Below are 56,411 nucleotides of genomic sequence, written 5' to 3'. Positions count from 1 at the left end.
GTGATGAGGAAAAACACCGATTGCAGCATCAGGCTGCGGATAAAAATGTCGCGGTTGACCCCCAGCAGCGGCTTCCAGTTCTGCCATACGCGTAACGCCTGCCACATCACCCTGCCCGGAAACCGCCGCAGCGCGCCGCGTGTCAGCCACAGCCCGAGCAGTGCGCCGCTCCACTCGGCAATCACCGAGGCGCGGGCGGACCCGACCACCCCCCAGTCCAGCCCCAGGACAAACCAGAGATTGAGCGCGATATTCACCAGGTTGGTGGTGAGCAAAATCCCTAGCGGGGCCCGCGCGTTTTGCGTGCCCAGAAACCAGCCCACCAGTGCATAGGTGGCCAGCGCGCCGGGCAGGCCAAACAGGCGGGTATAGAAGAAATCCAGCGTCAGTTGGTGCAACTCGGGAGAGGGCTGCATCACGGTCAGGGCCAGGGAGCTGAACGGCAGTGCGATGGCCCCTAAAAACAGTGAGAGCAGCACACTGAGCAGCAATCCCTGCAACAGGATCTGGCGCAGCGCCGTGCCATCGCCCCGCCCGGCCGCCTGGGCGGCGAAGCCCGTGGTGCCCATGCGCAGAAAGCCCATCATCCAGGCCAGAAACACGTACAGGCTGGCGCCCACGGCAACGGCGCCCAACTGATGCGCGTGGGGCAAGTGGCCGATGACGGTGCTGTCGACCAGCGCCACCAGCGGCACGGAAATATTGGACAAAATCATCGGCGCCGCCAGCGCCCACACCCGGCGATGGGTCAGGCGGTCGCGCCAGTCAGCAAGTAGGGAAAACGACATGCAGGCTCCTTGAGGGAGCGGCATTGTAGCCGAAGCGGCCTTCCCTCAGCCCCTTTGCTCCGTGAGACGGCCGGGGTGAGGGGCCGGGGGGATTTGTTATATAGTCGTGCCCTTCATTGCCTAGCCAACGAGTACACCATGCTTAACAAAGGACTGTTCCTGGCCTGCGCACTGGCACTGCTGAGTGCGTGTGATGCTTCCTCTCCCGGCAACCCTCCTGCGCCGTCGGCGGCGGTTGGCACGCAAGCGGCCAAGCCTGTGCAGGATGTCAAAGCCCTCGCTGAACGCTACGCGGGGCGCGAGTTGAGTGTGGTGGATGTCTCGGAAGTGCAAGTGGACGGCGCCAGCACCTTGTCGGTGAGTTTTTCCGTGCCGCTGGACCCGGATCAGCCCTTTGGCGAAAAACTGCATCTGGTGGATGCCACCTCCGGCAAGGTTGATGGCGCCTGGGAGCTTTCCGACAACCTGATGGAGCTGCGTCTGCGTCACCTTGAGCCGCAGCGCAAACTGATCCTCACCGTCGACCCCGGCCTGCGTGCGGTCAACGATGCCGAACTGGCCGCCGAGTACGTCAGCCGCCTTGAAACCCGTGACCTGCAACCCACCGTCGGGTTTGCCAGCCGCGGCACGCTGTTGCCGACGCGACTGGCTGAAGGCTTGCCCGTCATCGCGCTCAACGTCGATAAAGTCGATGTGGAGTTTTTCCGCGTCAAACCTCAGTCCTTGCCTGCATTCCTCAGCCAGTGGGGCCGCAACAGCAGCCTGCAAAGCTATGAAGCCAAAGACCTGCTGGGCATGGCCGATCTGGTCTACGGTGCCCGGTTTGACCTGAACCCGGCCCGCAACACGCGTGAAACGGTGATCCTGCCAACCTCCGGCATCAAGCCCTTGCAGCAGCCGGGCGTGTACCTGGCGGTTATGAAAGCCTCCGGCACGTACAACTATTCAACCCCGGCCACGCTGTTCACCCTCAGTGACATTGGCCTTTCGGTACACCGCTATCAGAAACGCCTGGACGTGTTCACGCAGGCGCTCGAAGGTGGCAATGCGCTGGGCGACGTGGCGCTGGAACTGCTCGACGGCAAGGGCAAAATGCTTGCCCAGGGCACGACCGACAAAGACGGCCATGCCGAACTGGCCCTGCCGCCCAAGGCCGAGGTGCTGTTGGCGCGACAGGGCGATCAGACCAGCCTGTTGCGTTTGAATACCGCGGCGCTGGACCTGGCCGAGTTCGACATCGGCGGGCCACAGGCGCATCCGTTGCAATTCTTCGTATTTGGACCGCGTGATCTGTACCGTCCCGGCGAAACCGTGCTGCTCAACGCCTTGCTGCGCGACCGTGATGGCCATCCGGTCAAGCCGCAGCCGGTCAGCGTGGAAGTCCGTCGCCCGGACGAGCAGGTCAGCCGCAAGTTCGTGTGGGAGCCCGATGCTGCCGGCTTCTATCAATACCCGCTGCAACTGGCGGGCGAAGCCCCCACCGGGCGCTGGCAACTGGTGTTCGACCTGGGGGACGGCAAGCCACAGCTCTATGAATTTTTAGTGGAAGACTTCCTGCCCGAGCGTCTGGCGCTGGAACTCAAGGGCAGCGATACGCCGCTGCGTCCCGATCAAACCGCCGACATCCACGTGAACGGCCGCTACTTGTATGGTGCCCCCGCGGCCGGGAACCGCTTGAGCGGTCAAGTGTATGTGCGTCCCTTGCGTGAGGCGGTTAGCGCATTGCCGGGGTATCAGTTCGGTTCGGTGACCGAAGAAGAACTGACCCAGGACTTTGAACTGGATGAAAGCGTGCTCAACGCCCAAGGCGAAGACACCCTGCATCTGGAGAGCAAATGGAGTGACGCCAAATCGCCGCTGCAACTGATTGTGCAGGCCAGCCTGCAAGAGTCCGGCGGTCGGCCGATTACCCGTCGACTGGTGCAACCGGTGTGGCCTGCCGAGCGACTGCCGGGGCTGCGCGGCCTGTTCGACGGTACGGAAAGCGATGGCGACGGCCCGGCTGAATTCGAGGTGCTGATTGCCGATGACGCAGGCAACAAGCTGGCGGCTGATAACGTCAACGTGCGGCTGGTGCGCGAGCGTCGGGACTACTACTGGAACTACTCGGACAACGACGGCTGGAGCTACCACTACAACGAGAAGTTTTTGAACCTCGGCGAACAAACCGTGAGCCTCAAGGCAGGCGGCACGGCCAAGGTCAGCTTCCCGGTGGAGTGGGGCCCGTATCGGGTTGAAGTTCAAGACCCGAAAACCGGTTTGATCAGCAGCCTGCGCTTCTGGGCGGGTTATCAGGCGCAGGACAATGCCGAAGGCGGCGCCGTGCGTCCCGATCAGGTCAAGCTGGCGCTGGATAAAGCGGCCTACGCCGAGGGCGAAACAGCCAACGTCACGGTCACGCCACCGGCGGCCGGCAAAGGGTATTTGCTGGTTGAAGGCAGCGACGGGCCGCTGTGGTGGGAAGAAATTGACGTCCCGGCCGAGGGCAAGACCTTCGCCGTCAAACTGGACCCGCGCTGGGCACGCCACGACCTGTACGTCAGCGCGCTGGTGATTCGTCCCGGCGAGCGCAAAGCCAACATCACGCCAAAACGGGCCGTGGGTGTGCTGCACCTGCCGCTGGACCGCACGCAGCGCAAACTGGCGCTGAACCTGGATGCCCCGCAGACCATGCGCCCCAAGCAGCCGCTGAAGGTCAAGGTGCAGGCTAAAAACGCCGACGGCAGCGTGCCCAAGGACGTGCATGTCCTGCTGGCGGCCGTGGATGTCGGGGTGTTGAACATCACCGATTACCCGACGCCGGACCCTTACGCCAGCCTGTTCGGTCGCAAGGCTTATGGCGCTGACCAATTGGACATTTATGGGCAACTGATTGAAGCCGGGCAAGGCCGTTTGGCCAGCCTGGCCTTTGGCGGTGACGCAGGGCTGGCCAAGGGCGGCAAGCGCCCGGCCACCAGCGTCACCATCGTTGCCCTGCAAAGCGCCCCGGTGACCCTCAACGAACAGGGCGAGGGTGAAGTCAGCCTCGACATCCCCGACTTCAATGGCGAGTTACGCGTAATGGCCCAAGCCTGGACCGACGACCGCTACGGCATGGCGCAAGCCAAAACCGTGGTCGCCGCGCCGCTGGTGGCCGAGCTGGCCGCGCCGCGCTTCATGGCGGGGGGCGATGAGACCCGGCTGGCGCTGGACCTGTCCAACCTCACGGCCACGCCGCAAACCCTTGAAGTCCACTTGAACGCCGAAGGCCAACTGAACCTGTCGGGCCTCAGCAGCCAAACACTCACCCTCAGCCCCGGCCAGCGCAGCACCTTGCAAGTACCAGTCAAAGCGCTGGGTGGCTACGGCACCGGCAAGCTGACCGTCACCGTCAAAGGCCTGAATCTGCCCGGCGAGACGCTGGCGCCCTTTACCCGCGAATGGACGCTGGGGGTACGTCCGGCCTACCCGGCGTTGCTCAAGCACTACCGCGCCGTGCTCAACGATCAGCCATGGACGTTGCCAGAGGGCGAGCTGCAAGCCTTCGAACCGGCGGGGCGTGAAGCCTTGCTCAGCCTGTCGAGCCGTCCGCCGTTGAACCTGGGCGAGCAGATCCGTGCGCTCAAGGCGTATCCGTACGGGTGTTCCGAACAGACCACCAGCGGTCTGTACCCGGCGTTGTATGCCGACGCGGCGTTGCTCAAGCGGCTTGGCCTGGAAGGCGAGCCGGATGCCGACCGCAAGCGCAAAATTGAGCTGGGCATCGAGCGCCTGCTGGGCATGCAGCGCTACAACGGCAGCTTTGGCCTGTGGGGCGCAGACGGTCAGGAAGAGTACTGGCTGAGCGCCTATATCACTGACTTCCTGCTGCGCGCTCGCGATCAAGGTTATGCCGTGCCGCCTGATGCGCTGAAGAAAGCCAGTGAACGACTGCTGCGCTACACCCAGGAGCGCAACCTGATCGAATCGGACTACAGCGATAACCTCGATCACACCCGATTTGCCGTGCAAGCCTACGCCGCCATGGTGCTGGCCCGCAGCCAGCAGGCGCCGTTGGGTGCCTTGCGCAGCCTGTTCGAACGCCGCAGCGATGCGCGCTCGGGCTTGCCGCTGGTGCAGCTGTCGATTGCCTTGCAGAAGATGGGCGACCAGCCCCGAGCCGATCAAGCCCTGGTCGCCGGTCTGGCCGTGACCCGCGCAGCCGATCAATGGCTGGGTGATTACGGCAGCCCGCTGCGCGATCAGGCGCTGATTCTGGCCCTGCTCGAAGAAAACAACCTGATGAGCGGCCAGCGTGAAGCCCGAGTATTTGCCCTGTCGGATCAGTTGGCGGCGAGCCAGTGGCTGTCGACTCAAGAGCGCAACGCGTTGTTCCTCGCGGGGCGGGACTTGCTGGGCCAGCCTGAACAACCGTGGACCGCGCAACTGGTCAGTGGCAGCCAGACCCGTGAGCTGAACCCGGCTCAAGCCGGTCTCAAACTGGAAGGGCCGTTACTGGCGTCGCCTTTGAGCCTGCGCAATGAAGGCAGCGTGCCGGTGTACCAACAGCTGACGATTTCGGGTTATCCACAGCACGCGCCGCCTGCCGGGGGTGAAAACATGAGTATTCGCCGCGACTACCTGGGCATGAACGGCGAGCCGCTGAACCTGAAAAACCTGCAAAGCGGTGATCTGGTGCTGGTGCACCTGGCTGTCACTGCCAAGCAGCGGGTGCCGGACGCGCTGGTGGTTGACCTGCTACCGGCGGGGCTGGAGCTTGAAAACCAGAACCTCGGTCAAAGCGCGGCCAGCCTTGAGAACGCCAGTAGCCAGGTCAAACAATGGCGCGAGTCCATGCAAAACGCGGGTGTGCAGCATCAGGAATACCGCGATGACCGTTACGTGGCTGCGTTGAATCTGGAAGGCTACGGCACCACGCACCTGTTGTATCTGGCGCGGGCCGTGACGCCCGGCACTTACCGCGTGCCGCCACCGCAAGTTGAGTCGATGTACCGCCCGAACTGGCAAGCCGTGGGCGAGACGCCCGCAGACATGGTGATCAAGGGCCGCTGATGCACGAAGCGAGGCTGGAGGGGGGCAGCGACGGCGCCCCCGCCGCCTCGCCGCGTGTCAGCTGATGACCCAGCTCAACACCCACAACCCCAGCAACAGCCAGATCACGCCACCGATGATGGAAGCCCGCATGAAGGCGCGCACCGCGTTGTACAAAAACAGCAGGCCGATCACCAGCACCGCAATGCTGACAATCGAGGTGTCCATGCCGAGCGCTCGGGCCATGCCATCAATGAAATGACTGCCAGCCTGGGTAATCGCATTGAACAGGCCGCTCAGGCTTTCGACGATCCAGCGAACCAGCGTGCCCAACCAAAGGCCCAGATTTCCTACAAAACTTTCGACGTGCATGGGGATGTTCCGATTAAGAAGACGGCCACTGTGCCAGAGATACCCCTTGGGCAACCAGTCAGGGCGCAAAGTTGCGTCACGGGCGGATGTTAATGGGATCGCGGCTTAAAAAATGCCTGCGCGGGATACTCGCCGCCACAGTGCTGCTGTGTGCCGCGCTGTGGCTGGCCGATAAAATCTGGCCGCTGCCCTTGCCCCAGGATGATCTGGCCCGTGTCGTATTGGCCGAAGACGGCACCCCGCTGTGGCGCTTTGCCGATGCCAATGGCGTGTGGCGCTACCCGGTGAGCACGAATGAGGTGTCGCCGTATTACCTCGACGCCTTACTGACCTACGAAGACCGCTGGTTCTTCCGTCACCCCGGCGTGAACCCGCTGGCGCTGGGGCGTGCCGCCTGGCAAAACCTCAGCGGCGGGCGCGTGTTGTCGGGCGGCAGCACGCTGTCGATGCAGGTGGCGCGGCTGCTCGATCCCCATGAACGCACGTTGCCCGGCAAACTGCGCCAGCTGTGGCGCACGGCCCAGCTGGAATGGCATTTGTCCAAGGACCAAATTCTGAACCTGTACCTCAATCGCGCGCCGTTCGGGGGTACTTTGCAAGGGGTGGCAGCGGCCAGTTGGGCGTATTTGGGCAAGTCCCCGCAACACCTCACGCATTCGGAGGCCGCGCTGTTGGCCGTGTTGCCGCAAGCCCCCAGCCGCTTGCGCCCGGACCGCCACCCGGCGCGCGCGCAGGTGGCGCGGGACAAAGTCTTGCGGCGGTTGGCCGAGTACGACGTGTGGCCGAGCACCGCCGTGGACGATGCCCTGCAAGAGCCGCTGCTCCTGGCGCCACGCCTGGAACCCAGCCTCGCTCCCTTGCTGGCGCGGCGGTTGAATCGCCCCCACAGTCCGCCGCTGATACGCACCACGCTGGACGCCAACCTGCAACGTCGTCTGGAAGACCTGTTGCTGGGCTGGCGTGCGCGTTTGCCGGATCACACCTCGGCGGCAATTGTGGTGGTCGAAACCGACAGCATGGCCGTGCGTGCTTACTTGGGGTCGGTGGACATCAACGACGCGCGGCGTTTCGGCCATGTGGACATGATCAGCGCCATGCGCTCGCCGGGTTCAACGCTCAAGCCGTTTTTGTACGGGATGGCGATGGACGCCGGGCTGATTCATTCCGAGTCGCTGCTGCAAGACGTGCCCCGGCGCTATGGCGACTACCGGCCGGGCAACTTCTCCATGGGCTTCAGCGGCCCGGTCTCGGCCAGCGCCGCGCTGGCCCTGTCCCTCAACTTGCCAGCGGTGCAGTTGCTCGAAGCCTATGGGCCGAAACGCTTTGCGGCGGACCTGCGCAACGGCGGCGTGCCGCTGACGCTGCCCGCTTTGGCGGAACCCAATCTGGCGTTGATTCTGGGCGGGGCGGGCAGCCGACTTGAAGACCTGGTCAGTGGTTACAGCGCGTTGGCCCGCGACGGCAAAAGTGCCACGTTGCGCTTGCAGCCCGACGATCCACTGCACGAGCGGCGTCTGCTGTCGCCGGGCTCGGCATGGGTCATCCGGCGCATTCTGAGTGGCCAGGCACGCCCGGACCGTGACCCGCGTGCCGAATTAGTGCAACGCCCCGCGCTGGCGTGGAAAACCGGCACCAGCTACGGCTTTCGCGATGCGCTGGCGATTGGCGTAGGGCCGCGCTACTTGATTGGCGTGTGGATCGGGCGCCCGGACGGCACGCCGGTGCCGGGCCAGTTCGGGCTGGCCTCGGCAGCCCCGCTGATGCTGCAAGTGCACGATGTGCTGAGTAATCGCGACAGCCAGCGTGGCATCGTTGCCCCGGTGCAGGCCGTGCCGGGCAATGTTGGCGTGGCAGCCATTTGTTGGCCGTTGGGCCAGCCGCTGAGCAAGGGGGACCCCAACTGCCGCCGCCAGCGTTTTGCCTGGACGCTGGATCACACCACGCCGCCGACCTTGCTGGCGGCCGATCAACCGTTGGGTGTGGGGTTGCGCGAGCAGGTATGGGTCAACCCGCAAGGCGAGCGTGTCGGGCCGCAATGCCCCGGCGCGCAACCTCGCGAGGTGGCCCTGTGGCCCGCGCCGCTGGAACCCTGGTTGCCAAGGGCAGAGCGACGGGACACCCGCATGCCGCCAGCCTCGGTCGAGTGCCCGCCACCGGCGCTGCATTCGGTCACGCCGTTGTCGATCGTTGGCGTGCGCGACGGTGACCGCCTGCGCAGGCCCGCGGCGAGCGTGCAAGCGTTGCGGCTCACGCTGACGGCACTGGGCGGTGATGGCCGACGCTGGTGGTTCCTTAATGGCGTGCCGCTGGGCGACAGCGCCCACCAGGACGCGCTCAGCACCTCGCTCGAACAACTCGGGCGCTACGAACTCAGCGTGCTGGACGAAGGAGGGCACACCGCGCGTGTCGAATTCAGCGTGGTTGAGTGATCGGTTCAGTGCGCCTTGGCGCTGCTCGCCCGCGACGAGCGACGAGAAAACACCGTATCAATTGTGTTTATCACCTTGGTGTCGGGTGCGCAGTGCCTCTTTCAAGCGTGTTGATAATTCACGCTTTTTAAACCCTTGTCCCTCCTAATGGATTAACCCCAACGTATAGGCGCGCCCCCGCTATATAAGGGGTTAATACCAAGTTGAGAATTGCCCGACGCGTCCCTCGGGGTTGTTATGTCTGCAACGGATAAACGTATTGCTGGCGACAGATCAGGAAACGTTTGAACTCAGGCAAGCAGGTGCAAGGGACTCAATCATGAATACTCAACTGTGGTTAAAAACAAGTACTGCCTTACTGCTGGTCATGACAGTCAGCCTCAGTGGCTGCCATAGCGGTGGCGGCGGGTCCAAAAGTCATGTAGCCGCCAGCACCCCCGACAGCACCACGGATGGAGGCGATGGCGGTACAGATGGCGGTACTGGCGGTGGAACGGGTGGCGGTACAGGCGGTGGCACCGGCGGTGGCACCGGTGGCGGTACAGATGGCGGTACAGGCGGCGGAACCGGTGGCGGAACTGGCGGCGGAACTGGCGGTGGAACCGGTGGCGGTACAGATGGCGGCACAGGCGGTGGAACCGGTGGTGGAACTGGTGGCGGAACTGGCGGTGGAACCGGTGGTGGAACTGGTGGTGGAACTGGTGGTGGAACCGGTGGTGGAACCGGTGGCGGTACAGATGGCGGAACTGGCGGCGGAACCGGTGGTGGCACAGGCGGCGGAACTGGCGGCGGAACCGGTGGTGGCACAGGCGGCGGAACCGGTGGCGGTACAGGCGGTGGAACGGGCGCTGGTACGACTCCGCTGGTCACCGGTCAGGTGGTCGGCCAGGTTGGCACGGCGCTCGGCGGGGTCGGCACGACCGTCAGTGATCTGGGTACGACGTTGGCCACTGTTCCCGTGGTCGGTGTGGCAGGTGGTCTGGTGACCAATACCGGCAACGCCGTCACCTCGGTCACCGGGGGGTCACCAATGGCCTGGGCTCGCTGGGGACTAATAAAGACTCGCTGGGCATCACCGTGGCAGGCGCTACCAACGCCGTGAGCGATGTCGGTAAAGGCGTCACGTCATTGGGCACAGGCGTCAGCACGTTGATCGATAACACGCCGATCAGTCAGATCCCCGTGGTGGGCGGGGTGGTCAATAAAGTCACGGATGCAACGGGTGGTCTGGTGGGCAATGTGGGAACAACGGTCACCATGATCGGCAACACCCTCACCGGCGCCGCCACCACCGGGCCATTGAGCAAAGTGACCGGTGGCCTGAATGACAAAGTCGTGGTGCCCGTGATTTCACTGGTGGAAAACACCACGGGCAAAGTCGGCACGGCGACCGGACTCGGGGCGCCTGTGGATGGCCTGCTGAACAAAGTCGGCGGCGTGGTTGGCGGGCTGGGTGACAAGGTGGCCGGCACCGGTAATGGCAACCCTGTGACCGGTCTGGTGGGCGGGGTGTTGACGGGTGTTGCCGGGGCTACGGACAAGGCCGGCGGCTATGTCAATCCGGCACCCGCAGCGGGCGGTGGTACGGGTGGCGGGGCAGGCGGCCTGCCGGGGATTGCGGGCGCCGGGTTGCTGGAAACCGTGGGTGGCGTGGTCAATGGGGTAAGCACCGGGCTGGCCGGTGGCAGCACCAGCGGTGTGGTGGATGCCGCCGGTGCCAATGGCAATGCCATCGGCAATACCGTGGCCTCCATTGGCGGTGCGCTGGGCGGTACCGGAGTGGCGAACAACGCCGCGGGCGCCCCGTTGGCAGCGGTCACCACCACGGTGGGCACGGCGCTTAATCCGGTCACCAGCACCGTGACCAGCGTGACGCAAAACGTCGGTGCAGCCACGGGTGTCGGGGCGCCGGTCAGCGGCTTGCTCAATCAAGTGGGCGGGGCGGTCAGCAGCGTGGGTGTGAAAGTAGATGCGGGCAGCAACAACCCGGTCGTGAGCGCAGTCGGTCAAACGGTCAATACCGTGGGCGCAACGGTGGGTGCGGTCGGAGGACTGTTGAACGGTGGCACCACCGCGCAAGGCGGCGCGACAACCGGTGCTGTGCGCGGCTTGGGTGGGGTACTCGGAGGCCTGGGCAATCTGGGCAAGTAAAACTAACGAATTGCACCTGGCCGGTTCGACGGCCTCACCTACAGCGCCTACGCTTGGTTGAGACGAGAGGTTCTGATGAACCTCTCGTCTTTTTTTGAGCCAAGGATCTAGGGCTTGCACCGGGTAGCGTCGCCCTGAGATGACGCACCCACCTGGTTATGTCGCTGTTGTTGACCATGGAGTGTCATATGCGTACTTACGTTCCTCTCGTATTTGTTGTGCTGACCCCGTGCGTCATGGCCGAGCCCTTGCCGCGCTACCTCAACAGCAACGAAATGATGCAGACCCTGCCCACCCCCAACCTGCCAGTGGACGCTTACCGCCCGCAAAAGCCAGCGTTGCAATTGCCCAAGCCCGGCGCGGTCGAGCCGCCACCGTTGGTGATGGGCACCAGACTCACCATCCGCAAATTACAGATTGAAGGTGGCACCGTGTACCCGCTCAAGGAGCTGGGCGCTGCCTATCAATCGTTACTGGGCCATGAGATCACCCTGGCGCAATTGATCGATGCCACGCGCACCATCACCCAGCGCTACCAAACCGATGGTTACTTGTTGTCGTACGCGTTTTTGCCGCCGCAAAATTTTGATCAGGGGCTGGTGCGGGTGGTGCTGGTGGAAGGCTACATCCGTGATTACACCGTGCAGGGTGATGTCGGTCGGGTGAAGGGCTTCATCGATGAACTGGTGGACAAGCTCAAGGGCGAGCGCCCGCTGACCCGCAAAACGTTCGACCGCTACGCGACCTTGATGGGGCGCCTGCCGGGCGTCACCTTGCAAGCACAAGTGCCGCCGCCCGGCACCACGGATGGCGCCTCGACCCTGACCATCAATGCCAGCCGCAAACCGTTCACCACCAGCATGAGCCTCACCGAAGGCAGCCGCGACAGCACGCAGGCACTGTTCGGGGTCAGCAGCAACTCGCAAACAGCGATGGCCGAGCAATTGAGCGTCAGCGGGTTGTTCCCGCCCGGCAACGACAAAGAACATTACTACCGCATCGACTACAGCCAGTACCTGAACGCTGAGGGCACGCAGTTGAGCCTGTATGGCGCGCGGTATCGCAGCGATCCGGGGAGCAGCATTGCCACCAGTGACGGGTTTGAACTCAAGCCGCATCGCGAGAACGACCGCTTCTCCATCGGCGTCAGCCACCCGCTGATCGCCGCCCCCAACCAATGGCTCAGCGTCGGCGCCCGGTTGTACGGCGTGAATGACCGCACCGATTACGAGGTGGTCGGCTTCCCGGTCAGCCTCAGCGAGAAAACAGACGTACGCGCCCTGGCGTTCGAGGGGGACTGGCGCAAGTCCGATAACAAACAACTGCGCATCGTCAGCGCGGGTCTGTATCAAGGCATGAAAGGCCTGGGCGCCAAGAGTGAAACCAACCTCACCGGCAATCAGTACGACCTGGATTTCTTGCGCCTGCGTTTGTCCGGCGTGCAGAGCGATACGTTTTTCGAGAATTGGCAGGGCGTGATGTCCGGCGCCCTCTACTGGAGTGCAGACAGCTTGCCCGACAGTGAGCGAGCGGTGTTTGGCGGACAGAACTTTGGCCGCGGCTACCCCGACGATCAGGCGTCCGGCGACAAGGGGTGGGGGGTGGCGTATGAGGTCAACTACAGCTTCAACCGCGAAGGGCCGTGGGTGAAATTGCTGCAGCCCTACGCGGTGCTGGACAAGGCCAAAACCTGGTTCAACGATTTGCCATTCAAAGGCTCGGACATGTCTTCGGCGGCGGTCGGGCTGCGTTTTGGCGACAAACGTTACTACAACATTGCCCTGGAAGCGGCCAAGCCGATGTCCGACATGGCGCTGGACAGCTTCAACCGCCGCCCGCGCTACACCTTGAGTTTCAGTTATCAGCTATAGCCGCAGGGCTCGCGAGGGCAACCTCGCGAGTGTTCGACACGCGGACCGGCCTCAGCCGTCGATCAACTTGAGCGTCGGCTGAGGGAAAAGGGCATTCAGGGTATCGAGCAAACGCTCGTGATAGATGGGTTTGCGAAACAGGTCCAGCACCTGCAACCGCAACAGATCGCTGACGTCATCCATGTCGGCATGCCCGGACACGACGATGACCGGCAGATGTTGACGCGAGGTGTGTTCACGCAAGCGCTTTATCAGCGAGATGCCGCTTTCTTCCGGCATGCGCAGGTCGGTAATGACCAGGGCAATGTCCGGATGTCGGGTCAAGTGGTGCAATGCGGCTTTCACCGACGTGGCGGTGTGGCAACAAAACCCTTCGCCCTCCAGCAGTTCGGCCAGCTCAGAAAGAGCCTCCTCCTCGTCATCCACGAGGAGGAGCTGTTGGCGTGGCGAAAAGGCGGTCATGTTGCGTTCCTGTAAAAGGGGCCAGAGCAGGATTTACGCATGATGCGCATGCTTAAGTCACTGCCGTTCCGCCCAAACCTTTGACCAGGTTGTTAAACGTGGATTTGACGACGCCCGACAGCGGCGTGACAAACAGTGCGAGCACCACCGCCACCATGGCCGCAATCAGGGCGTATTCAATGCCCGAAGCCCCGTCCCGGCGCTTGATTAATTGACGGGTCTGATACACGCAGAACGCCTGAGTCGGCACATACACTTTCAGAACAGTATCCAGAAGCATCTGACTTCTCCTTAGTGCGCCGAAGCGGGCACTGTGTAACGTAGGTGCTACATACTTCCCATTTGCCATCAGAGCATTGCCAACAAAGCCCGACCTCACAACTGTAAGAAAGGATTAATCCGAAAGTAGTAATCCAAACGGATCAGGTCATCCGCCATCAAAAACGTTAAACAAATCAAAGTCCTCGAATGTCCTGTCAGAAATAACCCGGTCAGTAATGGCGTTTTGTCCTACCTGCGCTACCTTCAAATAGCGAAATGGTTGCAACTGGCCAACCGTTCATAGCTACCTGATTGCGCATGATTTTTTGTCTGCCGTACGCAATGGGAAAGGGAGAGCCATATGAACAATCGCCGGAGTCTGGTGCTCGCCGCGATCTTGTTTTTGGGGGCTATTGCCGCCGGTTTCTGGGGGTTGATGCTGGCCCGTCAACAGCCTGTTCCTCCTGCTCCGGTGGCGCAGGTGGTGGAGCAAGGGGTGAGCCATCTTGAAGACCAGACCAAGCAAAGCGTGGTGGTGTTGACCCGCGATGTCGCCCCGCATGTGGCCTTGACTGCCGATGATTTGACGCTGGAAAAATTACGCACGGCGCCCGCCGGGAGCCTCACCGCTATCGACCAGGCGGTGGGACGCACCCCATGGCGAGGGCTGAACGCGGGCACCTGGCTCAATGAACACAGCTTCGAAATCGGCGGGCCGCTGGCGCGCATGATTCGCCCTGACGAACGCGCGCTGGCGGTGGCGATTGATGAAGTGGCCGGGGCCGCGGGGCAGTTTGGTCCGGGGGATTACGTCGACATTCTGCTGTTTCTGCGTCAGGACACCACCAACCCTGAATCCTCCACACAAGTGGTGCTGCCTGCGGTGCGGGTGTTGAGCATTGGCGATGAATTGGGTCTGACCAGTGACGGCCAACCGGTGAGTCAGGCGCTGACCGCCGAGCAGGCGCAACTGCAAACCCAGCGCCGGGTGACGGCACGCACCGTGGTGCTGGCCATCCCCGAGCCGCTGGTCAATCAACTGATGCTTGCCGCGCAGGCCGGAACCTTGCGTCTGGCGGTGCGCAGCGCGCAAGAACAACGCTTGAGCCACTACTGGTCAGGTGAAAAAGACGCGGCGAGCAATCTGGCGGGCGCCAGACGCAGCCTCTACCAGTTCAATCAACTGGCGATGGCCACGCCGGCCAACAAGGCGCCACTGACAGCCCCGGCCGGTCCGCCTCGGGCCCGTGGGATAGAAATCATTCGAGGCACCCAGGCGCCCGCCCACTAAAACATTCCTGATCTGCAAGGAAGCCCAGCATGAGTCAACGTTGTGTGCCGCTGTTTAAACAAGTTGTCTGGACGCTGATGCTGGGCGGCCTGTGTGTTGACATGGCAATGGCTGCGTCGGCGCATTGCGCGTTATTGGGGCCATTGCCCGCGGTGCTGGAAGTGGCCCAGGGCACCCAGCAAGCACTGGATTCCCCCGTCAGCATCACCCGCATTGCCGTGGGCGATCCGGCCATTGCGGACGTCTATGCCAACGGCGACAGCGCCTTTTTGCTGACCGGCGTCGCCCCCGGCACCACCAGCCTGATGGTCTGGACCGCGTGTTCCAACAAACCGCGCCAAAGCATGGTGTTCGTCAAAGGTAAAGCCGCTGCCGGGTTTACCAGCGCGTCACTGTCCCCATCGCAAGACCCGACGTTGCCCAGCCAGGTACAGACTGATATTCGCTTTGTCGAAGTCAGTCGCACCAAGCTTCAGGAGGCCAGCACCTCAATTTTCGGCATGGGCAGCAACTTCCTGTTCGGCTCGCCGGGGTCGCTGATTACCACCGCTGAAAACGTCATCACGGGCGGCCCCCCGGCCGACAACAAGTACTTCAACATCGGTTTTGGGGGCGGTCGGGTCAAGGCCATGATCAATGCGCTGGAAGGCAGCGGGTTTGCCTACACGTTGGCGCGTCCGAGCCTGGTGGCGCTGAGCGGTCAAAGCGCCACGTTTCTGGCCGGCGGCGAAGTGCCGGTGCCAGTGCCCAGCAGTGGCAGCGACAACGTGTCCATCGAGTACAAGGAATTCGGGATCCGCCTCACCCTGACCCCCACGGTGGTCAGCCGTGATCGCATCGTGCTCAAAGTCGCGCCCGAAGTCAGCGAGCTGGACTACACCAACGCCGTGAACATCGCAGGCACGCTGGTCCCCGGGCTTAAGGTGCGCCGCACCGACACCAGTATTTCCCTGGCTGACGGTGAGAGCTTTGTCATCAGTGGCCTGATCAGTACGCGCAATAGCTCACAGGTCGACAAATTCCCCGGCTTGGGCGATATCCCGATTCTCGGGGCGTTTTTCCGCTCCTCCAACATCAGCCGCGAAGAGCGCGAGTTGCTGATGATCGTCACCCCGCACCTGATCCAGCCGCTGGCGGCCACTGCCCAGTTGCCTTCATTGCCCGGAGAAAAGCTGCGCAATTACGACCCCAACTGGTATCGCCTGTATTTTCTCGAAAACGGCAATTTCAATCGCCGTAGCGGGTTATCCAAATGAGCCAGGGACTGAGCCAGACATTTCTCGCGTTAACGCGCAACAACACCGACCTTGAATGGTTGCAAGGCGCGCTGGCGCCCATCGGCCAAGTGGTGGGCGCCAGCACTGGCAGCCTGGATGAGTTGTTGGCGCTGGTGGACGTGACCTTCGCCGGGCTGGTGTTCGTGGGGCTGGACCGCGAGAAAGTGGTCGCTCAGTGTGCCTTGATTGAAGGCGCGCTGGAAGCCAAGCCGATGCTGGCCATCGTGGCCCTGGGCGATGGCATGGACAACCAGTTGGTGCTCAACGCCATGCGCGCCGGGGCGCGGGATTTTGTCGCGTATGGTTCGCGCTCCAGCGAGGTGGCCGGGTTGGTCCGACGCCTGAGCAAGCGCCTGCCTGCCGTCACGCCCAATGCACAATTGGGCGGCCTGACGGTGATGTACAGCGCGCAGTGCAACGCCGATGGCGCCTTGCTGACCAGCCACTTGGGGCTCGTGGTGCAAAAGAGCGACCAGCAAACCCTGCTGCTGGATTTGGGCCTGCCCCGTGGCGACAGTCTCGCGCTGTTGGGGCTGCAAAGCGCGTTCTACTTCGGTGATGCCCTGCGCCATTTGCGGCGCCTGGACAGCACGTTGATCGACAGCGCCTTCAGCGTCGCCCCCGGTGGCTTGCGCATTCTGGCGTACAGCGACAGCGACGAGCCTCTTGAGCACACCAGCGCGGCCGAGTTGTACATGTTGCTCAGCGCTTTGCGTCAGCACTTTCAGCACATCGTGGTGAACCTCACCGGCCAGCCCGACAGCGAAGCGCTGCGCACCTTTGTCAGCCATTGCGACAAATTGCTGTGGTACACCGACCAGAACGTCCTCGACTGCCGACGCAATCTGGCGATTCTCAACCTGTGGCGCGCCAAAGGCATGAACCTGGAACACGCGCGGATGCTGGTGGACCGTTACCTGCGCGGCGTGGCGCCCGACGCCGACGCACTGGCCAAGACCTTCGGCCTTGAAGTGCTGGCCACGCTACCACCTGCTGACGAACTGCGGATGAACGCCAAGAACCAGGCCACCACCCTCTTCGAACTCGGCCCGCGTGAGGCGCTGACCCAAGGCCTGAAAACCCTGGGCGAGCGCCTGGCCCAACGTTCTCAAGGGCTTGCCAGGCCCTCAGCCCACTGGCTGAGCCGCTTCTGGGGGGCTAAATGAACGGTGAAAAACTGTTCGGTGCCGGCCTGCACGGGGCGCACGGGCATGCCGAGCACGACAGCCTGAAACGGGTGCTGCACCGCTACATCATCGAGGCCATTGAAGAAACCGGCAAAAACCTGCTGGAAGACGCGCGCCCCGCGCTAGCTCATTTCGTCACTGACAAAGTGGCTGAATACGTGTCGCGCCTGCACCTGGCGATTTCACGCTATGAAATGGAACGGCTGGCCGAGGAAATCGTTGACGAGCTCACCGGCTTTGGCCCGCTGGAAGTCCTGCTGCGCGATCCGGCGGTCACCGAAATTCTGGTCAATGGCCCGCACCGGGTGTTTATCGAGCGCGACGGCATCCTGCACCAGAGCGAACTGCGCTTTATCGACGACCACCACGTCGAGCGGGTCATGCAGCGCATTCTGGCGCCGTTGGGGCGACGGCTCGATGAGTCCTCGCCGATGGTCGACGCGCGCATGCCCGATGGCAGCCGGGTCAACGCGATCATCCCGCCGATTGCACTGGACGGCCCGTGCCTGTCGATTCGAAAGTTTCGCAAGGACATGCTCAAAAGCACGGACCTGATGGCCATGCAAACCATCGATCAGGCGATCTATGACTTCATTCAGGAGGCCGTGAGCAAGCGCTGCAACATCCTCATCAGCGGCGGCACGGGCACCGGTAAAACCACGCTGCTCAATATCCTCAGTCAGTTGATTAACCCCTACGAACGGCTGGTCACCATTGAGGACGTGGCCGAATTACAGCTCGGCCACCCGCACGTGGTGCGTCTGGAAACCCGCCCGCCCAATGCCGAAGGCCATGGGGAGGTCAAAGCTAGCGACTTGATCCGCAACGCCCTGCGGATGCGCCCCGACCGCATCATCCTGGGGGAAATCCGCGGCGTTGAAGTACTCGACGTACTGACCGCCATGAACACCGGCCATGACGGCTCCATGAGCACCGTGCACGCCAACACCGCACAGGATGCGCTGTTGCGCCTGGAAACCCTCGTGGGCCTGACCGGGCGCACCGTGGCGGAGAAAACCCTGCGCCAAATGATCTGCGCCGCGCTGGACGTCATCATCCAGCTCACGCGCATGCCCGACGGGCGTCGCTGTGTCAGCGAAGTGCTGGAGGTGGTGGGTGTGCGCGATGACGTGTATGTCACCAATACCCTGTTCCGGCTGGATCGGCGCACCGGGGTCGGTTTCATGCGCGAAGCGCTCAACCCGGCGGGCGACAAGTTACGTCGCGAGCCAATCGTGAACCTTCAAGGTTGAGGGGCCCGCCATGATCCCGGCCCTGCTGCTGTTATTGATCGCGTTGCTGATGGCGTGCCTGGCGCTGTTTATTGTGTTCCGTGTGTTGCGCAATCCGACCACCAGCCGGGTGCTCAATCGGTTAGCGCAAGGGCAACCGCAACCGGCCCCGCACTTGGGCGGACTGCTCTGGCTGGACCGCGCCTTTTTGCAGGCCGGGCTGCCCCGGCCGTCGGAGCGCTTGCGGCTGTGGCTTGGCCTGTGGCTCGGGGCGATGCTGCTGGCCGGGCTCGCAGGCGGCTGGATGGCGGTGCTTGCTTGCCTGCTGCTGCCACCGCTGTGCCTGAAGCTGTACCTCAGTTGGCGCTACCACCGTCAGGTGCGGCGCATGGTTGAGCAACTGCCGCCGTTACTGGATCACGCGGTGCGCAGCTTGAAGGCGGGGCGCACGTTGGCGGATGCCGTGCTCAATGCGATTGATGCCTCCAGTGACCCGCTCAAGACCGCGCTGGGCCGGGTGTCGCGCAATGTGCAATTGGGCGTCAGCTTGCCGGAAGCGGTGCAGGACGTGGCCGAGCTGTACGAGCGCGAAGAGTTTCGCCTGTTTGCTCTGGGCCTCAAGGTCAACCAGCGCTACGGCGGCAAAGCCAGTGAACTGCTGGAAAACCTCATCACCCTGATTCGCGAGCGCGAACAAGGTGCCCGTCAACTCAAGGCCATGACCGGTGAGACGCGCTTCACGGCCATGGTGCTGGCCGTTTTGCCGCTGTTGGTGCTGGTGTATTTCATGTTCACCAACCCCGCTTACCTGCCCAAAATGTGGAGCGACGCCTCCGGGCAGCATTTGTTGCTGACGGCGCTGGCGATGCAGGTCATCGGCTGCTTCACCCTGTGGCGCATGGTGCGGAGCGTATGACATGGCCTTGCTGATAAGCGTTGTCTTGCTGTTGGCCGCCCTGGCACTGGTCATCAATAGCGTGATCCAGCAGCGGCTGCGCCAACAACGTGTGATGCAGCGCCTTGAGGGCGGGAAAACCGGTACGCACACGCTTGGCACTTGGCTGCGGGCTGTCGGCAGCAGCAAAGTGGGCCAGCGCTCGGTGTCGCTGGACCACGAAACCCAAACCCTGTTGACCCGGCTGGGGTGGCGCACGGCCAGTCAGCGCTCGCTGTTTGCCGCCTTTCAGATTGGCACCCCGGTGGTGCTGGCCGGGTTGGTGTTCGTGGGGCATAACGTGTTCTACCCGGACACGGGCAATGTGTGGGTGGGGCCGCTGTTCGGGCTGGCCATCGGTTACTTGATCCCCAAACGGTTACTGGCCTACGCAGCCGCCCGGCGTCAGCAACAGGTGGCGATTGAGGTTTCTACATTTATCCCGCTCCTGCGCATTCTCTTTGAGTCAGGCATGGCGGTGGAGCAAGCACTGCGCGTGCTGAGTCAGGAGGCGCGGCAGTTGTTGCCCGTGTTGACTGGCGAGCTGCGATTGGTGCTGGCCCGTGTCGATTCCGGGCTGGAACTGGGTCAGGAGCTGCAAAAAGCCGCGAGCTTGCTGGCGGTGGATGAGTTCGACGATACCTGTGTGATTCTTCAGCAACTGATCCAGCAGGGTGGCGGGGCCATGAAGTCGTTGCAGGCGCTCAAAGCATTGCTCGATGACCGGCGCCTGACGCGCATGCAGGAATACATCTCGAAAATGTCGGCCAAGATGTCGGTCGTGATGATGGTGTTCCTGTTTCCGGCGCTGCTGATTGTGTTGGCAGGCCCCAGTTTTATCGCTATTTCACGGGCCTTCGGGTCTTGACCGGGAGTGTGAACATGAAAGCTGTGATCGTCGCGTGCGGGCTGCTGATGCTGGGCGGCTGTGCGAGCGGGGGCGCGAGTAACCCGCCGTGGCTGGCCCTGAACAGCAGTTGCGCCAAGTTGAGTGGCGATCAGGAGTTGTCAATGAACCTGGCCGACGACATGGCCAAAGAAGGCAAGCTGCACGCCAGTCTGGCCAATCTGCAAAGCCTGCCCGAGCGCTACGGGCAGGTGCAGTTGCGCAAGGCGCGCCTCTATCGTCAGTTGGGCCGCAGCGAGGCCGAGCCTCTGTATCGAAGTTTGCAGGGCACCTGTCTGGCAGCCGAGGGCGAGCATGGCCTGGGGCAACTGGCGGCAGCCCGAGGAGACAACGCCCAGGCCCTAGCCTACCTGCAAAAGGCCGCCAGCCTGGCCCCCACCGATGACAAGATCCGCAATGACTTGGGGGTGGTGTACCTCAACCTGTTGCGCCTGGACGACGCACGCTTTGAGTTTTTGACCGCGCTGGAACTCAGCAAAGAGGACGACACGTTGGCGGCGTTGAATCTGGTGACGTTGTTGATCTATCAGGACAACTGGAAGCAAGCGGCAGAACTGGTCACCCGCGCCGGACTGACACCCGAGCAAGTGACCGATGCCCAGGCCCGTGCGCAAGCACTCAAAGCCCCGGCCAGCGATCAGGTGGCGGTACTCAAATAATCGGAGGTGTGCGATGGCGATGACTGTACGTGTCGGCGTGTTACTGGTGTGGATGCCCTTGAGCGCGCTGGCCATCGAGCCGGGGCCGTCGTCCCGCTACCAGCAGGAAACCGAAAACTGGTTGCAGGTTCAGGTCAGCGGCAAAGAGGGTTCAACGGTGCCGCAGACGCTTACCCCGCAAGAGCGCGAACAAAGCCTGCAACGTTTGCTGAAAAGTTACGATCACGAAATCCCGGAGTACTACAAACAGGAATCGGGCGGCGGGGGCGGGACGTCCAATTAACGCGCGCGCCACCGCCTGTGCGCGCTGAACACCGCGAGCACAGGCGTGCGGGCTTCAGTGGGCCGTCAGCCGGTGCTGTTTGGCGCTGGCATTGGGCGACAGCGCCAGGGCCAGTTGAGTGCGGTTGTTCATGTGGGTCAGGCGTAATACTTGTGACACGTAGAGTTTGACCGTGTTTTCCGTGATGCCCAGGTCGCAGGCGATCTGGTAGTTGGTCTGGCCTTTGCCCACCAGTCGGGCCACGTCGAGCTGGCGCGGTGACAGTTGCTGGAAAATCGCCGGCATGGCGTGCGAATCCTCTTCAGCGACGCCGTCAACGCCCGCGGTCAGTGGCGGTTGGCGCACGGATTCCATGTCCTGATACAGGTCGTCAATGGAGTCCGCCAAAAACTGAAGCTTGCGGTTCAAGTGCCCGAGCTGGACGCTTTTCATCCGTTCGCGCAGTTGCTCTTCCTGACGTTGGATGCCTTCAAGCAGTTCATTGAGGTCGACCGGTTTTTGGTAGTAATCCGCGATGCCGATGCGTAAGGCTTTGATCACATCCTGTTTGTCGGCGCGGCCGGTCAGCAGGATGCTTTCGAACAGGCGTTGTTTACCGGCGTGCTTTTGCAGGTGTTGGGTGAGTTCGATGCCATTCATGTCCGGCATGTGCAAGTCACACAGCACCAGACCGATTGCAGGGTCTGCGTTGAAGCACTCAATGGCTTCACGGCTCGACTCACAGGGCACGCACCGGTAGCCACTGCTTTCCAGAAACTCGCAGAGTTCTTCGACGATCAAGGGCTGGTCGTCGACCACCAGTACTTTTATGAGAGGGCTGAGCTGGTTCACGCGGTACTCCATGCCTGGCAAGCCTGTTCAAGGCAAACTGCGCCACTCATCGTGAGCAGGCTGGTTTAAAAGTAGACCCAGTTTCCCGTGCTGTACATGGAATAAATCCTACGTCTGCACTAGGGCATGCACAGCGTAGCCAACGCAAAACCGGCCAGCAAAAAGGGCGCGAAGGGGACTTTTTTTGACAGTGGACCAGGGTCGCCGGGTGCAGGTGTTGTAACCCGTTGATACACAAGCGGCAGGATTTTTGACGCGATCAGCAGCCATAGCGCGGCACACAGGCCAGCGCCGATAAAGGTGCCCAGCACCGTCAGACGATCGGTGGCCAATGCCAGGGTTACTAGCAGCTTGACATCCCCCGCGCCGAACTTATTGAGCGCATAACCGGGCAGGGTCAGCACCAGCGCAATCAGCAGCGCCACCAGGGCTTCGCTGGGGGGGGCGCCGAGCCAGGTGTGGCCGCTCCAGAGCAGGTACAGCACTGCCAGGGCCATGCCGCCGAGGGTCAGGGTGTTGGCGATCTGGCGTTGGTACAGATCCTGAAGTGCGCACGCGGCCAACCAGAGGAACAGGATGAGTAATTGCGTCACGTAATCGGCGTCCCTTTTTGGCGAATGATTCTATGCTGATATGACGTGTGGTTTTCAGGGTAGACGCAGTCATGAAACCAGGCCTCCCCAGAAAAGAAAAAGGCGCAGCGGCCATCGAATTTGCGCTGGTGTTTGTGGCGTTTTTCGCTGTGTTTTACGGCGTCGTGAGTTACAGCTTGCCGCTCTTGCTGATGCAGTCGTTCAACCATTCCACGGCCGAGGCGGTGCGCCGCAGCGTGGCGCTGGACCCGACCGTTTCCCCCGCGACCTACACTCAGGATGTGCAAAATCGCGCCCTGAGTGTGTTGAGTGACCAACTCGCGTGGGTGCCGAGCGCCTTGAAAGGCAGCCTCAATCAGCAGGCGGTCTATAGCGGCGGGGTGCTGACGGTCACCGTCAGCCTGCCAGCCTCGGCGTTAAGCGCCATCATGCCGGTGCTGGTGCTGCCGGGAGACATCACGGTGCCCAGTTTGCCGACCACGTTAACGGCCCAGTCGAGTCTGCAGTTTTGATCAGCGGCGAGCGCTTGTTGGGGCGGCTGCTGGGGCGGGCAGACGAGCCCGTTGCGTTGGCGGATACGCCTGCCCTGCGTGTGCACGCGGGCATTCAATTGCGGCTCGATCAGCACGGCCATGTGCTGGAGCAGCATGGCCTGGCCATGGCGATGGGCAGTGGCCCGCCGCGCCTGTTGATCGATTATCTGGTGCCGGGCAGCACGCTGGCACTGGAAGGCGCGCCCCGGGATTGGCAGGGGCAAAGCCTGGACCTCATGTTTCAGGTCGGCGGCGGCCCTGTTGTCTACACCCGCGGCTGGGTCCAGCCGCACGGTGACGACTGGTTACTGCAATTGCTGGACATCAGCGATGTGCTAATGGGTCAACAGCAGGCGCGCAGCCGGGAACTCACCCACCTGCTCACCACCCACATGGGGGAGCAATTGCGTCATTGCGGCCATGGCCGGCTGCCCGCGGTGGTGACCGATCTGCTGCAGCAGGTGGCGCACCATTGGCATATCCCGTGTGTAGCCCTGGCGTTGCCCGACACCACACAGGCCGAATGGCGCATTTACAGTGTTTACCGCCAGCATGATGCCCCCGCGCTGTGGGAGGTCGATCAAGCTCTGGGCAGCACCCTCGACAGCTTCAATGGCCACGCGCCCCAGCGGTTTGAGGCGCTGTATGGCCTCAACGACAAGCCCCGGCTGAGCGGGCTGTTTGGCAACACCGATGGCTTGCTGGTGCCGTACAACGATCATCAAGGGGTGAGCGCATGGCTGTTGTTTGGCCAGTACCCGGCGAGTCGTCACGCCCCGGCCATGGGCGACATGGATTGGCTTCAGGTGTGCGCGGCATTGGCCGGGCCGCTGCTCAGTCGCTTGCGTGAGTTGCAACATGTGCAGCAGATGGAGCGCATGGAGGCATTGCAGGGCCTGCTGGGCAGCGGCTGGTGGGAGTGGTCGGCCAGCACCCGGCAACTTTTGCTTGCCCCGCCCCTGGCCGCCAGCCTGTTGCCCGATCAGCCTGCGCATGTGCCCCGAGAGGCGTGGTTGGGGCTGTTTCACCCGGCGGACCGCGAAGAGCTTGCCAGCCGCTTCAATGACCTGCTGTCCCACGACACGCCTCTGTTGCTGTGCGTGCGCTTGCACCAACCCGACAGTACGCGGCCGGTGATCTGGTACCGCATTCAGGGCCAGGTGCTGGGCGGGGAAGGCGGGCCGCGTGTTGTGGGGTTCATGCTGGATGTCAGCGACATGCAAAATCAGCAACAGCAAGCGGCGGCGGCCCATGCCCGACTCGACAACCTGATCGCCAGCTCCCCGGCGGTGATTTATGTACAGCGCTATGCCGAGGGCGCGTTGCTGCCTGAATTCTTCAGCGCCAGTTTGCAGCCCTTGTTGGGCTGGACGCGTGAAGAATGCACGGCCGCCACGTTGATTGAGTGGGTACACCCTGACGACCGTGCGCAGTACTTCGAGCGCACCCGACGCCTGTTGCGCGAAGGCAATGTGCGCAGCCGCTATCGACTGCGCGACCGTGAGGGCGACTACCACTGGTTACTGGACGAGGCCCGGTTGCTGCGCGACGATCTGGGCCTGCCGGTCGAAGCCGTGGGCCTGTGGCTGGACATCACCGACGCCACGGAAGCCGCAGAACGAATCAAACACAGCGAAGAGCGCTACCGCATGCTGGTGGAGGATTCCCCGGCGATGATCTGCCGCTACACCCCCGACTTGACCCTGACCTTCGGCAATCGCCCACTGGCCAATTACCTGGAGTGCGCGCCCGAGCAGTTACCGGGCATCAACCTCAGCGGCTGGTTGTCGCCGGAGCAGCAGCTGGCGTTTGTGCAACGTTTGGCCACCTTGACCCCCGAATTCCCGGTCAGCACCGCCGAAATCAGCCTGCAACTGCCGGGGCGCGAACATGCGTGGTGGGTCTGGTCGGATCGCGGCGTGTTTGATGAGCACGGGGTGTTGGTCGAAGTGCAGGCGGTCGGGCGCGACAACACCGAAGTGCGGCGTTCGCAACAGCAACTGACCCAGAGCGCCAAAATGGCCACCCTGGGCGAGATGGCCACCGGGCTGGCCCATGAGATCAACCAGCCGCTCAATGTGATGCGCATGGCCATCGTCAATGTGCTCAAACGCCTGAGCAATGGCGATGTGCAGATCGATTACCTGCAAGACAAACTCAATCGCCTCGACACCCAGGTGCAACGCGCGGCGCGGGTGGTGGACCACATGCGTGTGTTTGGTCGACGTTCGGAGATCGAACAGCAGGTGTTCAACCCGGCCATTGCCATCGACGGCACGCTGTCACTGCTCAGTGACGGCCTGCGCGGCAAAGGCGTGGAGATTCGCTGCGAAGGCCTGGACTGCGCCGTCCGCGTACGGGGCCATGTCGATCAACTGGAACAGGTGCTGATTAACCTGCTGGTCAACGCCCGTGATGCCTTGCTCGGCCAGCGTGAAAAAGACCCTGACTTCGCGCCGTGGATCGCCCTTGGCATCGAAACAGACCCCGGCCACGTGCGCTTGTGGGTACACGACAACGCAGGCGGCATTGACCCGCGACTGCTGGAGCGCATCTTCGAACCCTTCTTCACCACCAAACCGGTCGGTGTGGGCACGGGGCTGGGGTTATCCGTGAGCTACGGCATCATCGAGAACATGGGCGGTCGGCTGAGCGTCAGCAACACCGAACACGGCGCCCGCTTTTGTATAGCGCTGCCGGTGGTGGGCGATCAGAGCACCAGTTGAGCGCGGCCGCCCTGATTGCAGGAAAGATTGGCGCCTACTTCCGCATTACCCAGGCTGACCCCTAGCGCCCCCAAGAGCGTGTTGAGGATCGGGTCCAGCAGGTTGGACAGTAAGCCGCTTAACGCGGTGGAAAGAATGCCCGTCACTTGATTGATCAGTCCGGCCACGCCCGTCAGGGCATCGTTGGCCACGCTGCCGGTCTGTGGCGTGTACGTCACCACCATGTTGTCAGCCAGCGAGTCACCCAGACTCTTGATGATGCTTGCATTGCTATTCAGAGGTTTTTGGTAAACGGGCGGATTGTTGACCTCGGGTAGCAAAGGCGCGCTCCATGTTTGCGGCTGAGCGTTGGCCGCTATTTGCGTTTGCACCTTCAGGCCCAGCCCGCCCCCTTTGCCGACTTGCAGCGGGCCGCATAGCAAAATGATCGAGCACTTGGTGACATCAATACTGATCAGTTTTACCGGGTCCACGGCCAGGTAATTCAGCTTGTTGATTTCAATCGACGATGGAAACGCACCGTTGGCTGGCGGGCTGCCAATACTCAGCTTGGCTGCCGCGGTAGATGTTTGCGTTGTCAGGCTTTTGGTGGCCTGACTGGAGCAGTTGTAAGCGGTCACATAACTGTTGGCACTCGCCGCTTCCAGATAAATATCCAACGACGACGCAATGCTAAGGGACGTTCGCTCGCACGCCAGGACGCACTGCAAGACTCCGATTAAATCCAGATTCAGCAATTTGTTGACGATATCGGTCAGGGGCGAGAGCAGTTGGGTGAGCGCAGACACAATCTGCGACACCAGTTTGAGAACTGCCAGATCAATATGAATGTGCGTCTGAACTTGCGCTGTTTTGACGTAGATGCGGTTAGCACCGAAAACCGGATCTTTAATGGCCAGTGCCGGGTTGCCAATCACCGACATTTGCGGGGGCTCAATCACTTTGATTGACACCGTGACGGTGCCCACCAGCGCAATCGTTGACGTGATATCGGCGGCCACTGCACTTTTGCCATTTGACAGTTGCACAATCCCTTGCAACAGATCAAAGACTGTCAGATTGGTGTTCAGGCCAGCACTTGAAGTGCCATTCTGGAGCTTCAACAAGTCGCCCAATTTCAGTATTTGCGTGTTAGCGGCGATTAACTTGATGGTGGTCAGCGCTTGCACAGCAACCGTGGCGCCCGGCCCGCCTTTTTGCAGTACATTAATCGCGGCATTAATCAACTGAGTTGCAGACACGTTTGTATTGAGCAATTGCGCGTAATCACCGGCATTCAGGTTCAGGTCGATGGCCAGTTGATCGAGATAACTCAGCAAGTTGATATTGGTGTTGGCCAGCCCCTGCCACGATGCAAGGCTCAAGTTCAATTTGCCCCCCAGCAGGCCGCCCACAAGGCTGTTGAGCAACGGCGAGTTGCTTGAATTGATATCTGCCAAAGACGACCTGATAGTGAGCGCTGCCAGCGGGGCGCCTCCCGTGGCCCCCACCGCACTGGCCGTCAGTTGGGTATTGAAGCCGAAGGTCCCGTTGGAAAACAGGTTCCACAGCCCGCCTGCCACGCTGGTCGGCACGACGGTGGTGGCGATGACGCGTATCGCGTCGGACTTGCTCGCATCGGCGCTGAAGGTGCGCAGTTTGTCGCTGCCGGTCACCAGGGTGCCGCAGGTGGCGCTCAACGTTTGCGTACTGCCGGGGGTGAAACTGTTTCGCGTGGCGCTGGCGATGGCGTAGGTGCTGGCGGTCGTGGTGCCGGTTGCCAGGCAGTTACCGCCCCGGCTGACGGCCTCCAGCACGGCGACGTCAGCGACCCGTTGCAACTTGCGCTGTTCCAGATACAAGCGGCCGCTGTCGACCACCAGCAGCATGAACAGCAACACCACGCCGAGGGTCAGGGCGGCCATCAAGCCGATTGCACCGCGCTGCGAACGAAGGGTGCACAGACGCGGGCCACGCAATGGGGGAGACATCGAGCACTCCTTTGCCGGCCTGCTGCCGAGCGCAACTCTCCACGGGTGAAGGGGAGTGTAGTCAAGGTGTGCGGACGCTGCGTACCCGATCTCGGCTTCGTTGCTCAGCAGCGACTACAGCCGGTGTCGTCGCTGCCGGGCGCTTAGTTCGCTGTCGGTTTGGGCGGGTAGTCGCTCAGGATTTTGCTCACGGCTTCGTGGATCGCCGCGCTGCGTTGCGCCGGGTCGGGGTTTTTATCCACGACTTTTTCCGCGCTGCCACGCCACACCAACTTGTCGGTTTTGGCATCGATCAGATCGATTTGCAGGGTGCCCACCTGGTAGTTGATGTTGCGCACTTCATCGTAGACCGGTGCGCCCCAGTAACCTTCCCACGGGCCACCCCAATAGCCGCCCCATGGCCCACCCCACGGGCCGCCGTAGCCATAGCCGTAATTGGTCACCACCTGTTCCTGGCGTTCGGCAACGATCAGGTAGGTTTGTACCCACAGGTCGGCTTTGGTCGCCGGGGTGACTTGGCGCAAGCCGCGCTGGTCTAGCTGATAAGCCACCGCCTGGGTGATGCGTTGTTGGGTCAGGTCGCTTTTGAGCATCGGGTTGTTGGGCACAAATTGCAGGGCAGGTTCCTTCCACGCCCAGGTGTGGAACGTGGCGAAATCAACGGACGGGTTGTAATCGTGTGTGACCTGCATCGATTCGCAGGCGCTGAGCAGCAGTGCCAGCCCCACGAGCGCTATTCGACGTAGCATGATGATTCTCCACTTCAACAATTAGTCTTAATGAGGAGGGTAGGCCTGTACTGCTTTGTTCAGCGATTCGCGCAACGCATTCCCGCGTTCGCTCAGGCTGCCCGTGCTGCTGGTTTCAGCGCTGGAGCTCCAGACAGGCTCGCCGGTCTTGCCGTCATACAGCGTCAGCCGCACCACCATGACGTCCACTTCGTAGGTTCGAACGATGGGCACAGTGTTGTACATGCCGTACTGATTGCCATAACGACCGTAGCGATCCCCATAGAACCCGCCGTAACCAGCCCCATAACCATAGTCGTCCTGAACCTGACGCAAGCGTTTTTCTGCATGTAAATCGGCGCTGACCCGCACATCAGCTGGGCGGCCGGGCTGGGCCGGGCGCAAGCCCCGCTGATCCAGGGCTGCGCTCACCGCTTCGGCGATCTGTGCTGAATCGGCCCAGGCCGTTCCTGCTGGCAGGCGGCCGTTGAGCCAGGCCCAGCTCTGGTAACGGCCGTAGTCGCGTGGGGGCGCCGGGTAAGCGCTCAGGTCAATGGCGTTGGCGGCCTGCGGCGGGGCGCCAGGCATGGGCAGTGACGAGGCGGTGTACGGGTTGGGGCTTTGGCAGGCGCCCAACCCCAGGCTCAGAACCAATAGAGCAACGCGGCGATACATGACACTCCCCCCAGTTGAACGGTTAAAGCGGGCGGCACACCCAATGCAGGTAACGGCCCAGCCCCGCAAAGGCAGGGTGGCGCCGATGAGCCAGTTCCATTTCAACCAGTGCGTCGAGTTCGGCGCGGGCCTGGAACTCCACGGGCATGTAGTCGTGGAACACGCGCACGCCACTGTGGCTTTCAACCTGCCACAGCGCCTGCATCGCCTGCGCCAGCTCCCGTGGATCAAGGGGCTGTTGCGGGGTAAGGCTCTGTTTTTCGCCCGCCATGTCGTTTTTTCGCATCTTGCGGAAATGGCCTTTGAGCAAGTTGCGATAAATCAGCGCATCGCGGTTGTAGAACGCCAGCGACAGCCAGCCGCCGCTGGCCGTCAGTTGATGCAGCACCGGCAGGATCGCGTGGGGTTCGGCCAGCCATTCCAACACCGCATGGCACAACACCAGGTCATACGGTTCGGTGAGTTGGCCCAACAGCTCTTGCCAGGACGCCTGAATAAACGTGCCCGTCTGGCCGGCGTCGGTGAAACGCTGACGCGCGCCTTCAAGCATCGGGGCGGCCGGTTCTGCCAGCGTCACGTCGTGGCCTTGCTCGGCCAGCCACAGCGACATGTGCCCCAGGCCCGCGCCGATGTCCAGTACGCGCAAGCGCCGCTGGGGCAGCGATTCTTTAAGGTCGGCTTGCAACACGGCGAGGCGGATGGCCCCTTTGGCGCCGCCATAGATTTTTTCCGCGAAGCGGGTGGCCAGCAGATCGAAGTGACGGTCGCTCATCGGCTGAAACGCCTTTCGCTGTCGGCCAACTTGCTGCGCACCACCTCGTTCATGTCCAGGCCCAGTTCGCTGCACAGCAACAAGAGGTACAACACGATGTCACCCACTTCCTGACCGGCATGGGCCAGTTGGTCGGCGGGCAGTTGGCGGGACTGGTCTTCGGTCAGCCATTGGAATATTTCCACCAGCTCGGCCATTTCAACACTGGCGGCCATGGCCAGGTTTTTTGGGCTATGGAAGGGCTTCCAGTCGTTGTTATCGCGGATGCGGTGCAGGCGTTGGGTCAATTCGTCGAGGTTCATTGCAGGTGTGCTCTCCAGAAGGCGCAAAGCTTGCGACCGAATGGACGTGGGCGCAAGGGGGGCGCTGGCGTGGCCGACACCTGCGCCGACTGGAGGTGAATTAACTCAACGGCCGCCAGCGCCCGACCATGTGCACCAGGTCTGCATGGCCATTGAGCTGAAAGTCGCCACTGGAACCGGCTTCGCTGCTGTGCAAGATCACTTCGGCGGGCAGGCGCACCGGTTTTTTGAAGTCCACCGTGATTTCGACATTGGCCGCAGGCAAGTGCGAATTCAACGCGGCCAGCGTGCGGGCTTCAAGCCACAGCCCGTGGGCGATAGCGGTCGGCAGACCGAACAGCTTGGCGCTGGCGGCGCTCAGGTGGATCGGGTTGTAGTCCCCGGACACCCTGGCATAACGACGCCCGATGTCGGCCGGGGCGTACCAGCGCGTCAACTCGGTCATGCCGCTCGCAATACTCGCAGCAGGCTGGGGCGCGTCGCCCGGTAAATCGACGCCTTTGCACAGCAAGGTACTTTGCGCCTCCCACAGCGGCCCGATGAGGTCGTCCACCTGAGTCACCACGTCGAACGTCGCACCTTTGGGGTGTTTTTGCAGGTTGTTCGCGGACACGCCAATGCGCAGTTGAGACACGCCGCCCATGGGCCGCAGCACGCGAATCTGATTGCTCAGGTGGATCAACCCCAGCAGCGGAAACGGAAAGTCTTTGTCGGTCAGTAACTGCATTTGCAGCCCGAACGCCAGGAGGTGCGGGTAGGTCGGTGGCAACAGCGGGCTGGAAGGGAGGTCGCAGACTTCACGAAACGCCTCCAGCGGTTTGCCGTCCACCGTCACCCAGCAACGCAGCCCTTTATCAGGCAGGGTGTCGCCGGTGATTGTGCGCTTGGCCGCCGCGCGGGCGTACAGGGCGGGCAGGTGCGGCGGGGTGTCGAGGTCAAGCCAGTTGACAGTCATGGGTCATGCCCCCAACACGCTTTGGCCGCACACCCGCAGCGTTTGGCCACTGATCGCGCCCGAGCCCGGTTGAGCGAGCCAGGCCACCGCTTCAGCGACGTCCTGGGGCAAACCGCCTTGGCCCAGCGAACTCATGCGTCGACCTGCTTCGCGCAGGGCAAACGGAATGTGCGCGGTCATTTGCGTTTCAATAAAGCCCGGCGCCACGGCGTTGATGCTGATGCCGCGCTCACCGAGCAACGGCGCCCAGGCTTGCGCCAGACCGATCAGCCCGGCTTTGCTCGCGGCGTAGTTGGTTTGCCCGCGATTACCGGCAATGCCGCTGATGGAGGCGAGCAGGACGACGCGCCCGTTGTCCTGCAGGGTGCCGCTGTCGAGCAGGGCTTTGGTCAGCACTTGGGGCGCATTCAGGTTGACCGCCAGCACTGCGTCCCAGTACTCGGGGGTCATGTTGGCCAGGGTTTTGTCCCGGGTGATGCCGGCGTTGTGCACCACGATGTCGATGCCCTCCGGTAAGTGTTCGATCAGCTGCGGGGCGGCGTTTTCAGCACAAATGTCCAGCGTGATACTGCGCCCGCCGATACGGGCCGCGAGGGCTTCAAGGTCGTTTTTGGCCGCTGGCACGTCCAGCAGGATGACGTCGGCGCCGTCCCGGGCCAGGGTTTCCGCGATGGCTGCGCCAATGCCGCGGGCCGCGCCGGTGACCAGCGCCTTGCGCCCGGCCAGTGGTCGCGTCCAGTCACTGACCGGCGTTGGGCAGGCAGACAGGCGCAGCACCTGGCCACTGATAAAGGCGCTTTTGGGCGACAGGAAAAACCGCAGCGCCCCTTCCAGTTGATCTTCGGCGCCCTCGTTGACGTACAGCAATTGCAGGGTGCCGCCGTTGCGCAATTCTTTGGCCAGCGAACGGCTGAACCCTTCAAGCGCCCGCTGGGCACTGGCGGCAAACGGATCGCGTTGACGTTCAGGCGGGCGGCCAAGGATCACCAGATGCGCGCCGGGTTGCAGGCTACGCAGCAGCGGCTGGAAAAATTCGCGCAGCTGTTTGAGCTGGTCGGTGTGCAGCACATCGCTGGCATCAAACACCACGGCCTTGAGCGCGGGGCCCTGGCCTGGAATCCACGGGCTGACGGCCAAGGGCTCGGCGCCATAGCTGAACACGGCGTCGGTGAGTTTATTGGCAAAAGCCTTGATGTGTCGGACCAGCGGGCCGCCGCCCATCAGCAGCGGGCCTTCTACCGGGCGCAGACGTCCGGCTTGCCAGCGTTCCAGTCGCACCGGTGACGCAAGCCCTACCGCGCCGACCAACCGTCGGCCGAGGGATGAGTTGGCGAAGTCGATATAACGGTCTGACATGGAACACTCTCCGACACATGGGGTTCAAAGGGTTGACCACAGGAAGACAAGGGTCGTTCGTTAAAGGGTGATAGCACCTACGCTTGTAACGACAAATGGTTACTCAATCAAAGGGGACGTCTTATGACTTTGCGCCGTGTAGCGATTATTGGCGGTAATCGAATTCCGTTTGCCCGGGCTAACGGGCCGTACGCGAGGGCCAGTAATCAGGCAATGCTGACGGCCGCGCTGGAAGGGCTGATCGAACGCTTCAACCTGCATGGCGAGCGTCTGGGCGAAGTGGTGGCCGGGGCGGTGCTCAAGGATGCACGCGATTTCAGCCTGACCCGCGAATGTGTACTGGGCTCACGCCTGTCGCCGCAAACCCCGGCCTACGATCTGCAACAAGCGTGCGGCACCGGGCTGGAAGCAGCCTTGCTGGTGGCCAATAAAATCGCCTTGGGGCAGATCGAGTGCGCGGTGGCAGGCGGGGTCGACACCACGTCCGATGTGCCGATTGGCCTGAATGACGGGTTGCGTCAGTGGCTGTTGCAGCTCAACCGCACCAAGGCGCCGCTGGACAAGCTCAAAGCCGTGCTGCAATTGCGTCCGCAGTTTTTGAAACCGGCGTTCCCGCGCAATGGCGAGCCGCGCACCGGGTTGTCGATGGGCCAGCACTGCGAGTTGATGGCGCAAACCTGGCATATCCCCCGCGCCGATCAGGATGCCTTGGCCCTGCACAGCCATCAGGCGCTTGCCACGGCGTATCACGAAGGCTGGGAAGACGATCTGGTCACGCCCTTTTTGGGCCTGACTCGGGACAACAACCTGCGCACGGATTTGACCCTGGAAAAACTGGCCGCGCTCAAACCGGTTTTTGAGCGCAGTGCCAAAGGCACGCTAACGGCCGGTAACTCGACGCCGCTGACCGATGGCGCGTCAGTGGTGTTGCTGGGCAGTGAAGCGTGGGCCAAGGCGCGTGGCTTGCCGATTCTGGCGTACCTGCGCGATGGAGAGACCGCAGCGGTGGATTTCGTACACGGTGCAGAAGGCCTGCTGATGGCCCCGGTGTATGCCGTCCCACGTTTGCTGGCGCGTAATGGCCTGAGTCTGCAGGACTTCGACTACTACGAAATACATGAAGCGTTTGCAGCGCAGGTGCTCTGTACGTTGAAAGCCTGGGAAGACCCCGAGTACTGCAAAACCCGCCTGGGGCTGGACGCGCCGCTGGGGGCGATTGACCGCAGCAAGCTCAACGTCAAGGGCAGTTCGTTGGCGGCGGGGCATCCATTTGCGGCCACTGGCGGGCGTATCGTGGCCAACCTCGCCAAGTTGCTCGACGCCGCCGGCCAAGGGCGCGGGCTGATCTCGATTTGCGCGGCGGGCGGGCAGGGCGTCACCGCGATTATCGAGCGTTAACCCGCGCGTTAGGGCATCGGCGCGGCCGGGGCGTTGGGGATAAGAGGGTCGGCCGCTTGCCGACGGCGGCTGGCATAGTTTTCTGCCATCACTGAGCACACGATCAGTTGCAGCGGGTGGTAGATCATGATGGGCAGCAGGATCAAGCCCAGCCCAGGGTTGGCGCCGAAAATCAGGGCGGCCATGGGCGCACCCGCCGCCAGGGATTTCTTGCTGGCGCAGAACACGGCGGCAATTTCATCGGGCGTGCTGAAGTGCAGCGCACGGGCGGTGCGGGTGGTCATCCACAGAATGACCGCGAGCAGCACGGCGCTGCCGACAAAGGCGCTGAGAATCACTGAAGATCCCTGTTGTTGCCACATCCCCGAGACCATCGAGTTGCAGAACGCCGCGTACACCAGCAACAGAATCACCAGTTTGTCGACGATGCTGGTGTAACGCTTGTGCCGGGCAAAAAAACGGCCGAACAGCGGGCGCACCAGTTGCCCCAGCACCAGCGGCAGCAACAACAGGGCGCAGAGGTCGAGCAGGGTGGCGCCGAGGTCGATTCCGCCTGTGCCGCTGCCGACCACGACACTCACCAGCAAGGGCGTCAGGAAAATCCCCAGCACGCTCGACAGGCTGGCGTTGAGAATCGCTGCCGGTACGTTGCCGCCCGCGCTGCCGGTGAGTGCCACCGACGATGAGATGGTGGAGGGCAGCGCGCACAGGTAGAAAAAGCCCAGCATCAACAGCGGCGGGACATGGCTGCCCATTAGGAGGTCGGCCCCCAGCCATATCAGCGGGAAGACGACAAAGGTGAAGCCTTGCACCATCAGGTGCAGGCGCAGGTTTTTCAGGCCGTGGCGGATCTGCTCGCTGGACAGGTTGACCCCGTGCAGGAAGAACACCAGGAACACGCCGATGTTGATGACCCATTCTGCGTGCATGGCGCCGCCGGTGCTGCCGAACGCGGGGAACAGGTACGCCAGAAACGTGGCCAGCACCATGCCGCACAGAAACCAGTCAGTGAATACGCGTTTGAAGTGTTTGAGCACAGGCATCGCAGGCACCGCAATGTTGTAAGAATTGATGACATAGCCTAACGTCGGCCTGATCTGACGTCTCGCGACATAAGGCCAATCCATGCCGCCCAACGGACAACGCGGCCCTCAACGGGCGATTCCCCAACTCGACGCACTGCCCCGGCCGCTTTATGCGCGGGCCGAGAGCCTGGGCGCGGGTTCCTGGACGCCGCGCCATCGGCATGACTGGGTGCAGTTTTCTTACGCCATCAGTGGCGTATTGGGGGTGCACACCGACCAAGGCAGCTTTTTCGCCCCGCCGCAGTGGGGGATCTGGATTCCGGCGGGGCTGGAGCACGAGGTCATGACCTCGATGCGCGCCGAGATGCGCAGCCTGTATGTGCGCCGTGAAGACTGCCCGTGGGCGCCCGATCATTGCCGGGTGCTGGAGGTCACGCCGCTGGCCCGCGAGCTGATCAAGCGCTTTTGTGCGCTGCCGGCCAACTACCCCGAAGCAGGCGGCCCCGAACAACGACTGGTGAGTGTGTTGCTGGACCAATTGGCCGAATTGCCGGAAGTGGGCTTTTCGTTGCCATTGCCTCACCACCCGCGCCTTCTGGTGCTGTGCAATGAATTAATTGAAACCCCTGATGCCGAAGTCAGCGTGGGGCTGTGGTCGGCCCGGCTGGGCGTGTCGGAGAAAACCTTGATGCGATTGTTTCAACGTGAGACAGGCTTGAGCTTTCGTGGCTGGCGCCAGCGGGTACGCTTGCTGTCGTCGTTGCGGGTGCTGGAAGACGGTGCTCACGTCACCCGGGCGGCTCTGTCCTGCGGCTATGAGTCGACGTCGGCGTTCATCGCCGCGTTCAAGAAACTGTTTGGCGCCACGCCCGGCGAGTTGTTTCGCCATCACTGAGCGTCGGGCGTTCAGGCGGTGCTCGCCCATCGGGGCTCGTCTATCATTCAGAAGGTTTGGCGCAGGATGTGCCGGACTGTCAGGTGTACAGGGAGTGCTTGCAAGCGACTTGGAATGCGGCGCCCCTCTCCCCGTGGTGCGCGGATTGCCGTATAACGAGTGACATTCGCGTGTTTGGTAATAAAGGACCCACAATAAAAGCTGATGAAGACTCCAAAACGCTTAGAACCCCTGATCGAGGACGGTCTGGTCGACGAGGTGCTGCGCCCACTTATGAGTGGTAAAGAAGCAGCTGTGTACGTAGTCCGCTGCGGCAATGAGCTGCGATGCGCCAAGGTTTACAAGGAGGCTAACAAACGAAGTTTTCGCCAGGCCGCCGAATATCAGGAGGGTCGCAAGGTTCGTAACAGCCGTCAGGCCCGAGCGATGGCCAAAGGCTCGAAGTTCGGTCGTAAAGAGACCGAAGACGCCTGGCAAAACGCCGAAGTGGCTGCGCTGTTCCGTCTGGCTGGCGCCGGGGTGCGGGTTCCCAAACCGTTCGACTTCCTGGAAGGCGTGCTGTTGATGGAACTGGTGGCCGACGAATACGGCGACGCGGCTCCGCGTCTGAACGACGTGGTGCTGGAGCCGGACCAGGCCCGTGAATACCACGCGTTTTTGATTCAGCAGATTGTGCTGATGCTGTGTACCGGTCTGGTTCACGGTGACTTGTCCGAGTTCAACGTGCTGCTGACCCCGACCGGCCCGGTGATTATCGACCTGCCGCAAGCGGTCGATGCCGCCGGCAACAACCACGCGTTCAGCATGCTGGAACGTGACGTGGGCAACATGGCGTCGTACTTCGGCCGGTTTGCGCCGGAGTTGAAGACGACCCGATACGCCAAGGAAATGTGGGCGCTGTATGAAGCGGGCACGTTGCACCCTGGCAGCGTGTTGACGGGTGAGTTTGATGAGCCGGACGAGCTGGCCGATGTCGGCGGAGTGATGCGCGAGATCGAAGCGGCGCGGCTGGATGAAGAACGCCGTCAGGCCGTACGGGCTGCCGATGAGGCTCCCCCGGGCAAAACCGAAGAGCCGCCTCCACCGTGGATGCAGTGATTCGATGAAGCAAAAAAACCGGCTGCGGCCGGTTTTTTTGTGGGCGTTGTTCCCCCCGCTGGCTTAAAACCGGTTCAGCGGGACTTTCAGGCTGTGTATGCCTTTGTCGTCGGCAGGCGGCAGGTTGCCCGCGCGAATATTGATCTGGATCGCCGGAATCAAGAGTTGCGGCACCGACAAGGTTGCGTCACGGGCGGTGCGCATCGCCACAAAACTTTCAAGGTCGAGGGTGTCATTCACGTGGATGTTGCGCGCCCGCTGTTCACCCACGGTGGTTGTCCAGGCCACGTCGCGGCCTTCGGGCGGGTAGTCATGGCACATGTATAACCGGGTGGTCGGCGGCATAGACAGCAGGCGTTTTATGGACTGATACAGTTGCCTCGCGTCGCCCCCCGGGAAGTCGCAGCGGGCCGTGCCGACATCGGGCATGAACAGGGTGTCACCGACAAAAATGTGGCTGTCTTCGATCTGGTACGCCATGTCCGCCGGGGTGTGGCCGGGCACATGCAAGGCGCGCACGTGCAGCGGCCCTATGTGAAACACCTCGTCAGGGGTAAACAATTTGTCGAATTGTGATCCGTCCTGCCGGAACTCAGGCTCAAGGTTGTAGAGGTCGCGGAACACACCCTGCACCTGGGTGATGGGCGCTCCAATGCCAATTTGGCCGCCGAGTGTTTTCTTCAGGTAGGCACTGGCCGACAAGTGATCGGCGTGGGCATGGGTTTCCAGCAGCCAGTGCACCGTCAGGCCACGGGACTCGACAAAGGCGGCGATCCGGTCCGCACTCTGGGTGCTGATGCGCCCGGCGGCGGCATCGTAATCGAGCACCGGGTCGATGATCGCGCAGGCGCCCGCCGTGGCGGCGTACACCACGTAGCTGACGGTGGAGGTAGCGGGATCGTAAAAGCCCTGTATTTCGGGGTGCATGGCGGCCTCACATCAGTCGATACAATTCTTAATATATTGAAAGATATATTATTGAATCGTAAACTGTCGACCGTTATGTCGGCAGGGGTTTTTTCAATGTCTGTACAGCTCACCCATCACCAAATCGGTCTGCTGCGCGATTCGGCGTCCAAAGCCTGCCTGCTGCTCAAGGCGCTGGCCAACGAAGATCGCCTGTTGCTGTTATGTCAGTTGACCCAGGGCGAGCGCAACGTGGGCGAGCTTGAGGCGCTGACCGGTATTCGTCAGCCCACGCTGTCTCAACAGTTGGGTGTGCTGCGCGATGAAGGGTTGGTCAATACCCGGCGCATGGGCAAGTTCATCTTCTATTCCCTCGCCAGTTTCGAAGTGGTCTCGGTCATGCAAACCCTGTCCGGTTTGTACTGTGGTCAAGCGTTGAAGCAGTAACGCGCAGCGGGACCCAATCCATTCATTTTCAGTTGTGCCTGGAGTGCTCAATGGAGCAAAACATCAAGCGAATCGACGCGTGCTTTTCGGTGGCGGGTCAAATCGGTCAGTCTGATCTCCAAACGTTAGCGGGGCAGGGGTTTCGCAGTGTGATCTGCAACCGGCCCGATCATGAAGGCGGCCCCGAACAACCCGAGCACACCGCGCTCCGCGACGCCGCGCAGGCCCTGGGGTTGAGTTTTGCGTATGTGCCTGTGGCCACCACCGGGGCGACGGCGCAGGACGCCGAACAGATGCGCACCGTACTGGCGCAACTGCCGACGCCGATTCTGGCGTTTTGCCGCACCGGCAATCGCTCCTCCAAATTGTATGAACTGGCCACCCGTGGCACTCGCGAAGCGGCACCGTATGACATCGTCGTGATCGGCGGCGGCTCGGCCGGGATCTCGGTGTGCGCGAGCCTGCTCAAGCGGGATGCGGCGTTACGCATTGCCGTGGTTGAACCCAGCGCCGAGCATTACTACCAACCCGCGTGGACGTTGGTGGGTGGCGGCGCCTATGACGTGAAAAACACCGTGCGTGCCACGGCTGACGTGATGCCCAAGGGCGCCACCTGGGTCAAGGCGTCGCTGTCCGCCTTTGCCCCCGAGCGCAATGTGGTGCTGCTCAGTGATGGCAAGGAGTTGACCTATCAGCAATTGATCGTCTGCCCGGGGTTGGAACTGGCCTGGGAGAAAATCGAGGGCCTGGAAGAGACGCTGGGCCAGCATGGCGTGACCTCCAACTACCGCTATGACCTCGCGCCCTATACCTGGGAGCTGGTGCGCACGTTGCGCGGCGGTACGGCGCTGTTTACCCAGCCGCCCATGCCGATCAAGTGCGCAGGCGCGCCGCAAAAAGCCATGTACCTGGCCTGTGACCACTGGCGTAAACAGGGGGTGCTGGACGCGGTAGCGGTCGAGTTCAACCTGTCGGGCGCGGCGTTGTTCGGTGTCCAGGCCTTTGTGCCGCCCTTGATGAAATACGTTGAAGCGTACAACGCCACACTTGTGTTTCAGTCCACGCTGGTGAAGGTCGACGGCCCTGGCAAAACGGCCTGGTTTGATGTGACGGACGCTGACGGCAATGTGAGCCGTCAGCAGAAAACATTCGACATGTTGCATGTCGTGCCGCCGCAACAGGCGCCGGATGTGATCCGTCGCAGCCCGTTGGCGGACAGTGCCGGTTGGTTTGAAACCGACCCGGCCACCTTGCAGCACCCGCGCCATCCGGAGATTTTTGCCCTGGGCGATGTGTGCGGCACGCCGAATGCCAAAACGGCCGCAGCGGTGCGCAAGCAAGTCGTGGTGGTGGCTGAAAACCTGATCGCCCTGCGCAAGGGCGCTGCGCTGAGCAAGCGCTATGACGGCTACGGTTCGTGCCCGCTGACCGTCGAGAACGGCAAAGTGATCCTGGCCGAGTTCGGCTATGGCGGCAAATTGCTGCCAACGTTCCCGCTGGACCCGACTGTCGCGCGTCAGTCAGCGTGGTTCCTCAAGGCGTCTTTCCTGCCGTGGTTCTACTGGCAAGGCATGCTCAAGGGGCGCGAGTGGTTCACCGACTGCTCGGGAAACTGACCGGCCTATGTTGACCATTCTGTTGGGCGTTTTGGTGGGCGTGGTGCTGGGGTTGACCGGTGCCGGGGGTGGCATTTTGGCGATTCCGGCGTTGACCCTCGGTTTGGGGTGGACGCTGGCGCAGGCCACGCCGGTGGCGTTGCTGGCGGTGGGCACAGCGGCGGCGTTGGGTGCGCTCGACGGCTTGCGCAAAGGCCTGGTGCGCTACAAGGCCGCCGCGCTGATGGCGTTGGTGGGTTCGATCACCTCGCCGGTGGGGTTGTATCTGGCCGCGCTGTTGCCCGCCAGGGTGCTGGTGTTGCTGTTTGGCTGCGTGATGATTTTTGTGGCCGTGCGCATGTTTCTCCAGGCACGGGCCGATGGCCGTGAAGGGGCCAGCGAAGGGGTTCTGGAAAAAAACTGCATGCTCAATCCGGCCACCGGCCGCCTGACCTGGAATGCACGGTGCAGCCTCACGCTGGTGTCGATTGGCGCCACGTCAGGCTTGCTCACCGGGTTGTTGAGTGTGGGCGGCGGGTTCTTGATCGTGCCGGCGTTTCGCAAGTTCAGCGATGTGCGCATTCACGCCGTGGTGTCCACCTCGCTGATGGTGGTGGCGTTGGTGTCACTCGGCACGTTGGGCAATTTGATGCGTCAGGGCGTGAGCCTGTCCACCGAGGGTGTGCTGTTTATTGTCGCCACACTGGTGGGGATGATCGCCGGCCGGGTGATTTCGCCCAAGGTCTCCGCGCAGTTATTGCAGCAGGGGTTTGCCGTGTTGTGCGCGTTGGTGAGTGTGCTGATGTTCGCCAAAGTGCTCATGATGAGCCTTTGACGAAACGCCTGGCTCAGGCGCAGCAACTGCCCGACGCCAGGCCCTTGAGGATCGGGCAGTCAGGACGGTGGTCGCCCTGGCACGTATCGACCAGCTCTTGCAGGGTGTCGCGCAGGCTGGTCAGTTCAACGATTTTTTGGTTCAGCTCATCGATATGCTGGCGCGCCAGCGCTTTCACGTCGCTGCTGGCGCGCTGGCGGTCTTGCCAGAGCGCCAGCAGTTTGCCGACTTCGTCCAGAGAAAACCCCAAGTCCCGCGAACGCTTGATGAAGGCCAGGGTGTGCAGGTCGTCGTCGCTGTACAGCCGGTAGCCGCTGTCACTGCGATGGGCAGGCTTGAGCAGGCCGATGGACTCGTAATAACGAATCATCTTGGCGCTCAGTCCACTGTGCTTCGCGGCTTGACCGATGTTCATGACGACTACCTCCTCACTCAAGGTCCTTGGGTTTCCAGAACTTCAGCAACAGTGCATTGCTGACCACGCTCACGCTGGAAAAGGCCATCGCGGCCCCGGCCAATACCGGGTTCAAAAAGCCGAAGGCCGCCAGCGGAATCCCGATCACGTTGTAGATAAACGCCCAAAACAGGTTTTGGCGGATTTTGGCGTAGGTCTTGCGGCTGATTTCCAGCGCGGCAGGCACCAGACGCGGGTCGCCGCGCATCAGGGTGATACCGGCCGCATGCATGGCCACATCTGTGCCGCCGCCCATGGCAATGCCGATGTCGGCCGCCGCGAGCGCCGGGGCGTCATTGATGCCGTCGCCTACCATGGCGACCACCCCGGTTTTTTTCAACTCGGCCACCGTGGCGGCTTTGTCGGCGGGCAGCACCTCGGCGTGAACATCCTGAATACCCAACGCTTCGGCCACCACCTTGGCACTGCCTTTGTTGTCGCCAGTCAGCAAGTGGCTGCTGATATGGCGCTCGGTGAGCTGCTGCACGGCGGACAGTGCCCCCGGCTTCAAGGTGTCGCCAAAGGCGAACAGGCCCAGCACTTTGGGCTGTGGGCTTTGCTCGATCAGCCACGACAAGGTGCGGCCTTCGGCTTCCCAGGCCGCGGCGGAGTCGGCCAGCGGGCCGGGGGTGAGCCCGGTTTCTTCCAGCAGGCGACGGTTACCCAGCGCCAGACGACGGTCCAGCAAGGTGCCCGCAATCCCTCGGCCCGTCAGCGACTGGCTGTCCGTGACATCGGGCACGGTCAACTGACGCGCTGCGCAGGCATCGAGTACGGCTTTGGCCAAGGGGTGCTCGCTGCCGCGTTGCAGTGCCCCGGCGGCTTGCAGCAATTGCGCTTCGTCCCCCGAGACGGCACTGAAATGGGCAATTTGCGGGGTGCCGGAGGTCAGCGTGCCGGTTTTGTCGAAGACCACGGCGCTGACTTCATGGGCGCGCTCAAGGGCTTCGGCGTCTTTGATCAAAATGCCATGCCGGGCAGCCACCCCGGTTCCGGCCATGATCGCCGTCGGGGTGGCGAGGCCGAGCGCGCAGGGGCACGCGATGACCAGCACGGCGACAGCGTTGATGAGCGCGGTTTCAATCGGCGCGCCGTAGAACCACCAGCCCAGTAACGTCGCCAGCGCAATCAGCAGCACCACGGGGACGAAAATCTGGCTGACTTTATCCACAAGCTTTTGAATCGGCGCCTTGCCCGCCTGTGCGTCTTCCACTAGGCGAATAATGCGCGCCAGTACGGTTTCAGTGCCCAGCGCCAGGGTTTTGATCACCAGACGACCTTCGCCGTTGATGGCGCCACCCGTGACGTTATCCCCAGGCTGTTTTGGCACCGGCAGGCTTTCGCCGCTGATCAGGGCCTCGTCGGCATGGCTTTGACCTTCGACCACTTCGCCGTCTACCGGGAAGCGTTCGCCGGGTTTGACCAGTACCAGGTCGTTGAGGCGCAGGTCGCTGATGGCCACGTCCTGTTCCTGCCCATCGACCACCCGCAGGGCGCGTTCGGGGCGCAAGGCTTCAAGTGCCCGGATGGCGCTGGCGGTTTGGCGTTTGGCGCGGCTCTCAAGGTATTTACCCAACAGCACCAGCGCGATCACCACGGCCGAGGCTTCGAAGTACAGGTGGGGCATGGTGCCGGGGGCGGCGATGGCCCATTCATACAGGCTGAGGCCGTAACCGGCACTGGTGCCCAGTGCGACGAGCAAGTCCATATTGCCTGCACCGGCTTTGACGGCTTTCCAGGCGGCCACGTAAAACCGTGCGCCGAGGATGAACTGCACCGGAGTGGCCAGCAGAAATTGCGCCCAGGCGGGCAGCATCCAGTGCAGGCCGAACGGCTCGACCAGCATCGGCAGGACCAGCGGCAATGCCAAAACGATGGCCGCCACCAGCGACCAACGCTCACGGCGCAGGCGTTTGTGTTGATCGTCTTGGGTGGCGTGGACATTTTCTGTGAGTTGGGCGCTGTAGCCCGCCTTGGTCACCGCCTCGATCAGGCGGGCGGGGTCGATAGGTCCCAGCGATTCGATGTGCGCCCGCTCACTGGCCAGGTTGACGGTGGCGTTTGTCACGCCGGGAACTTTGGCCAGGGCTTTCTCGACCCGACCTGCACAGGAGGCGCAGGTCATGCCGCCGATGTTCAGCTCTACGGTCTGGCTGGGCACGCTGTAACCGGCCTGGGCGACCGCTTCAAGCAACAACGGCAGGCTGTCGGCAGGCGCTTCGATACGCGCCTGTTCAGTGGCCAGATTGACACTGACCGATGTCACACCGGGCACCTTGGCCAGCGCTTTTTCTACGCGGCCGGCGCAACTGGCGCAGGTCATGCCGGCGATCGGCAAGTCGTATTGAATGGGCACGAACAATCCTCCTCAAGAAGTTATCTATCCATAGAATCGACCTTGACCCGGTGGGAAGGTCAAGGCGCTTGTCAACCGTGACGGCCGTCTTCTTGACGGTGCTTAATATTCGAGCTTGGCGGGCTTGAGGTAGAGGCCGCCTTTTTGCAGGGCAATGCGATATTTGCGTACATCGCCCGCTTTCAAGGTGAGGGTTTGAGACGGCGGGGCCAGCATGCCCGGCAGACAACCCGGGGCTTGGCCCGGCAACGACTTGAGGCGAATGCTGATCGGGCCGGGCGGGAAGTTAAAGGACGTGGCTTGTTCCTGGAACAAGCGGCCAGCCAGTTGATCGTCTACATAAAGACCGATTTCGCAATTGGTGGGCACCTCAAGGCGCTCGCGGGAAATGATCAACACGCCGTAGTCCTGATCAGCGTTTGCCCACAACGGCAAGCTGGCAAGACCTAAAAGGCTGACTAGGCTCAAAGCGGACCAGCGCATGGCTACGTATCCTGTTTTTAAATCGGAAGGTTTGCAGCTTGGCCGAGCGCGAAACAGATTGCCAGCCTCGTGTCACTGCACCCGGGCTTGACCTTGCCATGATGGCAAGGTGGACACTCTGAACCTCACTAACCAAGGAGTGAACACAATGCACGTTTTTAAAGTTGACGGTATGACCTGTGGCGGATGCGTGGGCTCGGTAACTCGAGCACTCATAAAGGCAGACGAAGACGCAAAAGTTGAAGTGGACTTGCAGAGCAAAACCGTGAAAGTGGAAAGCAAATTGCCTGCACTGGAAATCATCGATGTCATTACCACGGCGGGTTTTGACGCGCGCACGGCCCATTAACGCGTTGTCGGGTTGTGCCTCATCAGGGGTTTATTAGCTAGCTCGCTATCTTTATGTTCAAGATCCGTCAGCACAGCTAGACTACCGGGTCGCGCTGACACTCGTCCGACTTGGATCCCTGATGAACTTTAGAACCATTTTGATTCTCGGCGCTTTGAGCGCCTTCGGTCCCTTGGCCATCGATTTTTACTTGCCGGGTTTCCCGGCGATGGCCCAGGCATTTGCGACCGATGAAAAACACATTCAACTTACGCTGGCGGTTTACTTTCTGGGCCTGTCGATCGGTCAGTTGGTCTACGGTCCCATTGCTGACCGCTTCGGTCGGCGCGTGCCTTTGTTGGTGGGCGTCGGGTTGTTCACGGCGGCGTCGTTTGCCTGTGCCTTTGCGCCCTCGCTTGACTGGCTGATCGGGGCGCGTTTCGTTCAAGCCCTCGGCGGTTGTGCGGGGATGGTGCTGTCGCGGGCGATTGTCAGTGACAAGTGCGATGCCGTGGGCTCGGCCAAGGTGTTTTCGCAACTGATGCTGGTCATGGGGCTGGCGCCCATCCTGGCCCCGATGCTCGGTGGCCTGCTGGTCAATCTGTACGGCTGGCAGGCGATTTTCATTGTCCTGACGTGCTTCAGCGCCCTGGCGGCGTTGGCCGTGGCGCTGGGCTTGCCGGAAAGTTTACCGGCCAATGTGCCACGTCAACCGTTGTCCGGTGCGTTGCGCCAGTACGGCCGCTTGCTCAAGGATCGTGAATACCTGGGGCATGCGCTGACCGGCGGGATCGCCATGGCCGGGATGTTCGCCTACATCGCGGGTTCGCCGTTTGTCTTCATCCAGTTGTATGGCGTCCCCGCCGAGCATTACGGCTGGCTGTTCGGCAGCAATGCGGCAGGTTTCATTCTCGTGGCTCAGGTTAACGCGCGGTTACTGGCCAAGCGTGGCCCGGCCTTTTTGCTGTCGCGCATGGTGTGGCTGTACCTGGCCGCCGGTTTGACGCTGTTGGGCATCAGCGCCTTGCACACGGAACAACTGTGGCCGCTGTTGATCCCGCTGTTTATTTGCATCGCCAGCCTGGGGTGCATCATTCCCAATGCTTCGGCCTGCGCCATGAGCGGGCAGGGCGCACGGGCGGGTAGCGCCTCGGCGTTGCTCGGCTGTCTGCAGTTCAGCGTGGCGGCCGCGGCGGCGTGGCTGGTGGGGGTATTGCACGATGGCAGCGCCATGCCGATGGCCATGGTCATCAGCTTGTGCGGGATTTTGGCGGTGTCGATCGCGGTGGCAACCCGGCGGCTGTACACCGCGCGGATTGCCGCTCAAACCTCGATTTGATTCAGCCCGCCATTCGCTCAGGCAATCTGTGCGGGGCTTGCAAGCGTGTGCGCAGCGTGTCCACAAAGGCTCTGGCCTCCGATTCGCTGCGAAAGTTGATGGCTTGCTGGTCGATTTGAACCTGCCACTGGCAGTCGCGGGATCTTGCTAACGCTTTTATCAGGATTTTCATTTCTGGCCTCCTCAGGTTCGCAAAGGAGGCCAGTGTATGCCCGATAACGCTGAGAAATATGACGGACATCAAGTCTCTGACTGACGGTTACACAATGGCCGGATCAGTCTCGTCAGGCGTTTCTCAAAACCCTTCCAGCACAATTTTGCCCTTGGACTTTCCGCTTTCCAGCAGCGCGTGGGCGCGGCGCAGGTTAGACGCGTTGATGGTGCCGAAATGTTCGCCCACGGTGGTGCGCAGGGTGCCCGCGTCTATCAGTTCTGCGACCCGGTTCAGCAAGTGATGCTGTTCAATCATGTCCGGGGTTTCGAACAGCGACCGGGTGTACATGAACTCCCAATGCAGTGACAGGCTTTTGCGTTTGAGCAGGGCAATGTCCAGCGTCTTGGGGTCGTCGATCAGGGCCAGTTTGCCCTGGGGTGCCAATGCCTCGACCAACTGCGCCAGGTGTTGATCGGTCTGGGTCAGGCTGGCGACGTGAGTTACGGCGTCGATGCCTGCCTGCTTCAAGGCTTCGCTCAGGGGCTGGCGATGATCGACGATCACATCGGCGCCCAGTTCGCGCACCCACGCCTGGGTCTCTGGACGCGAGGCGCTGCCGATGACCTTGAGCCCGGTAAGCTGACGGGCCAGTTGTGTCAGGATTGACCCCACGCCGCCCGCCGCACCGACGATCAACAGACGTTGGTGCAGGTCAGTCTTGCCTTGCGCGATGCCGAGGCGTTCAAACAACAGTTCCCACGCAGTGATGGCCGTTAAAGGCAGTGCCGCGGCGTCGGCGAAGCTCAGGCTGTTGGGCATGTGACCGACGATGCGTTCGTCGACCACGTGACGTTCACTGTTGGCACCGGGGCGGGCAATCGAACCGGCATAAAACACCTTGTCGCCCACCTTGAACAAACTGACGTCACTGCCTACGGCCTTGACCACCCCCGCCACGTCCCATCCCAACACCTTGGCTGTGCCCGCGTCGGGCTGTGTGTTTTGCCGCACCTTGGTGTCGACCGGGTTCACGGAGATAGCCTTGACCTCCACCAGCAGGTCCCGCGGCCCGGCGACAGGTTCAGGCAGTTCAATATCTTGCAGGGCTTGCGGGTCTTGAATGGGCAGCGAATGGTAATAACCGACAGCTTTCATGGGGGCATCCTGTAGAGAGGGACAGCGTGGGGCGATGATTCGCTATTTCCTGGCGTAGTAAAACCGGCTAAAACGGCAGGCTCTTTCAATATTTTTTTGATAATAGGCGGTGTTTTCAGCATGGTGCGCTTTGACGACCTGCAAATATTTGTCCGCGCTGCTGATCTGGGCAGCCTGTCAGCCGCGGCCCGGGTCATGGACATGTCACCTGCGGTGGCGAGCGCCGCCCTCAAGCGCCTGGAGGCTCAGTTAGGTGCGCGCCTGCTGGCACGCTCAACCCGCAGCCTGCGTTTGACGGCCGAGGGGCAGGGGTTTCTGGACTATGCGCGCAAGGCATTGGGCAGCCTGGAGGAAGGGCGGCGGCTTTTGTCCCGTGGGCAGGATCAGGTCAGTGGGGTGCTGCAACTCTCGGCGCCTTCAGACTTCGGGCGAAATGTCTTGCTGCCCTGGCTTGATGAGTTTCAGCGTGAGCATCCGCAACTGACGGTGAGGCTGCTGCTGGGGGACCGTATTGCTGATCTGTTTCGCCAGCCGGTGGACATCGCCTTGCGCTATGGCGAGCCGGAAGACTCCAGTTTGGTCGCCTTGCCGGTGGCGGCGGACAATCGTCGGGTGCTGTGTGCGTCACCCGCCTATCTGGCGCGGGCTGGCGAGCCGCATCAGCTCGAACAATTGCTGCAACACAATTGCTTGCTGTACATGCTCGGCACGCGGGTGCACGACCATTGGCGATTTGATGACGGCAAGCGTGAGACCGGGCTGACGGTGAGCGGCGACCGTTTCAGCGATGACGCTGATGTGGTGCGTTTGTGGGCGCTGGCCGGGGCGGGCATTGCTTATAAGTCCTGGCTGGACGTGTCTGCGGATGTGCAGGCGGGAAGGTTAAAGGTGCTGATGCCCGAGCGGGTGGGGGAACGGGCGCCGTTGAACATGTTGTGCGCCCACCGGGCGCAGTTGAGCAAACCGGTGAAATTGTTACGTGACATGCTCAGCGAGCGCTGTGCTGAACGGGCGCTGCGCCGGTAATCGCCGCCGCAGGTCACGGCAGCGATTACGCACACGCTTTACGGCTTGATCAAACGGGCATCCAGGCCGTTTTGCGCCAGACGCTTGGCCTGGTCTTCGGTCATGCCCAAGTGGGTGTGCAAGGCGTGGAAGTTCTCAGTCATGTACCCGCCGAAGTACGCCGGGTCATCGGAGTTCACCGTGACGTTCACGCCACGCTCCAGCATGTCGAGGATGTTGTGTTGCGACATGTGATCGAACACGCACAGTTTGGTGTTAGACAGCGGGCACACGGTGAGCGGAATTTGCTCCTCGATAATGCGCTGCATCAAGCGTTCATCTTCAATGGCACGCACGCCATGGTCGATCCGCTGAATTTTCAGCAGGTCCAGGGCTTGCCAGATGTATTCCGGCGGACCCTCTTCGCCAGCGTGGGCTACGGTCAGGAAGCCTTCGTCGCGGGCGCGATCAAAGACACGCACAAACTTGCTGGGCGGGTGGCCCATTTCCGAGCTGTCCAGGCCCACGGCGATAAAGGCATCGCGGAACGGCAACGCTTGATCGAGGGTCTTTTCGGCTTCTTCTTCGCTCAAGTGGCGCAGGAAGCTGAGAATCAAACCGCTGGTGATGCCCAGTTGCTGTTCGCCGTCCTTGAGTGCAGCGGCGATGCCGTTAAGCACGACCTCGAACGGGACGCCGCGGTCGGTGTGGGTTTGCGGGTCGAAGAACGGTTCAGTGTGAATGACGTTCTGCTCTTTGCAGCGCAACAGGTACGCCCAGGTCAGGTCGTAGAAGTCTTGCGAGGTGCGCAATACGTCCGCGCCCCGGTAATACAGGTCCAGAAACTCTTGCAGGTTGTTGAAAGCGTACGCTTTGCGCAGGGTTTCGACGTCGTTCCACGGCAGGGCGATCTTGTTGCGTTCAGCCAGAGCGAACAGCAGTTCAGGTTCCAGAGAACCTTCAAGGTGCAGGTGCAGTTCCGCTTTTGGCAGGGCGTTGAGCCAGTCGTACATAGAAGTTTTTCTCATCAAATCAGGTGCAGATGGCGGCATTCTACAGGCCCGGGCCGACATATTTGGTAAAACCCGACCAAGCTATTTGCCGGGCCGCGGCCATTGGCGGGGTGCGCAGGGGCGAAGTGGTGCGTTCAGTGAACTAATATGTAACGAAACGTTAGTGAGTTGCGGCAGTCTGTAACCCAACGACGTGTATTGGTTCACAGGTAAAAGGCTCGCGATGCTGACTTTATTAAAAGATGAAAAACTCCTGCTGCTGGCGATTGTCATGGCGTGTGTGGCCTTCCCGCTGGAGCCCTGGCTGCTGCATAACGGGCAAGTGACAGCGCTGGTGGCGGGTGGCGTCCTGATTGCAGCGATTGTGTGCGCGTCCATGCGTGTGGCTCATCACGCCGAAGTGTTGGCTGAAAAGTTCGGTGATCCTTACGGAACAATGATTTTGACGCTGTCAGCCGTTTTGGTTGAGGTCGTCATCCTCGCGATCATGATGAGTAATGAGGCGTCTCCAACGTTGGTGCGGGATACGATTTATTCAGCGGTGATGCTGGATATCAACGGGATTCTCGGCCTGGCAGCGCTGATGGGCGGGATCAAGCACGGCGAGCAGTCCTACAACGACGATTCGGCGCGCACCTACAGTGTGATGATTCTGACGGCCATGGGCGTGTCGATGGTGGTGCCGGAATTTATCCCCAAGGCAGACTGGAAAATTTACTCGGCGTTCACCATTGGCGCGATGGTGTTGCTGTACACGCTGTTTTTGCGCATGCAGGTCGGGCCGCACAGTTACTTTTTCAGTTACAGCTACCCCGAGAAAAAGGGCCGTAAACGTGCCCCGGAAGGGGAAGCGAGCAACCTGAAACTGTCAGTCGGCGTGTTGGTGTTTGGCATTATCGTGATTGGCGCGCTCGCCGAGGTGATGTCCAAGGCCCTCGATCTAGGGTTGGAAGGGACTGGCGCACCGCCTGTCATGACTGCGATTGTGGTGGCCGCGATCTCGGCGGCTCCGGAAATCTTGACTGCGCTGCGTGCCGCCTTGGCCAATCGCATGCAGTCGGTGGTGAATGTGGCACTCGGGGCTTCGCTGTCCACCGTTATCTTGACCGTGCCGGTCATGGAGGCCATGGCGCTGTATACCGGTCAGCCGTTCCAGATGGCCATGACGCCCGTGCAGACGGTGATGGTGTTGATTACGTTGGTGGTGAGTGCCATCAACTTGAATGACGGCGAGACCAATGCGATCGAAGGCATGACGCACTTTGTGCTGTTTGCGACCTTCATCATGCTGTCGCTGCTGGGGCTTTGACGTAAAGGGCGGCGTGCAGGCGCCGCCCGATCGGTCGCCTACCAGGGAATCGTCTGGCCTTTATAGTCGATGAAGTAATGGCCCCCTTTGCCTGCATAGGCCTTCACTTGCTCAACCAGCCCACGGGTGCTGGTTTCAACGTCGATATCGGCACCTTCGCCGCCCATGTCGGTTTTGACCCAGCCGGGGTGCAGGGTCAGAACAGTAGGCCGGTCCTCGCCCAGTTGACTGATGAAGGTATTGGTCATGGAGTTGAGTGCGGCTTTGCTGGCTTTGTAGAGCGCTAGTTCAGGCGCGTCTGGCGATGCAACACTGCCCAGACCGGAACTCATAAACGCCAGCACCCCACTGCCTTTACGGATTTTGCTGACAAAGGCTTGCGCCAGGGTGATCGGCGCTACGCTGTTGGTCAGGAACAATTGACCGATGTCGGACAGACTGGCGCGCCCTGACGTTTGATCGTCCGGCCCCTTGATCCCCGCGTTCACAAACACCAGGTCAAATACGTGAGTGTTTAGCTTTTGGCTCAGGTTCCTGATAGCTTCAACGTTGTCCAGATCCAGCTGTTCGATGTTGACGTTGCCCAACGCTTTAAGCTTCTCAACGTTGCCAGGGTTACGCACGGTGGCGGTGACGTTCCAGCCATCGTTGATGAGTTGCTCGACCAGGCCCAGACCCAGTCCACGTGAGGCGCCAATGATAAGTGCGTTTTTTGCTGTCATGAGTCGCGTCCTATACAGGGTAAATGAGGTTCACCGCACACGGTTTTACTCCTTCAGGCGTCGACTGCCCACCCATGCAAGTTGGTTAAAAAACGTACAGTCATAAGCAGCCGTTACAGAATGTGCGCTCCCGTTGGGTTTGCACGGCTTATCCACAGGTTGCTCCACAGGAACTGTGCGCAACCTGTGCACCTGGGTATAAGCGCGCGCAGGGATGGTTCGAAGGGCTATAAATCAGAGTAACGCGCTGTTTGCATTGAGGTTTCTACCCTTTGAAGGCGCAGTCGATCAAAAAACGTACAAAGCGGCGCAGGTCACGCCAGTCAAGGGCTGTAGAGGAGTGTGCTCAGGTTATCCACAGTCGGGTGCACAGTGGTTGTGGGCAACTGTTTGACGGGGGATAAAGTGGGTCACTCTTCACTATTGATCGACTGGCGGGTCAGCACAATGCGGCCACGGCTGAGGTCGGCCAGTTGCTGTCGCAAGTCAGGAATCTGCGCTTCACTGACTTCCAGGACTAGCTCCACCCCGTTAGCGGTGAAGGTTTCATTGCTGAGCACGCCGTTGAGTTCAGACAGGCGCAGTTTGACCAGCGCCAATTCGCTGAAGCTGCACGCGCATTCCAGCGCGACTCGCGTGATAAGCGGTGACTTATCGGCCGCTTGCAGGCATTTGTTGGCGCCACCCCCGTAAGCGCGTGCCAAACCGCCCGTGCCCAGTTGAATGCCGCCATACCAGCGGATCACCAGGACCACGACTTGATCGCAATCCTGCGCTTCGATGGCGGACAGAATGGGGCGTCCGGCCGTGCCGCCGGGTTCGCCGTCATCGCTGCTGCGGTACTGATCGCCCAGCTTCCAGGCCCAGCAGTTGTGGGACGCGTTAAGGTCGCTGTGCAGCGCGATAAAGTCCTGTGCCTGTTGAGCGCTGGTGATGGGCGCCGCATGGGTGATGAAGCGGCTCTTGCGGATTTCTTCGCGGTACTCGCATGGACCGGTCAGGGTTGAAGGCATATCGATTCCGGGCTGGGCGCGAGGCATGCAGGCTTCGCGGCGGGGCTGACGAGGGGGACGAACGTTAGCGTGTCGATTCGAGGCTCTCAAGGAAACTTTCAAGAACCAGATGGGGGCGGCGGCCTTTGCGTGTGACCGAGGCCAGGCTCAAGTCATAAAAACGGGTATCAGGTTTGAGCGCCCGCAGACGACCTTGTTGTACCCACAAACTGGCGTAATGGTCCGGCAGGTAGCCTATGTAGCGGCCGGTCAGAATCAGGAACGCCATGCCTTCACGGTCCGATGCACTGGCGGTGCACTTGAGCGCCTGATAATGCGCCTGAATCTCTGATGGCAGACGAAACGTCGGTGCAATGGCGTCCTGATCGTTGAGGCGTTCGTCTTGCAACTGGTGGTCATCGACATAAAACAGCGGGTGGCCGACGGCACAGTAAAGCAGCGACCGCTCGCTATACAGCGGCTGATATTCCAGACCGGATAACGCACTGGCCTGGGGTACAACGCCGACGTGCAGACGGCCGTCCAGCACGCCCTGTTCTACCTCGTTGGGCGAAATCATGCGGATCTGGATTTGCACATCGGGCCCACGCTCTTTGAGTTGGGCCAAGGCGTGGGTGATACGCATATGGGGGAGGGTGACGAGGTTGTCGGTAAGGCCGATGGTCAGCTCACCGCGCAAGTGTTGATGCAGGCCGTTTACCTCTGTGCGAAAACTCTCAAGTGCGCCGAGTAATTGGAGTGCTGATTGGTAGACCTCGCGACCTTCTTCCGTCAGGGAAAAACCAGCACGCCCGCGCTGGCACAGGCGCAAGCCCAGTCGCTGCTCAAGATCGCTCATTTGTTGGCTGATTGCTGACCGGCCAATGCCGAGGACTGTTTCTGCCGCAGAGAAGCCGCCGCACTCTACGACACTGCGAAAGATGCGCAACAAGCGAATATCGAAGTCGCTGACTTGCGCCAAGGCATCGGAACGACGGCTGCTCATAGTTTAGTAAATGCCTAACTGAAGGTTAGAAGAGTTGGATTTCACCGACTTTATAGGCGTGGCAATTTAGCTGCAACAACGATTTCGACCCGACACTGCACTCTGTCTTGCGAGGTTTTGCTGATGAACATGCCTGAAAACGCCGAGTTAAACGTAGCCAGCCAGCTCAAGCTGGATGCGCACTGGATGCCTTACACCGCCAACCGCAACTTTCATCGGGATCCGCGTTTTATCATCGGCGCCAAGGGCAGTTATCTGACCGACGACAAAGGTCGACAAATTTACGACTCGTTGTCCGGCCTGTGGACATGTGGTGCAGGGCATACGCGCACGGAAATTCAGGAAGCCGTGGCCAAGCAACTCGGCACGCTGGATTATTCGCCGGCGTTTCAATATGGCCATCCCTTGTCGTTTCAGCTGGCTGAGAAAATCACCGAGCTAACGCCGGGCAACTTGAACCATGTGTTCTTCACGGACTCGGGTTCTGAATGCGCGGACACGGCCGTGAAAATGGTGCGTGCGTACTGGCGGCTGAAAGGCCAATCGACCAAGACTAAAATGATTGGCCGGGCGCGCGGCTATCACGGTGTGAACATTGCGGGCACCAGCCTGGGTGGCGTGAGCGGCAACCGTAAGCTCTTTGGTCAGGCAATGGCGGATGTCGATCATCTTCCGCACACCTTGCTGGCGAGCAATGCCTTTTCACGCGGTATGCCTGAGTTGGGCGGTATTGCGCTGGCGGATGAACTGCTCAAGTTGATCGAACTGCATGATGCTTCGAATATCGCCGCCGTGTTTGTCGAGCCGATGGCTGGGTCTGCCGGTGTGCTGGTGCCGCCTCAGGGCTATCTGAAACGTCTGCGTGAAATCTGCGATCAGCACAACATCCTGCTGGTATTCGATGAGGTTATTACCGGGTTTGGTCGCACAGGCTCCATGTTCGGTGCTGACAGCTTCGGTGTGACGCCGGACCTGATGTGCATCGCCAAGCAGGTCACTAACGGTGCGATCCCGATGGGGGCTGTAGTTGCCTCTACCGAGATTTATCAGACATTCATGAATCAGCCGACGCCTGAATATGCGGTGGAATTCCCACACGGCTATACCTACTCCGCGCATCCGGTCGCGTGTGCCGCGGGCCTGGCCGCGCTGGATTTGCTGCAAAAAGAGAACCTTGTCCAGAGCGTCGCGCAGGTGGCACCGCATTTCGAGCAAGCATTGCACGGCTTGAAAGGCGTGAAGAATGTGATCGATATCCGTAACTACGGTCTGGCTGGTGCGATCCAGATTGCACCGCGTGATGGCGATGCGATTGTGCGTCCTTTCGACGCCGCCATGAAACTGTGGAAAGCCGGCTTCTACGTCCGCTTTGGCGGTGACACGTTGCAGTTTGGTCCAACCTTCAACAGCAAGCCTCAGGATCTGGATCGTTTATTCGATGCGGTGGGTGAAGCGCTGAATCAGATCGACTGACCCCTTCTATATAGAAGAGGCTTTTTTGGATTTTCGACTGGCGCGTAGTGTTCGCGTCAGCAAACCTGTTTTGGAGTGGCAATGAGCACGATTCAACATTTGATCAATGGTGAGCTGGTTAATGATTCTGGCCGTACCGCCGATGTGTACAACCCGTCGACGGGCAAGGTGATTCATCAAGTGCCGTTGGCCGGTCGCGAGACGATTCAACAGGCAATCGACACGGCCAAGGCTGCCTTCCCGGCCTGGCGTAATACGCCTCCAGCCAAACGTGCTCAAGTGATGTTCCGTTTCAAGCAGTTGCTGGAACAGAATGAAGCCCGGATTTCGCAGTTGATCAGCGAAGAGCATGGCAAGACGCTCGAAGATGCGGCGGGTGAACTCAAGCGCGGGATCGAGAACGTGGAATACGCGTGTTCCGCACCGGAGATTCTGAAAGGCGAGTACAGCCGTAACGTAGGACCGAATATTGATGCATGGTCGGACTTTCAACCGATCGGGGTTGTGGCGGGGATTACGCCTTTCAACTTCCCGGCCATGGTTCCGTTGTGGATGTACCCGTTGGCGATTGTGTGCGGTAACTGCTTCATTCTGAAGCCGTCGGAGCGTGACCCGAGTTCGACCTTGTTGATTGCGCAGCTGCTTCAGGAAGCGGGCCTGCCTAAAGGGGTTTTGAGTGTGGTGCACGGCGACAAGACTGCCGTAGACGCCCTGATTGAAGCGCCAGAGGTGAAAGCCTTGAGTTTTGTCGGCTCCACGCCGATTGCCGAATACATCTATGCCGAAGGCACCAGGCGCGGTAAACGTGTGCAGGCGTTGGGTGGCGCGAAGAACCATGCGGTATTGATGCCTGATGCCGATCTGGATAATGCCGTGAGTGCCTTGATGGGCGCTGCTTATGGCTCGTGTGGTGAGCGCTGCATGGCGATTTCGGTAGCCGTGTGCGTTGGGGACCAGGTGGCGGATGCCTTGGTGGCCAAGCTGGTGCCGCAAATCGAGGCGTTGAAAATTGGCGCGGGGACTTCATGCGGTCTGGACATGGGGCCTTTGGTCTCCGGGCAGGCGCGGGATAAGGTCAGTGGGTATGTGGCGGACGGTGTAGCGGCGGGTGCGCAGTTGGTGGTTGATGGGCGTGGTTTGAGCGTCAAGGACCATGAAGACGGGTTCTTCTTGGGTGGATGCCTGTTTGATCGCGTTACACCAGAGATGCGCATCTATAAGGAAGAGATCTTCGGACCGGTTCTGTGCATCGTGCGTGTGAATAGCCTGGAAGCGGCGATGCAACTGATCAACGATCATGAGTACGGCAACGGCACATGCATCTTCACGCGTGATGGCGAGGCTGCGCGTTTGTTCTGTGATGAGATCGAAGTTGGCATGGTGGGGGTTAACGTACCGCTGCCTGTGCCGGTGGCTTATCACAGCTTTGGCGGCTGGAAGCGTTCATTGTTTGGCGATCTGCATGCCTATGGCCCGGATGGTGTGCGTTTTTACACGCGTCGCAAGGCAATTACCCAGCGTTGGCCGCAACGGGCCAGCCATGAAGCGTCGCAGTTTGCATTTCCGAGTCTTTAACGCATCTGTTGTTTAACAAGAAGCCAGCCGCAAGGCTGGCTTCTTTGTTTTAAGCTTTCGAAGGTTTATGACAGAAATGTGAAATTGAGGCTTGACTCAGAATTTCAGCGGCCTATAATTCGCCCCACTTCCGGCGCAGTCGAAACGGAAAACTCCTTGAGTTTCAATGAGTTAGACAGTTTTGACGATGCCAGCTTCAAATCATCGAAGCAGGAAATGAGGTGTTGACAGCAGCGTGTAACGCTGTAGAATTCGCCTCCCGCTAACGAGAGATCGGAAGCGCAAGTGGTTGA

At 61.3% G+C, this 56,411-nt stretch carries 51 protein-coding genes (1 of these 51 running past the window's edge); 27 read left to right on the top strand and 24 right to left on the bottom strand.

Annotation, left to right across the window (positions count from 1 at the left end; translation table 11 throughout):
• A protein-coding gene (locus BKD70_RS08985) for an MATE family efflux transporter (RefSeq protein WP_047273224.1) crosses the window boundary here: on the bottom strand, window positions 1–788 show its 5' portion. Its footprint begins 562 nt before the window's first position; only the first 788 of its 1,350 coding nucleotides appear in the window; the start codon lies at window positions 786–788; the stop codon falls past the left edge of the window.
• Between the two features lie 138 nt (window positions 789–926).
• On the opposite strand from BKD70_RS08985, the gene BKD70_RS08980 reads away from it, so the two are divergent.
• Window positions 927–5,819, top strand: a complete 4,893-nt coding sequence (locus BKD70_RS08980) for an alpha-2-macroglobulin (protein ID WP_047273225.1) — start codon at window positions 927–929, stop codon at window positions 5,817–5,819.
• A 57-nt stretch (window positions 5,820–5,876) separates the two neighbouring features.
• Here the strand turns inward: BKD70_RS08980 and BKD70_RS08975 are convergent, their stop codons facing one another.
• Window positions 5,877–6,170, bottom strand: coding sequence for a hypothetical protein (locus BKD70_RS08975; protein WP_047273226.1), 294 nt, complete (start codon window positions 6,168–6,170; stop codon window positions 5,877–5,879).
• 92 nt (window positions 6,171–6,262) lie between these two features.
• On the opposite strand from BKD70_RS08975, the gene pbpC reads away from it, so the two are divergent.
• The 4 genes from pbpC (at window position 6,263) to BKD70_RS08960 (ending at window position 12,621) form a co-directional block, all read left to right on the top strand.
• The gene (pbpC, locus tag BKD70_RS08970) at window positions 6,263–8,599 is read left to right on the top strand and encodes a peptidoglycan glycosyltransferase PbpC (RefSeq protein ID WP_047273227.1); all 2,337 of its coding nucleotides are present in this window, start codon (window positions 6,263–6,265) and stop codon (window positions 8,597–8,599) included.
• Between the two features lie 461 nt (window positions 8,600–9,060).
• Entirely contained in the window at window positions 9,061–9,585 is a 525-nt protein-coding gene (locus tag BKD70_RS25320) for a hypothetical protein (protein ID WP_240478003.1), read from the top strand.
• A 91-nt stretch (window positions 9,586–9,676) separates the two neighbouring features.
• Window positions 9,677–10,750, top strand: a complete 1,074-nt coding sequence (locus BKD70_RS25315; protein WP_240478002.1) for a collagen-like triple helix repeat-containing protein — start codon at window positions 9,677–9,679, stop codon at window positions 10,748–10,750.
• A gap of 188 nt (window positions 10,751–10,938) precedes the next feature.
• Window positions 10,939–12,621: a ShlB/FhaC/HecB family hemolysin secretion/activation protein gene (locus BKD70_RS08960; RefSeq protein ID WP_047273228.1), complete on the top strand. Its 1,683-nt coding sequence runs from the start codon at window positions 10,939–10,941 to the stop codon at window positions 12,619–12,621.
• A 51-nt stretch (window positions 12,622–12,672) separates the two neighbouring features.
• On the opposite strand, the gene BKD70_RS08955 is transcribed toward BKD70_RS08960, so the two are convergent.
• Together BKD70_RS08955 and BKD70_RS08950 are read right to left on the bottom strand one after the other, a co-directional pair.
• Window positions 12,673–13,083, bottom strand: coding sequence for a response regulator (locus tag BKD70_RS08955; RefSeq protein ID WP_047273229.1), 411 nt, complete (start codon window positions 13,081–13,083; stop codon window positions 12,673–12,675).
• Window positions 13,084–13,135: 52 nt separating this feature from the next.
• Entirely contained in the window at window positions 13,136–13,363 is a 228-nt protein-coding gene (locus BKD70_RS08950) for a Flp family type IVb pilin (protein WP_047273230.1), read from the bottom strand.
• 342 nt (window positions 13,364–13,705) lie between these two features.
• On the opposite strand from BKD70_RS08950, the gene cpaB reads away from it, so the two are divergent.
• Genes cpaB through BKD70_RS08910 form a run of 8 tightly spaced genes read left to right on the top strand, consistent with a single transcriptional unit; the run spans window position 13,706 to window position 21,114 of the window.
• Window positions 13,706–14,635 carry a Flp pilus assembly protein CpaB gene (cpaB, locus tag BKD70_RS08945; protein ID WP_047273231.1) on the top strand — a complete coding sequence of 310 codons (930 nt, stop codon included), beginning with the start codon at window positions 13,706–13,708 and terminating at the stop codon, window positions 14,633–14,635.
• Window positions 14,636–14,664: 29 nt separating this feature from the next.
• Window positions 14,665–15,891: a type II and III secretion system protein family protein gene (locus BKD70_RS08940; RefSeq protein ID WP_047273232.1), complete on the top strand. Its 1,227-nt coding sequence runs from the start codon at window positions 14,665–14,667 to the stop codon at window positions 15,889–15,891.
• Complete coding sequence (locus BKD70_RS08935; protein WP_047273233.1) at window positions 15,888–17,078, top strand: pilus assembly protein; 1,191 nt, start codon at window positions 15,888–15,890, stop codon at window positions 17,076–17,078. The genes BKD70_RS08940 and BKD70_RS08935 overlap by 4 nt, the downstream gene beginning before the upstream one ends.
• Window positions 17,075–18,352, top strand: a complete 1,278-nt coding sequence (locus BKD70_RS08930) for a CpaF family protein (RefSeq protein WP_047273234.1) — start codon at window positions 17,075–17,077, stop codon at window positions 18,350–18,352. The genes BKD70_RS08935 and BKD70_RS08930 overlap by 4 nt, the downstream gene beginning before the upstream one ends.
• A gap of 10 nt (window positions 18,353–18,362) precedes the next feature.
• Complete coding sequence (locus BKD70_RS08925) at window positions 18,363–19,247, top strand: type II secretion system F family protein (protein WP_047273235.1); 885 nt, start codon at window positions 18,363–18,365, stop codon at window positions 19,245–19,247.
• Between the two features lies 1 nt (window position 19,248).
• Window positions 19,249–20,133, top strand: a complete 885-nt coding sequence (locus BKD70_RS08920; RefSeq protein ID WP_047273236.1) for a type II secretion system F family protein — start codon at window positions 19,249–19,251, stop codon at window positions 20,131–20,133.
• A 14-nt stretch (window positions 20,134–20,147) separates the two neighbouring features.
• Complete coding sequence (locus tag BKD70_RS08915) at window positions 20,148–20,831, top strand: tetratricopeptide repeat protein (protein WP_047273237.1); 684 nt, start codon at window positions 20,148–20,150, stop codon at window positions 20,829–20,831.
• Window positions 20,832–20,844: 13 nt separating this feature from the next.
• Window positions 20,845–21,114 carry a DUF3613 domain-containing protein gene (locus tag BKD70_RS08910; RefSeq protein WP_047273238.1) on the top strand — a complete coding sequence of 90 codons (270 nt, stop codon included), beginning with the start codon at window positions 20,845–20,847 and terminating at the stop codon, window positions 21,112–21,114.
• A 54-nt stretch (window positions 21,115–21,168) separates the two neighbouring features.
• Here BKD70_RS08910 and BKD70_RS08905 read toward each other — a convergent pair whose 3' ends face one another.
• Together BKD70_RS08905 and BKD70_RS08900 are read right to left on the bottom strand one after the other, a co-directional pair.
• Window positions 21,169–21,945 (bottom strand): response regulator transcription factor, encoded by a 777-nt coding sequence (locus BKD70_RS08905; protein WP_047273277.1) that lies wholly within the window; start codon window positions 21,943–21,945, stop codon window positions 21,169–21,171.
• A 119-nt stretch (window positions 21,946–22,064) separates the two neighbouring features.
• A complete protein-coding gene (locus BKD70_RS08900; RefSeq protein ID WP_047273239.1) occupies window positions 22,065–22,538 on the bottom strand; it encodes a prepilin peptidase in 474 nt (157 codons plus the stop codon).
• Window positions 22,539–22,609: 71 nt separating this feature from the next.
• Here BKD70_RS08900 and BKD70_RS08895 point away from each other — a divergent pair, with 71 nt between their 5' ends.
• On the top strand, window positions 22,610–23,050 hold the full coding sequence (locus BKD70_RS08895; RefSeq protein ID WP_047273240.1) for a TadE/TadG family type IV pilus assembly protein: 441 nt from the start codon (window positions 22,610–22,612) through the stop codon (window positions 23,048–23,050).
• Complete coding sequence (locus tag BKD70_RS08890) at window positions 23,047–25,797, top strand: PAS domain-containing sensor histidine kinase (protein ID WP_047273241.1); 2,751 nt, start codon at window positions 23,047–23,049, stop codon at window positions 25,795–25,797. The genes BKD70_RS08895 and BKD70_RS08890 overlap by 4 nt, the downstream gene beginning before the upstream one ends.
• On the opposite strand, the gene BKD70_RS08885 is transcribed toward BKD70_RS08890, so the two are convergent.
• The 7 genes from BKD70_RS08885 to BKD70_RS08855 form a co-directional block, all read right to left on the bottom strand.
• Window positions 25,782–27,767, bottom strand: a complete 1,986-nt coding sequence (locus tag BKD70_RS08885; RefSeq protein ID WP_047273242.1) for a pilus assembly protein TadG-related protein — start codon at window positions 27,765–27,767, stop codon at window positions 25,782–25,784. The genes BKD70_RS08890 and BKD70_RS08885 overlap by 16 nt on opposite strands.
• Before the next feature lie 143 nt (window positions 27,768–27,910).
• On the bottom strand, window positions 27,911–28,516 hold the full coding sequence (locus BKD70_RS08880; protein WP_047273243.1) for a DUF4136 domain-containing protein: 606 nt from the start codon (window positions 28,514–28,516) through the stop codon (window positions 27,911–27,913).
• Window positions 28,517–28,543: 27 nt separating this feature from the next.
• Complete coding sequence (locus BKD70_RS08875; RefSeq protein ID WP_047273244.1) at window positions 28,544–29,170, bottom strand: DUF4136 domain-containing protein; 627 nt, start codon at window positions 29,168–29,170, stop codon at window positions 28,544–28,546.
• 22 nt (window positions 29,171–29,192) lie between these two features.
• Entirely contained in the window at window positions 29,193–29,942 is a 750-nt protein-coding gene (locus tag BKD70_RS08870; RefSeq protein WP_047273245.1) for a methyltransferase domain-containing protein, read from the bottom strand.
• Complete coding sequence (locus BKD70_RS08865; protein WP_047273246.1) at window positions 29,939–30,244, bottom strand: MazG-like family protein; 306 nt, start codon at window positions 30,242–30,244, stop codon at window positions 29,939–29,941. Before BKD70_RS08865 ends, BKD70_RS08870 begins: the two co-directional genes overlap by 4 nt.
• Window positions 30,245–30,344: 100 nt before the next feature.
• A complete protein-coding gene (locus BKD70_RS08860) occupies window positions 30,345–31,199 on the bottom strand; it encodes a MaoC/PaaZ C-terminal domain-containing protein (RefSeq protein WP_047273247.1) in 855 nt (284 codons plus the stop codon).
• A gap of 3 nt (window positions 31,200–31,202) precedes the next feature.
• Window positions 31,203–32,555 (bottom strand): 3-oxoacyl-ACP reductase, encoded by a 1,353-nt coding sequence (locus BKD70_RS08855; RefSeq protein WP_047273248.1) that lies wholly within the window; start codon window positions 32,553–32,555, stop codon window positions 31,203–31,205.
• Between the two features lie 123 nt (window positions 32,556–32,678).
• Here BKD70_RS08855 and BKD70_RS08850 point away from each other — a divergent pair, with 123 nt between their 5' ends.
• On the top strand, window positions 32,679–33,953 hold the full coding sequence (locus tag BKD70_RS08850) for an acetyl-CoA C-acetyltransferase (RefSeq protein WP_047273249.1): 1,275 nt from the start codon (window positions 32,679–32,681) through the stop codon (window positions 33,951–33,953).
• Between the two features lie 8 nt (window positions 33,954–33,961).
• Here the strand turns inward: BKD70_RS08850 and BKD70_RS08845 are convergent, their stop codons facing one another.
• Window positions 33,962–34,996: a bile acid:sodium symporter family protein gene (locus BKD70_RS08845; protein WP_047273278.1), complete on the bottom strand. Its 1,035-nt coding sequence runs from the start codon at window positions 34,994–34,996 to the stop codon at window positions 33,962–33,964.
• A gap of 82 nt (window positions 34,997–35,078) precedes the next feature.
• Between BKD70_RS08845 and BKD70_RS08840 the strand changes: the two genes are divergently transcribed.
• Together BKD70_RS08840 and BKD70_RS08835 are read left to right on the top strand one after the other, a co-directional pair.
• A complete protein-coding gene (locus tag BKD70_RS08840) occupies window positions 35,079–35,873 on the top strand; it encodes a helix-turn-helix transcriptional regulator (RefSeq protein WP_047273250.1) in 795 nt (264 codons plus the stop codon).
• A gap of 204 nt (window positions 35,874–36,077) precedes the next feature.
• Window positions 36,078–36,971, top strand: a complete 894-nt coding sequence (locus BKD70_RS08835; protein WP_047273251.1) for a PA4780 family RIO1-like protein kinase — start codon at window positions 36,078–36,080, stop codon at window positions 36,969–36,971.
• Between the two features lie 63 nt (window positions 36,972–37,034).
• On the opposite strand, the gene BKD70_RS08830 is transcribed toward BKD70_RS08835, so the two are convergent.
• A complete protein-coding gene (locus BKD70_RS08830; RefSeq protein ID WP_047273252.1) occupies window positions 37,035–37,898 on the bottom strand; it encodes an MBL fold metallo-hydrolase in 864 nt (287 codons plus the stop codon).
• A 96-nt stretch (window positions 37,899–37,994) separates the two neighbouring features.
• On the opposite strand from BKD70_RS08830, the gene BKD70_RS08825 reads away from it, so the two are divergent.
• From BKD70_RS08825 to BKD70_RS08815, 3 genes are read left to right on the top strand one after another with little or no spacing between them, the layout of a single operon-like run.
• Window positions 37,995–38,324 (top strand): helix-turn-helix transcriptional regulator, encoded by a 330-nt coding sequence (locus BKD70_RS08825; RefSeq protein WP_047273253.1) that lies wholly within the window; start codon window positions 37,995–37,997, stop codon window positions 38,322–38,324.
• Window positions 38,325–38,374: 50 nt separating this feature from the next.
• Entirely contained in the window at window positions 38,375–39,940 is a 1,566-nt protein-coding gene (locus BKD70_RS08820) for a bifunctional protein tyrosine phosphatase family protein/NAD(P)/FAD-dependent oxidoreductase (RefSeq protein ID WP_080960296.1), read from the top strand.
• A gap of 7 nt (window positions 39,941–39,947) precedes the next feature.
• Window positions 39,948–40,754 carry a sulfite exporter TauE/SafE family protein gene (locus BKD70_RS08815; protein ID WP_047273254.1) on the top strand — a complete coding sequence of 269 codons (807 nt, stop codon included), beginning with the start codon at window positions 39,948–39,950 and terminating at the stop codon, window positions 40,752–40,754.
• 13 nt (window positions 40,755–40,767) lie between these two features.
• On the opposite strand, the gene cueR is transcribed toward BKD70_RS08815, so the two are convergent.
• The 3 genes from cueR to BKD70_RS08800 all read right to left on the bottom strand — a co-directional run bounded on the left by cueR (window position 40,768) and on the right by BKD70_RS08800 (window position 44,047).
• Window positions 40,768–41,169, bottom strand: a complete 402-nt coding sequence (gene cueR, locus BKD70_RS08810; RefSeq protein WP_047273255.1) for a Cu(I)-responsive transcriptional regulator — start codon at window positions 41,167–41,169, stop codon at window positions 40,768–40,770.
• A 13-nt stretch (window positions 41,170–41,182) separates the two neighbouring features.
• Window positions 41,183–43,570, bottom strand: a complete 2,388-nt coding sequence (locus tag BKD70_RS08805; protein WP_255164184.1) for a heavy metal translocating P-type ATPase — start codon at window positions 43,568–43,570, stop codon at window positions 41,183–41,185.
• Window positions 43,571–43,666: 96 nt separating this feature from the next.
• Complete coding sequence (locus BKD70_RS08800) at window positions 43,667–44,047, bottom strand: hypothetical protein (RefSeq protein ID WP_047273256.1); 381 nt, start codon at window positions 44,045–44,047, stop codon at window positions 43,667–43,669.
• A gap of 148 nt (window positions 44,048–44,195) precedes the next feature.
• Between BKD70_RS08800 and BKD70_RS08795 the strand changes: the two genes are divergently transcribed.
• Window positions 44,196–44,396 (top strand): heavy-metal-associated domain-containing protein, encoded by a 201-nt coding sequence (locus tag BKD70_RS08795; RefSeq protein ID WP_047273257.1) that lies wholly within the window; start codon window positions 44,196–44,198, stop codon window positions 44,394–44,396.
• A gap of 121 nt (window positions 44,397–44,517) precedes the next feature.
• On the top strand, window positions 44,518–45,714 hold the full coding sequence (locus BKD70_RS08790) for a multidrug effflux MFS transporter (RefSeq protein WP_047273258.1): 1,197 nt from the start codon (window positions 44,518–44,520) through the stop codon (window positions 45,712–45,714).
• A 1-nt stretch (window position 45,715) separates the two neighbouring features.
• Here the strand turns inward: BKD70_RS08790 and BKD70_RS25015 are convergent, their stop codons facing one another.
• Window positions 45,716–45,886, bottom strand: a complete 171-nt coding sequence (locus BKD70_RS25015; protein ID WP_162841622.1) for a hypothetical protein — start codon at window positions 45,884–45,886, stop codon at window positions 45,716–45,718.
• 123 nt (window positions 45,887–46,009) lie between these two features.
• Window positions 46,010–47,023: a zinc-binding alcohol dehydrogenase family protein gene (locus BKD70_RS08785; protein ID WP_047273259.1), complete on the bottom strand. Its 1,014-nt coding sequence runs from the start codon at window positions 47,021–47,023 to the stop codon at window positions 46,010–46,012.
• Window positions 47,024–47,143: 120 nt separating this feature from the next.
• Here BKD70_RS08785 and BKD70_RS08780 point away from each other — a divergent pair, with 120 nt between their 5' ends.
• Entirely contained in the window at window positions 47,144–48,049 is a 906-nt protein-coding gene (locus tag BKD70_RS08780) for a LysR family transcriptional regulator (RefSeq protein WP_047273260.1), read from the top strand.
• Between the two features lie 38 nt (window positions 48,050–48,087).
• Here the strand turns inward: BKD70_RS08780 and BKD70_RS08775 are convergent, their stop codons facing one another.
• Window positions 48,088–49,041 carry an adenosine deaminase gene (locus tag BKD70_RS08775; protein WP_047273261.1) on the bottom strand — a complete coding sequence of 318 codons (954 nt, stop codon included), beginning with the start codon at window positions 49,039–49,041 and terminating at the stop codon, window positions 48,088–48,090.
• A gap of 223 nt (window positions 49,042–49,264) precedes the next feature.
• Here BKD70_RS08775 and BKD70_RS08770 point away from each other — a divergent pair, with 223 nt between their 5' ends.
• On the top strand, window positions 49,265–50,350 hold the full coding sequence (locus tag BKD70_RS08770; protein WP_047273262.1) for a calcium:proton antiporter: 1,086 nt from the start codon (window positions 49,265–49,267) through the stop codon (window positions 50,348–50,350).
• A gap of 38 nt (window positions 50,351–50,388) precedes the next feature.
• Here BKD70_RS08770 and BKD70_RS08765 read toward each other — a convergent pair whose 3' ends face one another.
• The 3 genes from BKD70_RS08765 to BKD70_RS08755 form a co-directional block, all read right to left on the bottom strand.
• The gene (locus BKD70_RS08765) at window positions 50,389–51,072 is read right to left on the bottom strand and encodes an SDR family oxidoreductase (RefSeq protein WP_047273263.1); all 684 of its coding nucleotides are present in this window, start codon (window positions 51,070–51,072) and stop codon (window positions 50,389–50,391) included.
• Between the two features lie 410 nt (window positions 51,073–51,482).
• Window positions 51,483–52,085 (bottom strand): YigZ family protein, encoded by a 603-nt coding sequence (locus tag BKD70_RS08760; protein ID WP_047273264.1) that lies wholly within the window; start codon window positions 52,083–52,085, stop codon window positions 51,483–51,485.
• 64 nt (window positions 52,086–52,149) lie between these two features.
• The gene (locus tag BKD70_RS08755; RefSeq protein ID WP_047273265.1) at window positions 52,150–53,070 is read right to left on the bottom strand and encodes a LysR family transcriptional regulator; all 921 of its coding nucleotides are present in this window, start codon (window positions 53,068–53,070) and stop codon (window positions 52,150–52,152) included.
• Window positions 53,071–53,193: 123 nt separating this feature from the next.
• Between BKD70_RS08755 and BKD70_RS08750 the strand changes: the two genes are divergently transcribed.
• On the top strand, window positions 53,194–54,543 hold the full coding sequence (locus BKD70_RS08750; RefSeq protein WP_047273266.1) for an aspartate aminotransferase family protein: 1,350 nt from the start codon (window positions 53,194–53,196) through the stop codon (window positions 54,541–54,543).
• An 81-nt stretch (window positions 54,544–54,624) separates the two neighbouring features.
• Window positions 54,625–56,118 (top strand): CoA-acylating methylmalonate-semialdehyde dehydrogenase, encoded by a 1,494-nt coding sequence (locus BKD70_RS08745; protein ID WP_047273267.1) that lies wholly within the window; start codon window positions 54,625–54,627, stop codon window positions 56,116–56,118.
• The last annotated feature ends 293 nt before the right edge of the window (window positions 56,119–56,411 follow it).

Source organism: Pseudomonas sp. BS-2016, from assembly GCF_001806145.1.
In the GTDB taxonomy this organism is placed as follows: Bacteria; Pseudomonadota; Gammaproteobacteria; order Pseudomonadales; family Pseudomonadaceae; genus Aquipseudomonas; species Aquipseudomonas lundensis.
Note: the sequence above shows the minus strand (reverse complement) of the source record. Positions and strands in the feature narration are given on the sequence as shown.

What these genes read in the sequence shown, in the direction of transcription:
- BKD70_RS08870 (WP_047273245.1), bottom strand. Translation starts at nt 29,942, where the DNA reads ATGAGCGACCGTCACTTCGATCTGCTGGCCACCCGCTTCGCGGAAAAA.
- BKD70_RS25015 (WP_162841622.1), bottom strand. Translation starts at nt 45,886, where the DNA reads ATGAAAATCCTGATAAAAGCGTTAGCAAGATCCCGCGACTGCCAGTGG.
- BKD70_RS08875 (WP_047273244.1), bottom strand. Translation starts at nt 29,170, where the DNA reads ATGTATCGCCGCGTTGCTCTATTGGTTCTGAGCCTGGGGTTGGGCGCC.
- BKD70_RS08750 (WP_047273266.1), top strand. Translation starts at nt 53,194, where the DNA reads ATGAACATGCCTGAAAACGCCGAGTTAAACGTAGCCAGCCAGCTCAAG.
- BKD70_RS08935 (WP_047273233.1), top strand. Translation starts at nt 15,888, where the DNA reads ATGAGCCAGGGACTGAGCCAGACATTTCTCGCGTTAACGCGCAACAAC.
- BKD70_RS08885 (WP_047273242.1), bottom strand. Translation starts at nt 27,767, where the DNA reads ATGTCTCCCCCATTGCGTGGCCCGCGTCTGTGCACCCTTCGTTCGCAG.
- BKD70_RS08915 (WP_047273237.1), top strand. Translation starts at nt 20,148, where the DNA reads ATGAAAGCTGTGATCGTCGCGTGCGGGCTGCTGATGCTGGGCGGCTGT.
- BKD70_RS08850 (WP_047273249.1), top strand. Translation starts at nt 32,679, where the DNA reads ATGACTTTGCGCCGTGTAGCGATTATTGGCGGTAATCGAATTCCGTTT.
- BKD70_RS08790 (WP_047273258.1), top strand. Translation starts at nt 44,518, where the DNA reads ATGAACTTTAGAACCATTTTGATTCTCGGCGCTTTGAGCGCCTTCGGT.
- BKD70_RS08815 (WP_047273254.1), top strand. Translation starts at nt 39,948, where the DNA reads ATGTTGACCATTCTGTTGGGCGTTTTGGTGGGCGTGGTGCTGGGGTTG.
- BKD70_RS08775 (WP_047273261.1), bottom strand. Translation starts at nt 49,041, where the DNA reads ATGTACGACTGGCTCAACGCCCTGCCAAAAGCGGAACTGCACCTGCAC.
- BKD70_RS08835 (WP_047273251.1), top strand. Translation starts at nt 36,078, where the DNA reads ATGAAGACTCCAAAACGCTTAGAACCCCTGATCGAGGACGGTCTGGTC.
- BKD70_RS08820 (WP_080960296.1), top strand. Translation starts at nt 38,375, where the DNA reads ATGGAGCAAAACATCAAGCGAATCGACGCGTGCTTTTCGGTGGCGGGT.
- BKD70_RS08860 (WP_047273247.1), bottom strand. Translation starts at nt 31,199, where the DNA reads ATGACTGTCAACTGGCTTGACCTCGACACCCCGCCGCACCTGCCCGCC.
- BKD70_RS08795 (WP_047273257.1), top strand. Translation starts at nt 44,196, where the DNA reads ATGCACGTTTTTAAAGTTGACGGTATGACCTGTGGCGGATGCGTGGGC.
- BKD70_RS08855 (WP_047273248.1), bottom strand. Translation starts at nt 32,555, where the DNA reads ATGTCAGACCGTTATATCGACTTCGCCAACTCATCCCTCGGCCGACGG.
- BKD70_RS08780 (WP_047273260.1), top strand. Translation starts at nt 47,144, where the DNA reads ATGGTGCGCTTTGACGACCTGCAAATATTTGTCCGCGCTGCTGATCTG.
- BKD70_RS08830 (WP_047273252.1), bottom strand. Translation starts at nt 37,898, where the DNA reads ATGCACCCCGAAATACAGGGCTTTTACGATCCCGCTACCTCCACCGTC.
- BKD70_RS08845 (WP_047273278.1), bottom strand. Translation starts at nt 34,996, where the DNA reads ATGCCTGTGCTCAAACACTTCAAACGCGTATTCACTGACTGGTTTCTG.
- BKD70_RS08980 (WP_047273225.1), top strand. Translation starts at nt 927, where the DNA reads ATGCTTAACAAAGGACTGTTCCTGGCCTGCGCACTGGCACTGCTGAGT.
- BKD70_RS08800 (WP_047273256.1), bottom strand. Translation starts at nt 44,047, where the DNA reads ATGCGCTGGTCCGCTTTGAGCCTAGTCAGCCTTTTAGGTCTTGCCAGC.
- BKD70_RS08755 (WP_047273265.1), bottom strand. Translation starts at nt 53,070, where the DNA reads ATGAGCAGCCGTCGTTCCGATGCCTTGGCGCAAGTCAGCGACTTCGAT.
- BKD70_RS08760 (WP_047273264.1), bottom strand. Translation starts at nt 52,085, where the DNA reads ATGCCTTCAACCCTGACCGGTCCATGCGAGTACCGCGAAGAAATCCGC.
- BKD70_RS08925 (WP_047273235.1), top strand. Translation starts at nt 18,363, where the DNA reads ATGATCCCGGCCCTGCTGCTGTTATTGATCGCGTTGCTGATGGCGTGC.
- cueR (WP_047273255.1), bottom strand. Translation starts at nt 41,169, where the DNA reads ATGAACATCGGTCAAGCCGCGAAGCACAGTGGACTGAGCGCCAAGATG.
- BKD70_RS08825 (WP_047273253.1), top strand. Translation starts at nt 37,995, where the DNA reads ATGTCTGTACAGCTCACCCATCACCAAATCGGTCTGCTGCGCGATTCG.
- BKD70_RS08940 (WP_047273232.1), top strand. Translation starts at nt 14,665, where the DNA reads ATGAGTCAACGTTGTGTGCCGCTGTTTAAACAAGTTGTCTGGACGCTG.
- BKD70_RS08950 (WP_047273230.1), bottom strand. Translation starts at nt 13,363, where the DNA reads ATGCTTCTGGATACTGTTCTGAAAGTGTATGTGCCGACTCAGGCGTTC.
- BKD70_RS08880 (WP_047273243.1), bottom strand. Translation starts at nt 28,516, where the DNA reads ATGCTACGTCGAATAGCGCTCGTGGGGCTGGCACTGCTGCTCAGCGCC.
- BKD70_RS08770 (WP_047273262.1), top strand. Translation starts at nt 49,265, where the DNA reads ATGCTGACTTTATTAAAAGATGAAAAACTCCTGCTGCTGGCGATTGTC.
- BKD70_RS08895 (WP_047273240.1), top strand. Translation starts at nt 22,610, where the DNA reads ATGAAACCAGGCCTCCCCAGAAAAGAAAAAGGCGCAGCGGCCATCGAA.
- cpaB (WP_047273231.1), top strand. Translation starts at nt 13,706, where the DNA reads ATGAACAATCGCCGGAGTCTGGTGCTCGCCGCGATCTTGTTTTTGGGG.
- BKD70_RS25320 (WP_240478003.1), top strand. Translation starts at nt 9,061, where the DNA reads ATGGCGGTACAGATGGCGGTACTGGCGGTGGAACGGGTGGCGGTACAG.
- BKD70_RS08785 (WP_047273259.1), bottom strand. Translation starts at nt 47,023, where the DNA reads ATGAAAGCTGTCGGTTATTACCATTCGCTGCCCATTCAAGACCCGCAA.
- BKD70_RS08745 (WP_047273267.1), top strand. Translation starts at nt 54,625, where the DNA reads ATGAGCACGATTCAACATTTGATCAATGGTGAGCTGGTTAATGATTCT.
- pbpC (WP_047273227.1), top strand. Translation starts at nt 6,263, where the DNA reads ATGGGATCGCGGCTTAAAAAATGCCTGCGCGGGATACTCGCCGCCACA.
- BKD70_RS08975 (WP_047273226.1), bottom strand. Translation starts at nt 6,170, where the DNA reads ATGCACGTCGAAAGTTTTGTAGGAAATCTGGGCCTTTGGTTGGGCACG.
- BKD70_RS08955 (WP_047273229.1), bottom strand. Translation starts at nt 13,083, where the DNA reads ATGACCGCCTTTTCGCCACGCCAACAGCTCCTCCTCGTGGATGACGAG.
- BKD70_RS08960 (WP_047273228.1), top strand. Translation starts at nt 10,939, where the DNA reads ATGCGTACTTACGTTCCTCTCGTATTTGTTGTGCTGACCCCGTGCGTC.
- BKD70_RS08930 (WP_047273234.1), top strand. Translation starts at nt 17,075, where the DNA reads ATGAACGGTGAAAAACTGTTCGGTGCCGGCCTGCACGGGGCGCACGGG.
- BKD70_RS08765 (WP_047273263.1), bottom strand. Translation starts at nt 51,072, where the DNA reads ATGACAGCAAAAAACGCACTTATCATTGGCGCCTCACGTGGACTGGGT.
- BKD70_RS08865 (WP_047273246.1), bottom strand. Translation starts at nt 30,244, where the DNA reads ATGAACCTCGACGAATTGACCCAACGCCTGCACCGCATCCGCGATAAC.
- BKD70_RS08910 (WP_047273238.1), top strand. Translation starts at nt 20,845, where the DNA reads ATGGCGATGACTGTACGTGTCGGCGTGTTACTGGTGTGGATGCCCTTG.
- BKD70_RS08920 (WP_047273236.1), top strand. Translation starts at nt 19,249, where the DNA reads ATGGCCTTGCTGATAAGCGTTGTCTTGCTGTTGGCCGCCCTGGCACTG.
- BKD70_RS08840 (WP_047273250.1), top strand. Translation starts at nt 35,079, where the DNA reads ATGCCGCCCAACGGACAACGCGGCCCTCAACGGGCGATTCCCCAACTC.